Genomic DNA, 56,874 nt, shown 5'->3' with positions numbered 1-56,874 from the left:
GACGGCGCAGAGCTGCCTGACGACCTGCCGCCCGAGGCCCGTAAGAACACCAAGGAAGGCGCTGCCGCCTTCGGTGAGTACTACTACGAAGCAGTTGGAGAGGCGTCGCACTCGGGCGTCACTACCGACCTCGCACCGCTCGGAGATGACGAGTGCACCCCTTGTTCCAAGGTGGTGAGCAACATCGAGCAGGACGCCGCGAAGGGACAAACAAGGAGCGCCAAGCCTTATTCGCTCAGCAACGTGAAGGCTGCAGAGCGCCCAGACCAAGGCTTCAAGGTTTCGATGACGGTTGATGTGAAGGCTCACCACGTATACGAAAACGACAAGATCATCGGCGATGTCGAGAAGACGCAGTACATGCTCACCGAGCACGTCGTTTGGTCGGGTGGTAGGTGGCACATTGCCGATTGGGTGATCTCATGACAAGAATCGCTCGAGCCGCCTTAGCCGCAGCACTCCTCGCTGGGCTGGTCATGCCGGTGTCCGCAAGTGCCACCACACGGGACGATAAGGACCCGCCTCCCCGCGCAACCTTTTCAGATCAAGGTGCGAAGGCCGCTGGTGAGTCAACCAAGGACCTTCGTGCACCCCAAGGCACCCTGAAGGGGGCAGATGCCGGCGGCGCGCCAGCATCCCAGCCCGGCGCCCCGCGGTCCGCCCACATCGTCAGCACCGACGTCAAGGGCCCAGCCAAGAAGGACAAGGTCGAGGTCAGGTACGTCCCGTGTGACAACTCGATGCCCCAGTGCGTCGGCACTCGGGCGGGGTGCATCACCGAGTCCGGGAACCCGAACAACTTCGACCTGCCGGTCATCACCCAGGTCAGTGTCAACGACGGACCGTGGCAGTCCTCGGCTCGTGCCTCCTGCGGTCCTCCCCGCGCCGTCACGGTTCCCGGCGCTCCGGGCGAGCCCGCCCAGACGGTCCCGGTCCAGCCCCCGCCGGTCCCGACCATGGCCCAGATCCAGACAGCCTTCCGCGAGCTGCCCTTCAGCAAGCCCAGCGTCTCGGTCCAGCCCAAGGGCAACAAGACCCTCAAGGGCTTGGAGACCTTCTACGCCGCCACCTGGCCCAACGACTCCGGCCTCCAGCCCGGCGAGACGAGCAAGCCGGTCAAGCTGTTGTCCTGGACCATCGACTTCCGCGTCGCGGCGCAGGACTACCGCTACGACTTCGGCGACGGCACCACGTCGGAGTGGACGACCAGCACCGGCGGCACCTACCCCGACGGGGACGTCACCCACACCTACAAAAACACAGGCGACATGGACGTCAAGGTCGACGCCCGCCTCACCGGCCAGTACCGCGTCAACGGCGGCCAGTGGCAGGACATCGCCACCGTCGCCGACCTCCAGGACGAGCCCGTCGACACCCTCGAGGTCCTCGGCACCCGCACCCGCCTGACCTCCTACACCTACTGACCGGGCAGCGACGCCACGTTCCGTTCCGCATGATTCACAGCACGAGTCAGGGGCGTACCGGCCGATTCAGCCATGCCAACACGGTCACCAGGAGCGCGTGACCCACCAGCCGGAGCAACGGCGTAGCGTCCGATTGACCCCCTTCGTCCGCTCCCCGCTGCCCTCACCCAAGCGCGAGACTGGCCTCATGGCTCTCACCGACGCTGCTTACCAGTCCGACCCCGGCGGTCCCCTCGACGTCGACCACGAGCTCTACGACCGCATCGGGTCGATGGTCGACGGCCGCGAGCTCGTCGTCTCCTTCACCATCCCGATCCGCAGCGGTCGCGCGTGGGAGGTCCCCGCCGGCCACGTCTGCCGCATCGTCACCATCGAGGGCCCCCAGGTCGCCGACCTCAATCTGTGGAGTCTGCACGACCCGCGCGAGCGCCTCTGGGCCGCCCGCACCCGCCAACTCCAGGCCGCCCACGTCTCGCTCCACGACCGGCTGTGGTCGACCCTGCCCTTCCTCCGCCCGCTCGTGACGATCACCGGCGACTCCCTCGCCGACTACGGCGTCGACGACGACGGGGGCCGCGTCCACGACCTGCTCGGCACCCGGTGCGACCCCTACGTCAGCCAGATGCTCAACGACGCCCCCTTCGACTACCACTGCCACTCCAACCTGACGCGGGCCGTGCGGCCGTGGCACCTCACCGAGCTCGACGTCCACGACGTGCTCAACGTCTTCCAGTGCACGGGGCTCAACGACCGCGACGAGTACTTCATGAAGACCTGCCCCGCCACGCAGGGCGACTACTTCGAGTTCTTCGCCGAGATCGACGTGCTCGCGGCCCTGTCCACGTGCCCGGGCGGCGACCTGTCGGTCCCGATGTTCGGCCCCGAGGCCGGCGACGCCGAGGCCGTCTGCCGCCCGCTCGGCATCGAGGTCCGCCGGGTCCCGGACGAGGCGCTCGAGGGCTGGTCCCCGCCGGCGCGCGCCGCCTACGCGCAGGACCACGGGCTGGCGGCCCGCCCCTGGAGGTGAGGGGCTCCCCCTTCGCCCGAGGTCACCGACGCCCCCGCCACCCGGAGTCGTTGTGGTCATTGCGCCCGCCGACCACGACCCAGGTCCGCGCCCCCTGCGGCGTGACGTGCAACGAGAGCCCACGGGGATAGAAGCCGGACGACCCGCTGGCGAAGACCCGGCCGGGTGGCATCGGTGCCGGCCTCACTCCCCGACCCCACGAACCGATCGGGGTCGCCATGACCTGCGGCCCCCACGGCACATCCGTGACGTCGTGCACGAGCGCCGGCGGGGCCCCAGCGAGGATCCGCCGCACCCGCAGGTGCGTCCTGACCGCGCCCCAGACGACACCGAGCCCGACGGCCCCGAGCACCGCCAGGAAGGCGACGAGCCAGAACTGCCACACCCCGGGCGACGAGGTGTGCACGTCGTCGTCGGTCACCCACACCTGCATCTGGTCGCCGACCTGGTCGTGGCCCCCGCACTCCGTGACGGTGTCGACCCGGCTCCGTCCATCCTGCTGCCACTCGAGCGTCAGGTGCTTCCGCGTGCCATAACTCCGACGACCGGAGCGGCACCGCCCGTCGACCTCGATCTGGGTGATCGTCGCGGTGTACTCCTCGCTCTGCGACAGCACGTGCTGGCGCGTCTTGCTGTCGGCGGCGACCAGCGCGAGGCCGACGACGGCCATCGCGAGCAGCACCACGCACCAAGCGATCGCCTTCTTGACCGCAGACCGGACGTGGTGGTGGAGCAGGCGGATCTCGGAGGGCGGCACAGCCAGATGTCTACCAGCGACGAGCGCGCCCGCGCCCGAGGCGAAGGGGGGAGCACTCCCCTTGGCCCCGGGACGCAGCCCGCATCAAGCTAGTGCCGCACCCCGCGCATCGCCCGACGGACCGCCTCGTCGAAGCCGACGAGACCCTGCGCCGGCAGACCCACGAGCTCGTCGAGGTCGTGCTCGCGACGCACGACCTCGTGCACGAGGCTGCCGACGAGGGGTTTGGCCACGGCGGCGTCGACCGGGGTCACGAGCCCGACCCAGTGGCTCGCGAGCCACGGCGTGAGGACCGGCAGCCCGAGGACCAGCCGGCGGCGCAGCCCGGTGACCGCCGCGAAGCGCTGGATCATCTGCTCGTAGGTCAGCACCTCGGGCCCGCCGATGTCAAAGGCCCGGTTGACCTCGGCCGGCAGCCCCGCCGCACCCACGAGGTAGTGCAACGCATCGTCGATCGCAATCGGCTGGATCCGGTTGCGCAACCACTGCGGGGCGACCATCACGGGTAGCCGCTCGGTGAGGTAGCGCAGCATGTCGAAGGAGACCGACCCGTTGCCGAGCACGACCGCTGCCTGGAGGACGGCCGTCGGCACCGGACCGTCGAGCAGGATCTGCCCGACCTCGACGCGCGAGGCGAGGTGCTCCGACAGGTCCGCACCCTCGGGGTGCAAGCCGCCGAGGTAGACGATGCGCTCCACGCCAGCCTCGCCCGCGGCCGCGGCGAAGCCCTCAGCGAGCTCTCGGTCGCGGCGCGCGAGATCCCCCCCGCCGTCCATCGAGTGCACGAGGTAGTAGGCGACGTCGGTCCCCGACAGCGCCCGGCGCAGGTCGGCCTCGGATGTCGCGTCGCCCTCGACGACCTCGACGCGGTCGATCCAGTCGCGGCCGCGCAGCCGCTCGCTCGAGCGCGTGAGGACCCGCACCTTCCAGCCGTCGTCGAGCAGCCGGGGCACGAGCAGCCCGCCGATGTAGCCGGTGGCGCCGGTGACGAGTGCGGTGCCGGGCTCTTCCGGCGCGGCGAAGGGGGTGGAAGTTTCGGTCATGGGTGGATCACCTCAGGAGGTCGAGGGCGGGTGGAAGAAGCACGAGCATCGAGCTGGACCAGATGACATGGGTGATGACCGGGGCGAGCACTCCCCCGGTGACCCGACGCTGGGCCCCGGTGAGCAGCCCCAGCAGCAGGGCAGCAAAGGTGAGCATGACGTTGCCGGTGGCGGCGGTGACAAGTGTGTAGACGAGGGTCGTCACGGCGAGCGCGTGCCGACTACCGACCGCGGCGAAGAGGGCCCCGCGGAAGAAGAGCTCCTCGCCGACCCCCGTCACGACGGTGATGAGCCAGACGATCGGCAGCGAGCCGTAGCGGGCGTGGTCGAGCACCGCATCGACCCGGTCGGCGAGCCACGGCACCGCGCCGACGACGACGGCGCCGGCGACGAAGACTCCGACGGCGAGCAGCGCCAGTGCCACGGGCTGCACCACCGGTCGCGCCAGCCCGGACTCGCGCGTGTGTGCCCACCCGACGTGCAGCCTCCCGGCCGCCAGGCCCCCGACCGCCCACACCCCGGCGAGCGCCAGCCCGCCGACGTAGAAGGACTCGTCACCAGGCGGGATGCGCAGGGTCACCGCGAGGACGACCGCTCCGACGACGAGGGTCAGCGCGCTGACCACCCGGCGTCGGCGTACCAGCGCGTCGGGCTCCCGGTGATCACGCGGCACCGGCGCGACAACCGCTGCTGCGATGAAGGCCCGCAGTTCCACCACGGGGTGGATCATGCCCGGGTCCGCTCGTACCGGTCCAGCGCCTCACGTCGCTCCTCCGCGTGGTCGACGACCCGCTGCGGGTAGCCGTGCGCGTACCCCTCGTCGTGGTCCCACGGGGTGTGCGCCGTCGCGCCCGGCAGGTGCGCGAGCTCGGGCAGCCAGCGGCGCACGTAGGCGCCGTCGGGGTCGAAGCGCTCCCCCTGCCGCACGGGGTTGAAGACACGGAAGTACGGCGCCGCGTCCGTCCCGGTGCCGGCAACCCACTGCCAGCCGTGGGAGTTGGAGGCGAGGTCGCCGTCGACGAGGTGGTCGAGGAAGTGCCGCGCCCCGACCGGCCACCACACGTGCAGGTCCTTTGGTGAGGAAGCTCGCGACGACCATCCGCACCCGGTTGTGCATCCAGCCCTGCGCCGCGAGCTGGCGCATCCCCGCGTCGACGAAGGGGAAGCCGGTGCGCCCCTCGCGCCAGGCCGCGACGAGCCGGTCGGTCTCCGGACCCTCGTCGTAGGGCAGGCCGGCGAGCACGTCACGCAGGTCCTGCCAGGCCGACTCCGGGTGGTGCCAGAGCACGTCGGCGTAGAACTCGCGCCAGGCGAGCTCGGTGACGAAGCGCTGCGCGCCCTCGCCGTCGCCGTCGGGGTGCGCAGCGAGGTCGGCGAGCATCGTGCGCGGGTGGATCTCGCCGTGGGCGAGGTGGACCGACATCCGGCTCGTCGCGTCGAGGTCAGGCCGGTCACGAGCGGTGTCGTAGTCGACGAGCTCGTCGTCGAGGAAGGCCTGCCACCGGCGCAGGGCAGCCTCCTCCCCTGCCGCTCCGTCGACCGCCTCCTCGTCGGCAGCGGCCAGGACCGCCGGGAGCCCGTCGTCGCCGAGGCCGTCGAGCAGGTCGGCGTCGACGCGCCTCCACTCGACGTCGGTCCTGCCCGCGGGCTCCGGCCAGCCGTGGTCGCGCCAGGCCCGGGCGAAGGGAGTGAACACCTTGTAGGGGGTGCCCTCACCCGTGCGGACCAGGCCCGGCCCGACGGCACAGGGACTGCCGGTCGTCACCAGCTCGCGACCCGCAGCGGTGAGCTCGTCGGCGACCGCCGCGTCACGCTCGCGGCCCTCCGGCGTCGTGTCCCGGGTGACGTGCACCCGGTCCGCGCCCACCGCCTCGGCCGCCCGCGCCACGAGGTCCACCGGGTCGCCGACGCGCACGACGAGGGCGCCCCCGGTCGCCCGGTGCAGTGCGGCGAGCGAGCGTCGCAACCGCTGCGCCGGCGGGCGCTCGTCGTCCACCTGACCCGGTTCGAGCACGACGAGGGGCAGGACCTCCCCTTCGTCATGGGCAGCGAGGAGCGCCGGGTGGTCGGCCAGGCACAGGTCCCGGCGAAACCACAGCACGCTCGTCATGCTCTGCCCGCCAGTCGTGACGACAGCGCCGTCCATGCGCGCACCGGCAGGAGGCGGGCGAGTTTCATCGTCACCGCCATGGGCCACGGGAAGACGATCTCGGGTCGGCCCGACTCGAGGCCGTCGGCGATCTCGCGCGCCGCCTCGTCAGCGTCGATGATGAAGGGCATGGGGAAGGAGTTGCTCTCCGTCATCTCCGTCCGGACGAAGCCGGGGCAGACCGTCGTGACGCGAACTCCCTTCGCGGACAAGGACGCTCGCATGGACTCCAGGAGGGTGATCTGGGCCGACTTCGTCGCGGCATAGGCCTCGGCCCCGGAGAGGCCGCGGTAACCGGCGACCGAGGCGACGCCCACGAGGTGACCGCTGCGTCGGGCGACCATGTCGGGCACGGTGGCGTCGACGACGTGCCCGAGACCGAGAAGGTTGACCTCGACGTGCCGGGCGAACTCCTCGGCCTGCCAGTCGGTCGCGTCGAAGGTGTGCCAGTAGCCGGCACACCACACGACCGTGTCGATGGGCCCGATGGTCTCGCCCACCTGCCGTGCCCCCTCGAGCACCGCGGCGTGGTCGGTCACGTCGACCGGGACGGTCGCGAAGCGCCCCCGGGACAGCTCGTCGAGCCGATCCGCCCGGCGCGCGCTCACGGCGACGATCGCTCCGCGCTCGTGCAGCTCCTCGGCGAGAGCCGCGCCGATGCCGCTCGACGCCCCGACGAGCCAGACCCGCTGCCCCACCAGGCTGCTCACAACAGCACCTCGCGCTCGAGGCGGATCTGCGCCACGTCGAGGTAGCCGGCGGCGAAGCCGGCCTCGCAGTAGGCGAGGTAGAACTCCCACGTGCGCCGGAAGGTCTCGTCGAAGCCCGCCGCGGAGATCGTCGGCCACTGCTCCAGGAAGCGCTCGCGCCACCGGCGCAGCGTCACCGCGTAGTCCTGGCCGAAGTGGTGCGCGCTCGTCACCCGCAGCGAGGTGTGCCGCTCGGTCGTCTCCTCGATCGCCCGGGTCGAGGGGATGAGCCCGCCGGGGAAGATGTGCTTCTGGATCCAGCCGTAGGACCGCCGGGTCGCGAGGTAGCGATCGTGCGACATGAGGATCGACTGGATCGCAGCCACCCCACCGGGGGCGAGCAGGTCGTCGATCGTCCGGAAGTAGGTCGGCCAGTACTCCTCGCCGACCGCCTCGATCATCTCGGCGCTGACGACCGCGTCGAACTGTCCCTGGACCTCGCGGTAGTCCTGCAGCCGCACGGACACCCGGTCGGCCAGGCCCGCAGCCGCGATGCGCTCACGGGCCAGCTCGGCCTGCTCCCGCGAGAGCGTGATCGTCGTGACCTGCGCGCCTCGGCGCGCGGCGGCGATCGCGAGAGATCCCCACCCGGTGCCGATCTCGAGGACGCGCGACCCCTTGCGCACACCGGCGGTGTCGAGGACCGCCTCGATCTTCGCCGCCTGGGCCTCCTCGAGGCTCTGCTCCGCGAGCGGTCGCGAGCGGTCGAAGAGCGCGGAGCTGTAGCTGAGCGTCTCGTCGAGGAAGGCCTCGAAGAGCTCGTTGCTCAGGTCGTAGTGCGCCTCGATGTTGGTCCGCGACCCGAGCAGCGTGTTGCGCGTCGAGGCCGGGATGCGCCGGTCGACGACCCGCCGCCACCGGGCCAGCCCCGGGGGCACGAGGGTCGTCATCCGCTGCGCGAAGGGCAGCAGCGCGTCCGCCAGGTCGGTCCCGGGCGCGGCGTCCCAGTCCCCGGCCATGTAGCCCTCGCCGAGCCCGATCTTCGGGTGGTGGGCCATCCGCTCGAAGAGCGCGGTCGGCCGCAGGATGCGCAGCGTGGGCGCGTCCGGGTCGTCGGCGCCGCCGAGCTCGGTGCCGTCGGGCATCGTCACCCGCACCGGCGCCCGTCGCAGGACGGCGGCGAGGATCGGGCGGGCCAGGTGCGCACGCAGGCACCACGGGCGCAGCGAGGGACGCCGCAGGCACAGCGGCTGGTCGAGGGCGGGGGCTGTGGTCATCGGACATGCTCCTGTGGGTGGGGAGTGCGGGGCTGGATGGGCAGGCGTCGCGCCCACAGCCGGATGCCGTGGATGCGGATGAGCGCGCTGACGCGCCAGGTCATGAGCAGATGGCGAAGGGCGGTGCCCACGACCGCGGCGTCCGTCGCCGCGCGCGGCACCCCGGTCGTCGTCGCGGTGAGCACCCGAGCACCGTCGCGGTCGAGGCCGACGGTCACGGTGACCCGCTCGGGGTCGAGCCGCAGCGAGACCGCGTACTCCCCCTCGGTGTCGTTGAACGGCGAGACGTAGAACGCCTTGTCCGTGCGCGCCCGACCGCTCGCGTCGACGTCGAGCAGGTAGGCGTGCCGCTCGCCGTAGGTGTTGTGCACCTCGAAGACGCAGGCCCGCAGCCGCCCGTCGGGCGCGAGGCACCAGTAGACGGTGAGCGGGTCGAAGACGTGCCCGAGCACCCGCGCGTGCGCGAGCATGACGACGCGGTCACCGGCCTCGAGCTGCACGCCGCGGTGGGCGAGGAACCGCTCGAGGTCGCCCCGGATCCCGCCGCCGAGCCGACCGCCGTCGAGGTGGTCGCGGGCCTCGATGCGGGTCAGCGCCCGCAGCGGCCCGCGGTGCCGCGGCAGGTCGTCGACGTCGACGAGCCATTGGTAGTGGCGGTGGGCGAAGGCGTGCTCGAGCGGCGTGCGGCGGGTGTGGCTCACGGTCCCGACGACCAGGCTCGGGAGGGTCGGCAGGTCGGTGCGGGTCGCTGCTGTGGTCACCACGAGCCCCCGAGCCGCTGTGCCGCCTCGACACCCGAGCGGCACCCGTCCTCGTGGAACCCCCAGCCCAGGTGCGCGCCGGCGAAGGCGAGCCGGTCGCCGCCCGCGGTGCGCAGGCGGGCGGCCGCGGCCACCGCCTCCCGGGTGAAGACCGGGTGCGCGTAGTCCATCCGGGCGACCACGTCCCCTTCGTCGAAGGGGGTCGGGGAGTTGAGCGTCACGAGGAACTGGTCACCGCCCTCGTCGTACCCGTGGAGGCGGTTCATCCAGTAGCTGACCCGCGGCTGCAGCGCGCCGCCGCACGTGGCGCTGCGGTAGTTCCACGACGCGCGCGCCCGCCGCGCCCGCGGCAGGTGGCTCGTGTCGCGGTGCAGCACGGTCTCGTTGCGGGTGTAGCGGATCGCGGCGAGGTCCTCCTTTTCCTGCGGGGTCGCGTCGGCGAGGAGGGCGAGGGCCTGGTCGGCGTGCGTGGCGACGACGACCTTGTCGAAGGTCTCGGCGGGTGCGGAGCCCCGAAGGGGACCCCCACCGGCGGTGCGCACGTCGACCCCGTCGTCGTGCCGGGTGATCGCGGTGACCGGCGAGCCGGTGCGCACGTCGGGCAGTCGCGCGGTGAGCGCGTCGACGTAGGTGGCCGAGCCGCCGACGACGGTGCGCCAGGTCGGCGACCCGGAGACGCTGAGCATGCCGTGGTGCTCGAGGAAGGCGAAGAGGTGGCGGGCCGGGTAGTCGAGCGAGTCCTCGTCACCGGAGGACCAGACGCACGAGACGAGCGGCAGCGCGAAGTGGGCGACGAAGTAGCGCGAGAAGCCGTGCCGGTCGAGGAACTCGCCCCACGTCGGGTCGTCCGTGGCGCCCGCGTCGTGGAGCAGGGCCCGGGCGGCGCGGTGGAAGCGCGGGATCTCGGTGAGCATGCGCACGAAGCGCGGGTCGAGCGCCCGCCGCGGCTGGGCGAGCACCGCGCCCGCGCCGCGGCCACCGGCCCACGACAGGCCGCACCCGTCACAGGTGATCGACATGCTCATCTCGGTCGGCCGGGTCGGCACGTCGAGCTCGCGGAAGAGGCGCAGCAGGTGCGGGTAGGTGCGCTCGTTGTGGACGATGAACCCGCTGTCCACCCGCAGGCTGCCCCCGTCGCTCGTGGGCACCGTGTGCGTGTGGGCGTGCCCGCCGAGCCGGCTGTCGGCCTCGTAGAGGGTGACGTCGTGGGTGCGGGCCAGAACGTGCGCGGCCGTCAGGCCGGAGACGCCCGCGCCGACGACGGCGGCGCGCGGACGCCCGGTGGACGATGGGTCGCGGTGGTCGGTCACGGCGGGACTCCTGCGGTGGACGGGGACGAAGGGGGCGACTCTCGAAGAGGGCGACTCTCGAAGGGGGTTCGGCGCCACCCGCGTCCAAAGATTGTTTAACCTTTGTCCAGACGCTAGAGTGACTTTCGTTCGGTTGTCAAATGTTTGTTCAAGGATGGTTCGACGATGAAGATCACCCGCACGATCACCGTCCCCGGTACCCCTCCGGCGCTCGTGTACGCCTACCTCAGCGACTTCACGACGAGCGAGGAGTGGGACCCGGGCACCCTCGAGACGAAGCTCGTCGAGGGCGACGGCGGGGTGGGCAGCCGCTACCACAACCGCTCGGTCTTCCGCGGGCGGCAGACCGAGCTGACCTACGTGACGGTCGACCTGCAGCCGGGCCGCCTGGTCGTCATGCGCGGCGACAACGACACGGTGGGCGTGCAGGACACCATGTCGATCAGTGCGGGTCCCGACGGCGGTAGCGTGCTCGTCTACGAGGCGGACTTCACCTTCAAGGGCCTCGCCAAGCTGGCCACCCCCTTCCTCCGCGGCCCGCTGCGGCGCCTCGGGGACGATGCCGAGGAGGCACTCACCCGAGTGCTGCCGCAGCTGTAGAGGAGCCCGAGGACCACCGCCCATGTACACGATCAAGCGCGCCGCCGAGCTGACCGGGGTCCCGGCCGCGACCCTGCGCGCCTGGGAGCGCCGCTACGACGTGGTCGAGCCGCAGCGCACCGAAGCCGGATACCGCCTCTACGACGACGAGACGCTGGCGCGGCTGCGCACGATGGCCGAGCTCGTCGCCGACGGCTGGACGGCGAGCAATGCTGCGGCAGAGGCGGGCCGACGCCACAGCGGCACGGGGTCACCCTCCCCCGCACCATCGCCCACCCCCGGCCCGCCCGCCCCCTCGCGGGCGGACGGCCCCCACTTCGAGGCTCCTCCGTCGCACCTCAGCACACCGCCTTCGTCCGGTGACGAGGCGACCCGGCGGCTGCTCGACGCCGCCGCTGCGATGGACCCGGCCGGGGTCGCCGCGGTTCTTGACGAGCGATTCGCCACCGGCTCCTTCGAGGCGGTCGTCGACGACTGGCTGATGCCCGCCCTCGTCGAGCTCGGCGAGGCCTGGGCCGACGGCCGGCTCACCGTTGCGGGGGAGCACCTCGTCGCACACACCGTGCTGCGACGGCTCGCTGCCGCCTTCGACGCCGCCGCCAGCAGGGTCGGCGGGCCACGGGTGGTCGTCGGCCTGCCCGCCGGGGCGCACCACGAGCTCGGCGTCTTCGCGTTCGCAGTGGCCCTGCGTCGGCTGGGCGTCGACGTCGTCTACCTGGGCGCCGACCTGCCGACCGACGCCTGGACCGCGGCTCTGACGGCCCACACCGCGCGGTGCGTGGTCATCGGCGTGCCGCGGCGCCCGGACGCCCGCACGGCCAGCACGCTCGCCAAGACCCTGGCCGACCACCACGGGGTGACCGTCTGCGTGGGCGGCAGCCACCAGGACGACGTCGACGCCGCCACACGCCTCGGACACGCCGTCGGGCCCGCCGCCGCGGAAGTGAGCCGGCTCCTGCGGGGCCGCCGCCGGCGCCCGGCCCCTGCGTAGACTCCGCAGGCCATGAGCACCCTGCAGACCCTCGACCGCGGCCTCGAGGCGATCGAGATCATCTCGCGGCGCACGAGCGGCACCTCACCGGCGGCGCTCGCCGACGAGCTCGGGGTGCACCGCGCCGGGGCCTACCGGGTGCTAGCAACCCTCGAGCAGCGGCACCTGGTCGCCAAGGGGAGCGACGGTCTCTACCGCCTCGGGTCCGGCGCCCTCGCCTACGCGGGGCGGTTCATGAGCCAGTACCGCGTAGCCGCGCAACCGCTCGTGCAGGACCTCGCCGACGACACCGGGTGCACGGCCTTCGTCTCGATCGCCGACCGTGACGAGTCGGTCGCCATCGCCGTGGCCGAGCCGAGCGTCCGCAGGGCCATCGGCATCAGCTACCAGATCGGGACCCGCCATCCCTTGAGCTCGGGTGCCGACGGCATCGCGATCCTGGCCCAGCGACCGCCGCGACCCGACGACCCCGAGGCCGTGCAGACCGCTCGCGCCGACGGACACGCCCTCTCCGACGGACAGATCCAGCCCGGCGCGCTCGGCCTGGCCATTGGCACCGGCAGCATCGCCGACGACGTCGAAGGCGCCGTCGGCGTCATCCGCCTGGGCCGTCCCGGCGACCTCGACGTGGCGACCCTGCTCCCCTTCGTCCAGCACGCTCGCGAGGCCGTCACCCACCTCTGAGACCCCGATCGGCGGTGGTCACGCGGCACCCACACCCGCTAGCCTGTGCGCTGAGCGCACACTCTGATCCGCTCTCCGCACAACGACGTGAAGGACAGCCCATGGCCCACTACCGCCAGGTCGGACCCGTGCCGGGCAAGCGGCACACCCTCTTCAAGGACGCCGACGGCCGGATCCTCTCCGAGGAGCTCATGGGCGAGGAGGGCTTCAGCTCCGACAGCTCGCTGCTCTACCACCGGCACATCCCGTCGAGCATCGTCGGGGCGCGGCCGTGGGAGCTGCCCGACCAGACGCTCACGCCCAACGAGCCGCTGCTCCCCCGGCACCTCAAGCTGCACGACCTCTTCACCGACGAGCAGGCCGCGACCAACGATGCGGTGACCGGGCGCCGGCTCGTCCTCGGCAACGGCGACGTGCGCATCTCCTACGCCCACGTCGGCCTCACCTCGCCGCTCTACAAGAACGCCATCGGGGACGAGTGCGTCTACGTCGAGCGCGGGTCGGCGCTGCTCGAGACGCAGTTCGGCGCGCTCGAGGTGGCCGAGGGCGACTACGCGATCATCCCCCGCGCGACGATTCACCGGTGGGTGCTGCGCGAGGGCGAGACCGCGCGCCTCTACGCCATCGAGGCGAGCAGCCACATCGCCCCGCCGAAGCGCTATCTCTCGCGCTACGGCCAGCTGCTCGAGCACGCGCCCTACTGCGAGCGCGACCTGCGCGGCCCGACGCAGCCGCTGCTCGTCGACGCGCAGGACGTCGACGTGCACATCAAGCACCGCGGGCGCGGCCCGAGCGGCATCACCGGCACGATCCACACGGTGCCCGAGCACCCCTTCGACGTCGTGGGCTGGGACGGGTGCCTCTACCCCTATGTCTTCAACATCCGCGACTACATGCCGATCACGGGCAAGGTGCACCAGCCGCCGCCGGTCCACCAGGTCTTCGAGGGCCACAACTTCGTCATCTGCAACTTCGTGCCGCGCAAGGTCGACTACCACGAGCTCGCCGTGCCGGTGCCGTACTACCACTCCAACGTCGACAGCGACGAGATCATGTTCTACGTCGACGGTGACTACGAGGCGCGCAAGGGCTCAGGCATCGGCAAGGGGTCGATCTCGGTGCACCCCGGCGGGCACGCGCACGGCCCGCAGCCGGGCGCCGTCGAGGCATCGCTCGGCGCGGAGTACTTCGACGAGACGGCCGTCATGGTCGACACCTTCCGCCCGCTCGACCTCGGCGAGGGCGGCGTGGCCGTCGACGACGGGGTCTACGCGCGGTCGTGGACCGGCGGGCGATGGGTGGGTGACGCATGAGCGCCGTGCCCGAGCAGTTCGTCGCGTTCTTCGACGACGCCGCGACCTTCCCGCCCGGGCTCGCGCCCGTGACGCAGGCCGTGACCGACCACGTCGCGCGCCGCTCGACGCTCCTCGACAGTGCTGTGGGTCCGGCCGTGCTGTCGCTGGCGGACCTGCCGGAGGCACGCCGGGTCGCGGCCGGCCTCGACCTCTCCGGTGGTCCGGTCGAGGTCTCCGTGGTCACCCCGGCGGGCCGGCTCCACGAGGCGCTCGACGTGGCGAAGGGGGTGACCCCCGAGCTGCAGGTCGTGGCCGTGGAGCTCAAGACGGCCCCCGACGACCGGTCGGTGTGGGAGGCCCAGATCGCCGAGGCCGCAGCGGTGACCGACCTGCCGGTCTACGTGGAGCTGACGGCAGCCCAGGTCTCGCAGGGCGCCCTCGACCTGCTGGCGGGGACCCCCCTTCGGCTGAAGTACCGGACGGGCGGGATCGAGGCGCACCTCTTCCCCACCCCGCAGGAGCTCGGCGACGTGCTCGTCGCCGCGGTGACCGCCGGGCTGCCCTTCAAGCTCACGGCGGGGCTGCACGAGGCGGTGCGCTACACCAACGCCGACACGGGCTTCACCCACCACGGCTTCCTCAACATCGCGCTGGCCACGCAGGCCGCGCGCGCCGGCGAAGACCGCGGGGTCGTCGCCGGCTGGCTCGCCGAGACCCACCCGGTGCGACTCGGCGAGGCCGTGGCCGCCTCCGACGGCGCCTGGCGCGCCTCCTTCACCAGCTTCGGCACGTGCAGCGTCGGCGAGCCCGCCGAGAGCCTGCACCGACTCGACCTCTTCCCCGCCCTCTGACGACAGGACGCTCCATGACGACTGCGGCACAACGACTTGCGACCGAGGGCTTCGGCCCCGACAACCTGCCCTACGGCTCCTTCTCCCCCGCCGGCGGTGAGCCGCGGCTGGGCGTGCGCCTCGGTGACGTGGCGATCTCGCTGCGTGACCTCGTGCCGGCCGTGGCCGGCGCGGGTGGCCCCGCGCTGGCGCTCGAGGTGGGCGACGCGGCGTCGGCGGACGACCTCGACACGCTGCTCGCCGCCGGCCACACGGTGTGGCAGCCGCTGCGCGCCTGGCTGCAGGAGGTCGTCACGACCGACGGGCTCGATGGCATCGTCGCGGCGGTGTCGACGCCGGTGTCCGAGGTGACGATGCACATGCCCTTCACCGTCGCCGACTACGTCGACTACTACGCGTCGGAGCAGCACGCGAGCAACATCGGGCGCATGTTTCGCCCGGACCAAGCGCCGCTCCTGCCCAACTGGAAGCACCTGCCCGTCGGCTACCACGGCCGCGCCGGCACCGTCGTGCCGTCGGGGACCGACGTGCCGCGGCCCAAGGGGCTGCGGCCCGAGGAGGGCGGGACCCCGAGCTTCGGTCCGTCGCGCCGACTCGACATCGAGGCCGAGATGGGCTTCGTGGTCGGCGGGTCCGCACCCGACGGCGAGGTGTCCGTCGCGCGGGCCGCGGCCGAGCACCTCTTCGGTGTCGTGCTCTTCAACGACTGGTCGGCGCGCGACATCCAGGGCTTCGAGTACGTGCCGCTCGGCCCCTACCTCGGCAAGTCCTTCGCCTCGTCGATCTCGCTGTGGGTCGTGCCGTGGGACGCGCTGGCCGCCGCCCGGGTCGCCCCGCCGGCGCGTGAGCACGCCCTCGCGGAGTACCTCGACGACACGGGCCGGGACTGGGCCCTCGACATCACGATGGAGGTCGAGCTCGACGGCGAGGTCGTCTCGCACCCGCCCTACCGCACGATGTACTGGACCGCGCCGCAGATGGTCGCGCACATGAGCGTCAACGGCGCCTCGCTCCGGCCCGGTGACTTCTTCGGGTCCGGCACCGTCTCGGGTGACGAGCGCGACCAGCGCGGCTCCTTCATGGAGCTGTCGTGGGGCGGCAAGGAGCCGCTCGTGCTCGCCGACGGACGCGAGCAGCGCTTCCTCGAGGACGGTCAGACCGTCGTGCTGCGCGGCCACGCGCCCGGCGCCGACGGGTCGGTCATCGACCTCGGCGAGTGCGTGGGGACAATCCTGCCGGCGAGGTGACGGCGGGGGCGTCTAGATTGACGCGGTGACCACCACCGAGCGCTTGCACGCGCGTCTGATCAAGCGCGACCTCGAGGCGGAGGCCGAGCTGCCGGAACCCGTGCGGCGCAACGTGCCGGGCAACACCGTTCGGCTCGTCGGGGCCAACGCCCTGCAGTCCTCGGGCGACCAGATGGTCAACGCCTCGACGGTCCTGCCATGGCTCTTCCACGCCATCGGTGTGCCGGCCGCGCTCACCGGCGCCCTCGTGCCGATCCGCGAGTCCGGATCGATGCTCCCCCAGGCCTTCCTCACCCCCCTCGTCATCAAGGTCCGCCAGCGCAAGCTCGTCACGCTCGTCGGCGCCCTCGTCCAGGCCCTGTCCGTCGCCGTCATGGCCGTCACCGCCGCGATCGGCAGCGGGCTCGCCGCGGGCCTGACGATCATCGTCGCGCTCGCGGTGTTTTCCCTCGGTCGGTGCCTGACGTCCATCGCCTCCAAGGACGTGCAGGCCAGGACGGTGCCGAAGGGAGAGCGCGGCCAGATCAACGGCCTCGCCACGACCGCCTCCGGTCTCGTCGCCATCACCCTCGGCCTCGCCGTTCGCGCCCTCGGCGAAGGCCTCGACGCGCAGACGCTCGCGGCGATTCTCGGCATCGGGTCGGTGCTGTGGGTGCTCGTGGCGCTCGTGTGGTGGAGCGTGCACGAGCCGGTGGATGCCCCTTCGAGACGGTCGCAGAGCGACCTCCTCAGGGACCGGGGCGAGGGCGAGGGTGAAGAGGAGCAGGACAACTGGTTCGCGCAGACGCTCACCCTGCTGCGCGAGGACGCGACCTTCCGCTCCTTCGTCACGGTCCGCAGCTTCCTGCTCGTCTCCTCGCTCAGCCCGCCCTTCATCGTCACCCTCGCGGTGCAGGCGGGGGCGCCGGCGCTGACCGGCCTTGGTGGCTTCATCATCGCCTCGGGTCTGGCCGCGCTCCTCGGCGGACGAATCTTCGGACGCATGGCCGACCGCTCGAGCAAGCGCCTGATGACGACCGGCGCTGCTCTGGCCTCCCTCGTGCTGCTCGTCCTCGTGCTGCTCGACACGTTCCTCGACCTCGACGGCGACAGCCTGGCGACCTATGCGATCTTCGTCGCCGCCTACTTCCTCGTGACGATGCTGCACACCGGCGTGCGCGTCGGGCGCAAGACCTATGTCGTCGACATGGCCGAAGGTGACCAGCGCACGACCTATGTCGCCGTCTCCAATTCCGCGATGGGCGTCGTCCTGCTACTCGTCGGCGCGATCAGCTCGGCCATCGCCGGCTTCGGCGTCATCTGGGCACTGCTCTTCCTCGCGGGTCTCGGCGTCCTGGGTGTCGTCACCTCCCGCCGCCTGCCCGAGGTCGAAGGCCTGGCGTGACGTCCCCCGGCGGCGTGCGCATGGCCTCCCCGCAGGGCCGCCTGCTGCTGGTGATGACGATCCTCGGGTCCGGCATGGCGGGTATCGACGCGACGATCGTCAACGTCGCCCTGCCGCAGATCGGGCGCTCCTTCGACTCCCCCTTCGCCACCCTGCAGTGGGTCGTGACCGGCTATGCGCTCACTCTGGCGGCCTTCATCCTCCTCGGCGGTTTGCTCGGTGACCGGCTCGGCCGCCAGCGGGTCTTCGTGCTGGGCGTCGCATGGTTCACCGCTGCCTCGCTCGCGTGCGGGTTCGCGCCCACCGCCTGGACTCTCGTCGCCGCACGGGTCGTGCAGGGCGTCGGCGGCGCCCTGCTCACGCCCGCCAGCCTCGCGCTCCTCCAGTCGATGATCGTCCGCGAGGACCGGGCACGAGCCATCGGTGCGTGGGCTGGTCTGGGCGGCGTCGCGATGGCGGTCGGGCCCTTCGTCGGTGGCTGGCTCGTCGACGTCGCGTCGTGGCGCTGGGTCTTCCTCATCAATCTGCCGATCGCTGCGGTCACGCTGGCCATCGCGGCACGCCTGCCGAGGCCCGCTCCGACGGACCGGTCGCAGCAGGCCCCCCTCGACGTCATCGGCGCGGGGCTGGGTGTCGTCGCGCTCGCCGGCACGACGTATGCCCTCACCGCTGCAGGCGAAGGGGGACTTCCCCCCTTCGCCGTCGTGGCCGCGGTGGTCGGGGTCGTCGCCGCGGTCATCTTCGTCGCCCACGAGCACCGCACGACGGCACCGATGCTGCCGTTGGGGATCTTCCGGTCGCGCACCTTCTCGACCGTCACCGTCGTGACCTTCCTCGTGTACGGCGGCATGGGGGTCGTCTTCCTGCTTCTCGTGGTCCAGCTGCAGGTCGTCGCCGGCTGGTCGCCGATCGCCTCCGGCATCGCCTCGCTGCCCACGACCCTGCTCATGATGATCGGCTCGAGCCGCGCGGGCGCCCTCGGCGAGCGCATGGGGCCGCGCCTGCCGATGTCCGTCGGGCCGATCGTCATGGCCCTCGGGATCGTCCTGCTGCTGCGCACCGGGCCGACCACCGACTACGTGCTCGACGTGCTGCCGGGGGTCGTCGTCTTCGGTCTCGGCCTGACCCTGATGGTCGCTCCGCTCACCGCCACGGCCCTGTCGAGCGCGCCCGACGAGCACGCCGGTCTCGCGTCCGGCATCAACAACGCCGTCGCCCGCGCCGGGGGTCTGCTCGGCGTCGCGGCAGTGCCACCGCTGGCCGGGCTCACCGGACGTGTCGTCGAGGACCCGGCCGCCTTCGACGCCGGATTTCGCACCGCGATGCTCGCCTGCGCCGTCGTCATCGCCGGCGGCGGGTTGCTCGCCGGAGCCGCCCTGCGGGGCCGTACCGTGGAGCGGTGACTGGTAACACGCGCGACATCGAGGCCGGCGTCCACCGCGACTTCCGGGAGGAGATGTCCTACGGGTCCTACCTGGCGCTCGACACCCTCCTCGACGCGCAGCGCCCGGTGAGCGAGCACCACGACGAGATGCTCTTCATCGTCCAGCACCAGACGTCGGAGCTGTGGCTCAAGCTCGTGCTGCACGAGACGCGTTCTGCCATGGCGCTCCTCGCCGCCGACGAGATGCGCATGGCGCTCAAGCGGATCGCGCGAGTGAAGCACATCCAGCGCACGCTCACCGACCAGTGGTCGGTGCTCGCGACCCTCACGCCGACGGAGTACCAGGAGTTCCGACCCTTCCTCGGGCACGCGTCGGGCTTCCAGTCCTGGCAGTACCGCGCGGTCGAGTTCGCCCTCGGCAACAAGCACGCCGGCATGCTCCCGGTCCATGCCAGCGACCCCGAGGCGCACGCCGTGCTCAGCGAGCTGCTCGAGGCGCCGAGCCTCTACGACGAGTTCCTCCGCCACCTCTCCCGCCGCGGCTACCCGATCCCCCAGCGGGTCCTCGAGCGGGACGTCACCACGGCCCACGAGCTCGACCCCGAGCTCACCGCGGTGCTCACCGACATCTACCGCGACGCCGAGCAGCACTGGGACGTCTACGAAGCCTGCGAGGAGCTCGTCGACCTCGAGGACAACTTCCAGCTGTGGCGCTTCCGCCACCTCAAGACGGTGCAGCGCACCATCGGCATGAAGACGGGCACCGGTGGCAGCTCCGGCGTCGGGTTCCTCCAGCGAGCGCTCGACCTGACCTTCTTCCCCGAGCTCTTCGCGGTGCGGACGGAGATCGGGGCATGAGCGGCGCGGCAGCGGCGCTGCGGGACACGGCAACTCGGCTCGACGCGGCGGATCCCCTTCGCCACACGCGGGACCTCTACCTCCCTTCGCCAGGGCTCGTCGCCTATCTCGACGGCAACTCGCTGGGGCGCCCCCTTCGCGCCACCGCGGAACGGATCGCCGAGCTCGTCGCCGGCGCCTGGGGCACGCGGCTCATCCGGTCGTGGGACGAGCAGTGGATGGACCTGCCGCTGCGGCTCGGCGACCGCATCGGCGAGGTCTGCCTCGGCGCGGCGCCCGGCCAGACCGTCGTCGGCGACTCCACGACGGTGATGCTCTACAAGCTCTTGCGCGCGGCCGTGGCCGCGGCCGGGCCGCAGCGGCCCGAGATCGTCCTCGACACCGAAAACTTCCCGACCGATCGCTATGTGGCAGAAGGCATCGCGGCCGAGACCGGCGCCGAGCTCGTGTGGCTCGAGCCGGACCCGGCGAAGGGGGTCACCCCCGACCTCGTCGCCGGCGCCCTGACCGGTCGCACCGGTGTCGTCCTGCTCTCCCACGTCGCCTACAAGTCCGCGTGGATCGCCGACCTGCCCGAGATCACCCGGCTCGCCCACGACGCCGGTGCGCTGGTGCTGTGGGACCTGTGCCACTCCGTCGGCGTCGTGCACAGCGACCTAGACGCGCACGGCGTCGACCTCGCGGTGGGGTGCACCTACAAGTTCCTCGGTGGTGGGCCGGGGGCACCCGCCTTCGGCTACGTCGCGGCACGGCACCAGGAGTGGCTGCGGCAGCCGATCCAGGGGTGGATGGGCCACGCCGAGCCCTTTGTCATGGGGCCGGGCTACGCGCCGGGCGCCGGCATGCGCGGCTTCATCTCCGGCACTCCCCCGGTGCTCGGCATGGTCGGCATCGAGGACACCGTCGACCTCATCGAGTCGGTGGGGCTGGATGCGGTGCGGGACAAAGCCGCTCGGCTCGGGCGCTTCGTCATCGAGTCGGTCGACGGGCTGCTCGGCGACCACGGCGTGCGGGTGGTCTCCCCACTCGACGACGAGCTGCGGGGCGGGCACGTGACATTGGCCCACCCGCGCTTCCGCGAGGTCTACCCCGTGCTGTGGGACCGCGATGTGGTGCCGGACTTCCGCGAACCCGACGGGATCCGGCTCGGCCTGTCGCCGCTCAGCACGAGCTATGGCGAGGTGGCCGAGGCGCTCGTCATGGTCGACGAGGTGCTGCGCGCCGGGTGATCGCGGCGAGCACCGAAGGCCAATGCGGCGAGCGCGGGTCGACGACGTCGAAGTGGTCTGCTCCGGGGAGCACGCTGCGCTCCCATCCGGCCGACTGGCGGAGGGGGACGGTCACGTCGGCGTCGCCGTGCACGATCGTGATGCCCTGTGCCGCAACGTCATTGGTTCTTTGTGGAGGCATTGCGTCCCGCAGGCGAAGGGGGTCGAGGCGGGCGTAGATCTCGGGAGCCTGCGCAGGCGTGGCGCCGATCCAGTCGCGCACGGCGTCGGTGCCGAGGCGGTCGTCGACCGCCTCGTCGAGATCGGCGACGGGGGCCAGGGCGACGACGGGGACCGGGGGCAGCGTGGGCGTGAGCGCGCGCCAGAGGACCAGGGTGCCGCCGGCGCTGTGGCCGACCCAGGCGGCGACGTCGTGACCGTCGGCTCGCAGGCGCGCGTCGAGGGCGGTCAGGTCGGCGGTCGTCGCCTCGGGATCGCCCGGCACGCGGCGGTACTCGGCCAGGGCCACGCGCCAGCCGGCTGCCACGAGCGCGCGCGCCATGGGTCGGGCGTGGGTGCGGTCGACGCCGGGGCGGAAGTAGCCGCCGTGGACGACGACGAGGGTGCGGACGGCGGTGTGCGCGGCACCGTCGGGGGCCGCGCCGTCGGAGGCGGCGCCGTCGGAGGCCGCGCTCGTCGGCGGCTCGTGGATCTCGACCACCTGGTCCGGCAGGTCGCCGTAGGCGAGCAGGGTCACCGGTTCGACGGGGTGAGGCGGGCCCCCTTCGCCCTGGAGGCGGGTGAGGGTCTCGTCCTCGGTCTCGTCGTCGACAGCCACGACCTCACCCTCCCACGCGGCGCTCGGGTCGTGGAGGGGGTTGATGCTCCTATTGATTGTCAAGCGGCGGTGAGCCAGGCGCGGTAGGCGTTGGCGAGGTCGTCGTCTCGTCTGGTGCCTCGTTCGAGGGTGGAGATGCGTGCGGGCCAGACGCCGAAGTGTTGGGCGGCGCTGGTCAAGGTGATGTTCTTGGCCTGTCTCATCGGTCGTAGGTCGTCGATGGCGGGCACGGTGATGGTCCGGGTGAGGTATTTGAAGATCTCGCGGGCGATGGCTCGCTTGAGGCGGCGCAGGATCTCCTTGCTGGAGCGGCCTTTGTCGCGTTGTCGCTGGACGTAGCCGCGGGTCTGGGCGTGGCTGACCACGCGCACCAGAGCGATGCGGTGTAGTGCGCTGTTGGCCGCGCGGTCTCCTCCTCGCGACAGCCGGTAGCGGTTGGTTTTGCCCGAGGATGCGGGTACGGGCGCAGTCCCACACAGCGCGGCGAACGACGCCTCGTGGCTGAGGCGTTCGGGGTTGCCCCCGGCGGTGATCAGCAGTTGTGCTGCGGTGTCCGGGCCGACGCCGTGGGCGCCGAGCAGGCCGGGGTTGAGCGTGCGGACGATGGCCGTGATGTCGGCTTCGAGGTCGCTGGCCTGCTCGTCCAAGAAGGCGTGGCGGGCGGCGAGGTCTTTCATCGCTCGCAGCACGGCGCCACCGACCAGGTCATCCCGGTTGGGGCGACAGCGAGCGAGTGTCTCGACCAGTCGAGCGTTGTTCAGGTCGCGGTACTTCTCCCGGATGCCGTCGGGGGCGGTGATCAGGAGTTGTTGGATCTGGTGGATCGTCGCGGTGCGGGCCTTGACGGCTGAGCGTCGCGCGGTGTGCAGGGCGCGCAGACCGAGGATCTTCTCGTCCTTGGGCGCCGAGGTCGATCGCCCCGACAGCACGGCGCGGGCTGCGTGGTAGGCGTCGATGGGGTCGGACTTGCCTTGTTTGCGGCGCACGGTCTTGTCGGGTCGCAGGACTTCCCGCACGTCCATACCGGCCGCGGCGCAGGCCCGGGCGATGCCTGCCCCGTAGGAGCTGGTGCCCTCGATCCCGACACGCTCGATCACGCCATGGGCCTGAAGGAAGTCGGTCGCTGCGCGGTACCCGGCGAGCGTGGTGAGGAATTCTTCGTCGGCGACATCGCGCCCTACAACGGTCACCACGGCCACGTGGATGGTGTCGGCGTGGGTGTCGATGCCGCCGACGACCTCCTCCACGGCTTCGTGGTCTGGGTATGTCGGTGCTGCTGCTGTCATGCTGGAAGCGCCCTTCTCGGCTGTCGTCGACTGGGTGACGTCGGCCGTGGGCGGTCAGACAGGACACTGGTGAGGAACTGCCAAGCTCTTATCAGGTCATGACCGCCCCGGCCGGCGGCGAGCCCGAGGGGCCGGACAGATCAACTGGAAGGCAACCCAACAGGGCGCCAGTCGGAGGGTGAGTCACGACCCCTCGGACCCTGATTCCATCATCAGTGTCGGTGGTGGCACGTACGGTCATGGATTGGATCAGGGGACCGGCAGGTGTGGGATGGCCGCCGGACGAGATGCCGAAGGGGGTTGAACTCTCGAACACATGTTCGATAGAGTGGGGTCATGGGACAAGCATCGACGCTTGAGACGCGACTGGCGGACCACGTGTCCGCGGTCGACCTCGTGCGTCTGCGTCGCCCCATCGAGATGCCCCCTCCGTCGCTGGACATCCTGATGCGACAGGCCCAGCACCAGGTGGGCCAGATGATGCAGGCGCTCATCGAGCGACCCGAAGACCTGACCGACCTGCGCGGGCACATCGGTGAGGTCGAGCGGCTCTCCCGCCGGGTCGATGCGCTCAAGTTGAGGCTGACCGCGCGGGCCGCGAGCACCGGTGCGACCGGTGTGGCCGGGCACACCGACACGGGGTCGTGGTTGGCCGGCGCGACCGGCAGCGACCGCACCACGTCGGCCAGCGACGCGATGCTGGCCGAGGCGATGGGTGATGCCGAGCGTGATGCAGCGGGTGGCTCGGGAGGCGCCGGGGGCGGTCCGGGCGCAGCCGGCGACCCGGGAGACGCGGGAGACGCGGGAGACGCAGCGAAGGATCGCAGCCGCGCCGGACGTGGGCCGCGCCTGACCCTCACGGCTGCCGCTCTCGACGCGGGCACGATCAGCGCCGCCCACGCCAAGGTCATCCTGCGCGGCCTCGACGACCTGCCCGAGGGGGTCACGACCGACCAGCGCCGGGCCTGCGAGGCCGAGCTGCTGCGGCTGGCGGCCAACCGCTCCCCGAGTCAGTTGCGACGTGCGGCGCGTCGGGTGCTCGAGACCTACGAGCCTGACGAGGCCGTCGTCGACCAGCACGAGGACGACCTCGTGGCCCGCGAGGAGGAGGCGGCCCGCGAGCGCGCCGCCTTCTGGGTCAAGGACAACCGCGACGGCACGATGACCGGGCAGTTCACCGTGCCCTGGGTCTCCGGGATGATGCTCAAGAAGGTCATCGACGCCATGACCGCACCGCGCCGCCGCACGACCGACGGACCGGGCGATGCCCACGAGTCGGGCGGTGCCGGCGGTTCGGGCGGCGTTGGCGGGTCTGGCAGGGCTGCGGAGCAGCTCTCCCCCTCCGACCGCAGCCTCGACTGGCAGCACCGACGGGGGCTGGCCTTCGCCGACCTGCTGATGCGCATCCCCACCGACCACCTCCACTCCAAGGTGTCGGCGACCATGCTCATCACGACCCGGGTCGACGACCTGCTCGCCGGCCTGCTCGACGAGGGGCTCGTCCCCGCGGGCACCCGAGTCGGCTCGACCGATGTCCACGACGTCATCAGCGCCGGCACGGCGCGACGACTCGCCTGCGGTGCGGGCCTGCTGCCGACGGTTCTCGACGGCGACTCGATCCCGATCGACCTGGGGCGGCAGCGCCGCCTCTTCACCGACAACCAGCGGATGGCCCTGGCCACTCGCTACGACGAGTGCGCCGCCGAGGGTTGCGACCGGCCCTTCGCGTGGACCGAGATCCACCACCTCCGGCCGTGGGAGGCCGGCGGGCTCACCGACCTCGACAACGCCGCACCTCTGTGCGGCACCCATCACCACATGATCGACAGCGCGCTGTGGCGCCATGTCGTCACACGCCTGGGCAACGGCACGGTCTCGCTCGCCTTCCACCGGCGGACGTAGACGCTCCTGCCCCGCCCCGCCGATCCGACGGCGTACCCATCTGACCGGGCACGTGACCCGACGGCGCACTCGACCTGACCGCCGTACGGTGGTCCTATGCCGCACGTGGTGCCGGTCGTGGTCCGGCTCGGGTACTTCCTCCTCCATGCCTCCGTCCTCTTCGTGCTCGGCTACACCGCGATCGACCGGACCGGGGTCCCGGCGCTCGTCGCCGTCCTTGGCCTCGTGCTCGGGTCCGGCGTCGCCTTCGCCTGGGCGGCGCACGACGCCTGGCGGGGCCAGTCGCTCCGCGTCGCTCTGGTCCGCTGGGCGGTGGTCTCGTGCATCTACGGACTGGTGCTCTTCGCCGTCCCAGTGACGATCGGGTTCGCCCTGGGCGGCGTGGAGGCCAAGATCTGGAGCTCGCCGACCTCGGGCATCACCCTCTTCGGCGTCATGGCGTTCGGGCTCACGCTCATGCTCCTCGCCGTCCCTGCCGGCCTGGGCATCGGTGCCGGAGCGATGGCACGGGCGCTCGGCGCGGACTCGACCGCACAGCCGCGCACGACCGCGGGCTGATCCCCTCGCCCCCGCACTCACGCTGACGGCGCGGCTCAGCCGGGGGCGACCTCGTCACCCACGCGGATCTCCCCTTCGCCCATCGGGACCAGTCGGGTACCGAACCACGTCTTCCCGTCCCACCGGCGGTGCTGCGACAGCGTCCGGATGGGTTCCTTGCCCGTCGCGAGGGTCACGGGGTCGATGGTCGTCATGACGCAGCGATCGCACACCTCCGCCGTCCGGAAGCCGAGGTCACCGATGCGCACCGTGGCCCAGCCGTCCTCCGCGAAGGGCTCGTCACCGTCGATGACGACATTGGGCCGGAAGCGCACCATGCTCAGCGGCTCCGGTGGCGCGTCGTCCTGCTCGGCCATCCACTCCTGGAGCCGGGCCAGCGACACCTCGGTGGTCATGAGGAGCGGCCCGGCATCGGCCAGCGACAGCGTGTCGCCCTCGAGCCCGCCGTGGGCGCCCGAGACGCGGCGCACCGACGGGTCCTCCTGCCACACCAGGCGCAGAGGTCGGCCGATGTGATCGCTGATCCACTCGCTGACATCCTGGTCGGCGGGCACCGCGAAGCCCTGACGCGAATGGCTCACCGGCACGGGCGGCAGCCCCAGGGGGATGTCGACGAGGATCGACTCCTCGCCGTCGTGGATGCGGATGGTCTCCTCGTCGACCTGCTGGGCGTGCAGTCGCAGCAGCGAGTGCTCGTCCCGGGCGGTGACCTTCTCGCCGCTCGGGTCGACCAGACCCCACCGGCGGTCGCCCTCGATCCCCCAGGGCTCGACCCGTGCTGACTCGACGTCCGAGCCGCCGAGGGACTTGACCGGGTAGAGCCGCAGCTGGGTGACGCGCATGCCCCCGATCCTACGAGCCCCGAGCTCACGCCCGGCGGGCGTGCTCCGTGGCCAGCAGGTCGAAGAGCTCCGTCGGGGAGGCGGCGATCGTCGGTGAGAGGGTGCGGGTCTCCCCGGAGGTCAGGCGCAGCGTCACCGCGGGACGCGAGGCGACCTCGTCGCGCTCGACGGCGGCGATCTCCTGCCACCCGATCCAGGCCGCCCCCTCGTCACGCAGCCACACGCCGCGCGTGCCGCTCACCCGAAGCTCGAGCGCGGGCCGGATCAGCCGCCACACGGCCACCGGGATCCCCACCGCGCCGAAAAAGGCGAGCAGGGCCACACCGAGCATCCGCAGCAGACCCTGGCCGCCACCCACGAGGCACTGGCCGATGACCGCGAAGCCCACGCAGAACATCAGCACGAAGACCATGCCCGTGCGCACGGTCCGGAACTCCAGCTCGTCGCCACGGGACAGTCGGGAGGCGTGGTCGGTGCTCATGGGGGACATCGTCCCCCACGCGTGTCAGGCCCCGATCGGCACGTCGTCGGTGCTGATCTCCTCGGCCCCGGGCACGCCGTCCGGCAGGTGGGTGTCGCCGGCGCGCCGGAGCGCGAACCAGCCGCCGAAGAAGGCCGCGAACATCCCCCCGTCGGCATCCTTGACCTCGATCTGGGCGCAGTGACCCGACTGGACGCGGAAGGCGACGGCCCCCGACGTCGTCAGCCCGTCCTTGAGGTAGAGCACGTGCTTGCCGGACGGGATGTCGAACTGCACCGACGAAGCGCTCCCGTCGAGGACTCCCAGCTCGACGCCGCCGAGCATGACCCGCTTGCCCGCCAGGTGCTCCGGACTGATCGTGCCGGTGCTGATCTCGACTGCTGCGCCCATCGTGGGACCTCCTGGATCGACTCCGGGCCGGGCACCGGCCCTGCACCCATCATGTCCCCCGACCGCGGCGCCTGTCTGCACCGTGACACCTGTCATTGCGCAGTCGTGACATCGGGGCATGGTGCCCCCGCCCCCTTCGCGACGATCGTTGGGGCATGACGACAACGACCACGGGCCCGCAGCGGCCACCCACCCCGACCGTCACCGACGGCATCCGGCTCGAGGGGGTGACGAAGTCCTTCCGTGCCGGCCGGGAGACCGTGCGCGCGGTCCGCGGCGTGGACCTGACGATCTCCCCCGGCGAGGTCGTCGCGGTGCTCGGGCCCAACGGCGCCGGCAAGACGACGACTCTCGACATGATCCTCGGCCTCACCGAGCCGACGTCGGGGCGGATCACCTCCTTCGGCTCCTCGCCGCGCCGCGCCGTGCACGAAGGGAGGGTCTCGGCCGTGCTGCAGACCGGCGGCCTGCTGCACGACCTCACCGCCCGCGAGACGGTCCGGATGATCGCCTCGACCTTCCCGCAGCACCGACCGGTCGACGAGGTCATCGAGCAGGCCGGGCTCGCCGGCCGCTCCGGTCGCCGCGTCTCGAAGCTCTCCGGCGGAGAGCAGCAGCGGCTGCGCTTCGCATTGGCCCTGCTGCCCGACCCCGACCTGCTGATCCTCGACGAGCCGACGGCGGGCATGGACGTGGCCACCCGGCGCGAGTTCTGGCGGACGATGCACACCGATGCCGGCGCGGGCCGGACGGTGCTCTTCGCCACCCACTACCTCGAGGAGGCGGACGACTTCGCCGACCGCATCGTCCTCATGGCCGACGGCCGCGTGGTCGCCGACGGGACGACCGAGGAGATCCGGGCGCGTGCCAGCGGCCGGACGGTGAGCGCCGACATCCGCAGGGGGGATGTCGGCGCCGCCGCCGAGCGGCTGCGCGGGATCGAGGGGACCTCGTCGGTCACGGTGAGCGGTGAACGCGTCACCGTGATCGGCGAGGACTCCGACCAGCTGGCCCGGGTGCTCCTCACCGAGCTCGACGGCAGCAACCTCGAGGTGACGACGGCGTCCTTGGACGCGGCCTTCCTCGCGATCACCGGTGAGCACGTCGAGCAGGAGATGCAGTCATGAACCCCACAATCGTCATGCTCGAGCTGAAGCGGATGGCCCGCGACTACGTCGGCCTGTTCTTCATCGCGGGGCTGCCGGCCTTCATGTACGTGATCTTCGGCGTCAGCCAGGCCTTCGGCGACCAGGACATCGGCCGCGGCAACGTCTCGCTCTACATCATGATCTCGATGGCGGTCTACGGCGCCGTCACCGCGACCGTGAGCATCGGCGGCGGCGCCGCGGTGGAGCGGATGCAGGGCTGGGGTCGACAGCTGGGGCTGACCCCCCTTCGCGATGCGGCGTACGTCGCGACCAAGGCGGTCGTCGCGCTGGCCATCGCCTGCATCCCGATCGCGCTGATCTACGGCATCGGGGCGACGACCGGGGCGAAGGGGGAGTGGCAGGTCTGGCTCTACAGCGCCGTCATCGTGCTGCTGGGCGCCCTGGTGTTCGCGCTGTACGGGTTGGTCTTCGGCCTCGCCTTCCGGTCGGAGTCGGCGGTGGGTGCGGCGAGCGGTTCGCTCGTGATCTTCGCCTTCCTCGGCAACATCTTCATCCCGCTGTCCGGCGTGATGCTGACGATCGCGAAGTTCACGCCCCTATATGGCTTCGTCTCGCTCGCCCGGTACCCGCTCACGGAGGGCTATGGCATCGACGGCAACGAGACCGTGCACGAGGCATTGTGGATCCCGGTGGCTAACGTGGCCGTGTGGACGATCATCCTGGCGACCCTGACGGTGTTCCTCGTGCGGCGGAGCCGGGGACGGCAGTGACGCAGGCCCGGCAGGACCTCGTCCTCGACAACCCGTGGGAGCGTCACGGGTGGATCCTCGCCGCGATCTGGCTGGTCTTCCTCGCCTTCCCCGCCCTCGGCGTCGTCGAGGAGACCCAGGGCAGGCCCGTCCTGCGGGCGCTGCACCTGGGCCTGCTTCTCGGCTTCGCCGTGGTCTACCTCTGGGCCTTCATCCGTGGGCAGGAGGCGCAGGGGTGCGGCTGGACACGACGGGACCACGTCGTGGTCATCGGCGGCTTCGTGCTCATGGGGGTCATCGCCTGCATCGTCGGCACCCTCATCGGGGCCGAGATCATCGGCGCCGGCGCCTTCATGGCCGCGCTGGCGGCATGGGGGTTCCCGACGGCGCGTCAGGGGCTGATCGGGGTCACCGCGACGCTCGTGGCCTGCGCCGGGCTCCTCCTCGCGACCGGCGAGCTCACCGACCTCTGGCCGCTGCTCGTCATCCCGGCACTGGTCGGCTCCTTCAGCCAGCTGATGCGGGTGCTCACCGACGGCGACGTCAAGCGCGAGCTGCTGCAGCGGGACCTGGCCGTGACGAGCGAGCGCGACCGGGTCGCCCGCGACGTCCACGACGTCCTGGGCCACTCGCTGACGGTCATCTCGCTGAAGGCGGATCTCGCCGAGCGGCTCATCCCGGTGGATCCCGACCGTGCCCGCGAGGAGGTGCGCCAGATCCAGTCGTTGACGCGTCAGTCCCTCGCCGAGATCCGGGCCACCGTGGCCGGGCTGCGCATCGCGCGACTGGCCGAGGAGCTCGACACGGCGGCCGCGGCCCTGCGGGATGCCGGGATCAAGGCCCGGCTGCCCGACGATCCCGACGTCGTCGACCCTGGTCTGCGCATCACCGTGGCCTGGGCGCTGCGTGAGGCGGTGACCAATGTCGTGCGGCACAGCGGCGCCCGACGCGTCGAGGTGTCGTGGGGGCCGACCTGGCTCGACGTGGCCGACGACGGTCGGGGGCTCCGCGGCCGTCGTGAGGGCTCGGGCCTCACCGGACTGCGTGAGCGAGTCGCCCTCGCCGGTGGTCGGATCGAGCTCGCGCACGGGCTTGCGGGCGGCGACGGTCCCGGCACGCGCGTCCGGGTCGTCCTCGGGTCGCAGGCACCCGGATCACCCACAACCACGGAAGGCACGACATCACCACCACCGACGACCGCTCGCACCCCCGCCCCGACGGGCACCGGCGCGCTCCCCCCTTCGAGGCAGCGATGATCCGCGTCCTGCTCGCCGACGACCAGGCGCTCGTGCGGGGTGCGATGGCGGCGCTCCTCGGTCTCGAGGGTGACCTGGAGATCGTCGCCGAGGTCGGATCAGGTGACGAGGTCGTGCCCGCGGCCCTGCGCACCCGTCCGGACGTCGCGGTCCTCGACGTCGAGATGCCTGGGCTCGACGGCATCTCCGCCGCGGCCGAGCTGACCACCCGGCTGCCATCGACGCGAGTGCTCGTGGTCACCACCTTCGGCCGGCCGGGCTACCTGCGCCGTGCCCTCGAGGCGGGAGCCAGCGGCTTCGTCGTCAAGGACACCCCGTCTGACGAGCTGGCCGAGGCGGTGCGCACCGTGGCGAAGGGAGGTCGCGTCGTCGACCCCTCCCTCGCCACCGAGGTCGTCGTCGGCGGGCCCAACCCGCTCACCGACCGCGAGCGCGAGGTGCTCGCCGTCGCCCTCGACGGGCGCTCGGCCGCCGACATCGCGGCCAAGGTCCACCTCTCCCCCGGCACCGTGCGCAACCACCTGTCCTCCGCCATCGGCAAGACCGGCACGAGCAACCGGGTCGAGGCGGCTCGGCGGGCCCAGGACCTCGGCTGGCTCTAGCTCGGCTGGCTCTGGCTCGAGCCCGCGACTACCCGTGGGTCACAATGGGCGCGGCGGTCCCCCTTCCTCCGGGCCGTCCTCCGCCCGCCCTCCCCAGGAGCCACCATGCGACGCACCCGCGTGGCCGCGGCCCTCGCCGCGCTCGTCGTGGGCACCGGCATGCTCGTGGCGTGCGGCGACGACTCGACGACGCAGGCCTGCGATGCCCTCGGTGCCGAGCTCGACTGGGCGACTCCGAGCCGTGACGACGACGAGCGCTTCGAGCTCACCGGCCCCGGGTGGATCGCCGGTGACTCGACCTACTCCGTCCGCCTGCCCGACGAGCGGACCCTGTGGCTCTTCAGCGACTCCTTCATCGGCGAGGTGACCGCCGGTGGTCGCCCGCAGCCCGGGATGGCGATGGTGCACAACGCCCTCGTCGCCGAGGACGAGAGCGGCCGGCTGAGCACCCGCACGGCCGAGGGCCCGGAGTCCTTCTTCCCCGACCCCGACGACGAGACCTACTACTGGGTCCAGGACGCGGCGGTCGAGGGTGACGAGCTGGTCGTCTTCCTGTCGCGGACGCGGCAGGTGGGCGAGCAGGGCTTCGAGTGGAGCCACAACGCCGTCGCCCGGGTCTCGCTGCCCGATCTCGAGGTCACCGAGATCATCGACCCCGGACCCAGCACCGACCACGTCGCGTGGGGCGCAGGCGTGCTGACGACGAGCACGACGAGCTACGTCTACGGCATCGAGGACCTCGGCGACACCAAGCACCTGCACCTCGCGCGCGTGCCCGCGGGCAACCTCACCGACCGCAGTCACTGGGAGTACCGCGCCGACGACGGGTGGACGAGCGACCCCACGCGCAGTGCGCGCCTCACCGACGGGGTGGCCAACGAGTTGAGCGTCAGCCGCTTCCGCGACGGCTACGTGATGATCTCGTCGGACACGTCGCAACCCTTCAGCCCGCGGATCAACGCCTGGACCGCGTGCACGCCCGAGGGTCCGTGGCGTGACCCGCAGACGATCTACGAGACGCCGGAGTCCGGGGTCGGCCGGCACTTCACGTACAACGCGCACGGCCACCCGGAGATCTCCGACGAGGGCGAGCTGCTGATCTCCTACAACGTCAACACCTTCGACTTCGCCGAACTGACCCGCGACCCGACGCTCTACCGGCCGAAGTTCGTCACGCTCGACCTCGAATGAATCACCGGCGCTCGGTGGCGCCGATCCGATCGAGCACCCACGCCCATTCCCACGCGGTCTGCTCCCAGGCGTCGTAGCGACCGGAGCGGCCGCCGTGACCGGCGCTCATCTCGGTGCGCAGCAGGATCGGTCGCTCGCCGTCGTGGTGGGTCACCTCGCGCAGACGGGCCACCCACTTGGCCGGCTCGGTGAAGTAGACCCGGGTGTCGTGGAGCGACGTCGTGGCGAGGATCGCGGGGTACTCGACCGGCGCGACGTTTTCGTAGGGCGTGTAGCCGCGCATGTAGGCGTAGACCTCGGGGTCCTCGAGCGGGTTGCCCCACTCCTCCCACTCGCCGACGGTCAGCGGGAGGTCCGGCCGCAGGATCGTCGTCAGGGCATCGACGAAGGGCACCGCCGCGAGCACCGCCGCGAAGCGCTCGGGGGCGAGGTTGGTGGCCGCACCGACGAGCAGACCGCCGGCCGAGCCGCCTTCGATCGCCAGGCGGTCGCGCGCCACCCACCCGGTCTCGTGGAGGTGCTCTGCGGCCGCGACGAAGTCGGTGAAGGTGTTGCGCTTGGCGAGCATCTTGCCGTCGTCGTACCAGTGCCGGCCCAGCTCGCCGCCACCGCGCACGTGGGCGACGGACCACACGACACCACGGTCGAGGAGCGAGAGCCGGGCGATGGAGAAGTACGGGTCGAAGCTCATCTCGTAGCTGCCGTAGCCGTAGAGCAGCCCGGGGTTGGTCCCGTCCGGGCTCGTGCCGCGGCGCATGACGAGGGAGACCGGGACCTGCGTCCCGTCGGGGGCTGTGGCCCAGGTGCGCTGCTGCTCGTAGTCGGCGAGGTCGACGCCGACGACCGGCTGGCGCTTGAGGACGGTCTCCTCGCCCGTCGCGACGACGACGTCGAGGACCGTGCGCGGACTGACCCATGACTCGTGGACGACACGGATCCGATCGGCGTCGGGGTCGGCGACCGGACCGAGCGCGAGGCTGGCCAGGTCGGCGTCGATGCCCAGCGACCTCGGCTCGGCGTAGTCCCCACCGACGAAGGGGGCGGACCTCGCCACCCGCGGAAGCAGCCGCAGGGTCGGCAGGCCGTCGGCCCGCAGGCTGAGCACGGCGAAGTCGTCGAAGGCGTCGACCCCGACGAAGCGCTCCCCCTCGGCGCGGTCGAGGAGCGGCTGCCACTGCTCGTGGCTCGTCGCGTCGAGCGGTGCCCAGGCGAGGTCGCCCTCGGGCTGGCGCTCGTTGTGGACGATGAGCAGGTGGTCGGCCGCGGGCTCGACGTCGTACTCGACGCCCTCGCGGCGTGGGGCGACGCAGCGCATCGGAGCGGTCGGGTCGTCGGCGTCGAGGAGATGCACCTCGGAGGTGGTTTTGCTGCCGAGGCCGAGCGCGATCCAGCGCTCGTCGCGGCTCGTGCCCAGCCCCATCCAGAAGCGCTCGTCGTCCTCGCGGTGCACGAGGACGTCGGCCTCGCGGGCGGTACCGACCTCGTGGCGCCATACCTCGTGCGGGCGCCACGCGTCGTCGACCGCGACGTGGAAGAGGTGGCGGGCATCGCGGGAGAAGGCCAGCCCGTAGCCGGCACCGGTGATCGCCTCGTCGAGGACCTCCCGGGTAGCGATGTCCATGACCACGACGTCGAAGCGCTCGTCGCCGGTCACGTCGACGGCGTAGGCCATCCGGGAGTGGTCGGCGCTGACCTCGAAGCCCCCGAGCGAGAAGAACTCGTGACCCTCGGCGAGCTCGTTGCCATCGAGGAGGACGACTTCGCCGGGTAGCGGCCGCGAGGGGTCGAGCTCGGGGACCGCGGTGTGATCGGTGAGCGGCGCCCGGCACTGGATCGCGTACTGGCTGCCCTCGACGGTGCGCGAGTAGTACCACCAGTCGCCGGAGGCGACGGGCACGCTGAGATCGGTCTCGAGGGTCCGGCCCTTGATCTCGTCGAAGATCGCCTGCCGAAGCGGGGCCAGGTGCGCCGTGGTCTGCTCGGCGTAGGTGTTTTCGGCCTCGAGGTGGGCGATCACCGCGGGGTCCTCACCGTCACGCAGCCATTCGTAGGGGTCGGCGACGTCGTGGCCGTGGTGGCTGCGCGTCCACGGCCGCTGCGCCGCGACCGGTGGCCTCATGCCCTCGCTCGTGCCCCCACTCATGCCGACACCGCCCGCGCCCCGAGGATCACCTTGAGGTCGCCGATGAGCGCCTCCGTCGGCTCGACCCGATAGGCGGCATCGACCGACATCGTCACCGCCCGACCGGGCTGGACCAGCTTGATCTGCACGTCGGTGCTGCCGGGGTGCTGCGAGAGGACCTGCTTGACCTCCTCGATCCGCCCGGTCGTGGCGCGGGCGTAGTCGAGGGTGAGCACGACGGGGCCACGTGGCCCGTCGGTGAGCTCGGGGATCGTCAGGTCCTCGGCGTAGATCGAGACCGAGTCGTCGCGAGCATTCACCCGGCCGCGCACCACGGCGACGATGTCCTGGGTGAGCATCGTCTGGACCGTGAGATAGGTCTTGGGGAAGAACAGGCACTCGATGGCGCCCTCGAGGTCCTCGATCGTGGCGATCGCCCAGAGGTCGCCCTTCTTGGTGCGCTTGACACTCAGCCCGGTGACCAGGCCGGCGATGGTGACATTGCTGTTCTCCTTCACCCCCGAGTCGGCCTGGGTGAGCGTCGCGATCGAGGTGTCGGCGGCGCGCTGCAGCACGTGCTCGACGCCGAAGAGCGGGTGGTCGGAGACGTAGAGACCGAGCATCTCGCGCTCGTTGGCGAGCTTGGTGCGCTTGTCCCACTCGATGTCGGGGATCGGGCGCAGACCCATACCCTCGATGCCCGCGCCGGGCGCGTCGGCGTCGTCGTCGCCACCGCCGAACATGTCCCACAGCGAGTCCTGCCCCACGGCCTCCTGGCGCTTGACCCCGACGAAGGCGTCGACGTACTCCTCGTGCACCATGACCAGTCCCTGGCGCGGGTGCTCGAGGTCGTCGAAGGCACCGCCCATGATGAGCGACTCGATGGTGCGCTTGTTGCACACGACGGCGGGGCACTTGGCGAGGAAGTCGTCGAAGGAGGTGAAGGCTCCCTTTTCCTCACGCGCGGAGATGATCCCGTCGACGACATTGCGGCCGACGTTGCGGATGGCGTTGAGGCCGAAGCGGATGTCGGACCCGACGGCGGAGAAGGGGCCCTGCGAGTCGTTGACCGAGGGCGGCAGCACCTTGATGCCCATGCGCCGGCACTCGTTGAGGTAGAGCGCCGACTTGTCCTTGTCGTCCCCGACCGAGGTGAGCAGGGCCGCCATGTACTCGGCCGGGTAGTTGGCCTTGAGGTAGGCGGTCCAGTAGGAGACCAGGCCGTAGGCGGCGGTGTGCGCCTTGTTGAAGGCGTAGTCGGAGAAGGGGACGAGCACGCCCCACAGCGCGGCGATCGACTCCTCGTTGTAGCCATTGGCCTTCATGCCCTCGGAGAAGGGGATGTACTCGGCGTCGAGCACCTCCTTCTTCTTCTTGCCCATGGCGCGGCGCAGCAGGTCGGCGTTGCCGAGCGTGTAGCCCGCCAGCTTCTGCGCGATCTCCATGACCTGCTCCTGGTAGATGCACAGGCCGTAGGTCGTCCCGAGGATCGGGCCGAGGGCCTCCTCCATCTGCGGCTGGAGCTTGCCCTTGAGCTGCGGGTCGAGCGGCACGACCTCCTGGCGGCCGTTCTTGCGCAGGGCGAAGTTGGTGTGGGCGTTGACACCCATCGGGCCGGGTCGGTAGAGCGCGAGGGCGGCGGAGATGTCCTCGAAGTTGTCCGGCTGCATCAGCCGCAGCAGCGTGCGCATGCCGCCACCGTCGAGCTGGAAGACCCCGAGCGTGTCACCGCGCGAGAGCAGGCGGTAGGTCGCCTTGTCGGTCATGTCCTTGGACAGGGCGTCGAGGTCGATCTCCTCGTCGCGGTTCTGCCGGATGTTGACCAGGGCGTCGTCGAGGATCGTCAGGTTGCGCAGGCCGAGGAAGTCCATCTTGACCAGGCCGAGCGTCTCGCACGTCGGGTAGTCGAACTGCGTGAGGACCTGACCGTCCTGCAGTCGACGCATGATCGGGATGACGTCGATGAGCGGCTCGCTGCTCATGATGACGCCGGCGGCGTGCACGCCCCACTGGCGCTTCAGGCCCTCGAGACCCCGCGCCAGGTCGACGACCTCACCCAGGTGCTTCTCCGACTCGACGAGCTGGCGGAACTCCTGCCCCTCGCCGAAGCGGTCGTGGTCCTTGTCCCACATCTTCGCCAGCGGCACGCCCTTGCCCATGACGTCGGCGGGCATGGCCTTGGTCAGCTGCTCGCCGACGTTGAAGGGGTGACCCATGACGCGGGCCGCGTCCTTGACCGCCTGCTTGGCCTTGATCGTGCCGTAGGTGGCGATCATCGCCACCCGCTCGTCGCCGTACTTGTCGGAGACGTAGCGGATGACCTCGGAGCGCCGACGCTCGTCGAAGTCGACGTCGAAGTCGGGCATCGACTTGCGCTCGGGGTTGAGGAAGCGCTCGAAGATCAGGCCGTGCGGGATCGGGTCGAGGTCGGTGATGCCCATCGCGTAGGCGCACATCGACCCGGCACCGGAGCCACGCCCCGGCCCCACGCGGATGCCGTTGTCCTTGGCCCAGTTGATGAAGTCGGCGACGACGAGGAAGTAGCCGGGGTAGCCCTTGCCGACGATGACGTCGATCTCGTAGTCGGCCTGGCGCTGCGCGTACTCGGGGATGCCGTCGGGGAAGCGCCGGTGCAGCCCGGTCTGGACCTCCTTGATGAACCACGAGGTCTCGTCCTCGCCCGGCGGGCAGTCGAAGCGCGGCATGTAGCGGCCCTCACCCTCGGTGAAGGAGACCTCGCACATGTCGGCGACGAGCAGCGTGTTGTCGCAGGCCTCGGGCAGCTCGCGCCACAGCTGGCGCATCTCGGCGGGCGACTTGAGGTAGTAGCCCTCGCCGTCGAACTTGAAGCGGTCCGGGTCGTGCAGCTTGGAGCCGGAGTTGATGCACAGCAGGGCGTCCTGCGCGATCGCGTCCTCCTGCTTGACGTAGTGCAGGTCGTTGGTCGCCAGGAGCGGCAGCTGCAGGTCCTTGGCCAGACGCATGAGGTCCTCGCGGACCCGACGCTCGATCTGGTTGCCGTGGTCCATCAGCTCGAGGAAGTAGTGCTCACGACCGAAGATGTCGCGGAACTCCGACGCCGCCTCGATCGCCTTGTCGTACTGCCCCAGGCGCAGGCGGGTCTGGATCTCGCCCGACGGGCACCCGGTCGTGGCGACCAGCCCCTCGCCGTACTGCGAGAGCAGCTCGCGGTCCAGCCGCGGCCACTTGGCGAAGACCGAGTCAAGCGACGCCCGGCTGCCCATCGTGAAGAGGTTGTGCATGCCGGTGTTGTTGCGCGCCAGCAGCGTCATGTGGGTGTAGGCGCCACCACCGGAGACGTCGTCGCCGCGCGGGGTCCGCTCGTCGCCCCACTTGACCTTGACCTTGTCGGTGCGGTGCGTGCCGGGCGCGACATAGGCCTCGAGCCCGATGATCGGCTTGACGTCGTAGGACTGCGCCGTCTTCCAGAACTCGTGGGCGCCGAAGAGGTAGCCGTGGTCGGTCATCGCGATCGCCGGCATGCCCATCTCCTGGGCCGTGGCGAACATGTCCTTGATCCGCGCGGCACCATCGAGCATCGAGTACTCGGTGTGGTTGTGCAGGTGGACGAAGTTCTCGGAACGCGGCAGCTCGGACATCGACCCGAGTCTAGATCGCTCCACCGACACCCCGGCACGCCGCCTGTCGCCCCCAGCACGCCGCTCGGCGCGCCGACTCCGGGGACCCACCGTCACCCCGGACGAAGTGGGATAACGTCGCCTCGACAGCGTCGTCCACACCCCATGGAGGAACTTCCGGATGTTCGTGCCCATGTCCGTCAACGACTTCATCGACCGCGCTGCGGCCGTCTACGGCGAGCGCATCGCGGTCGTCGACGAGCCGGACCAGCCGGCGCCCCCGCTGCAGGACGTCACCTATGCCCGCATGCGGCAGCTCGCCAACGCCCAGGCGGCCCACCTCGACTCCCTCGGCATCGAGGTCGGCGACCGCGTCGCCGTCGTCTCGCACAACTCCGCGCGGCTGCTCACGAGCTTCTTCGGCGTCGCCGGCTCCGGCCGGGTCCTTGTGCCGATCAACTTCCGTCTCGCTCCCGAGGAGGTGAAGTTCATCGTCGAGCACTCCGGCGCGCGCGTGCTCTACATCGACCCGGAGCTCACCTCGCTCATCGACGAGGTCTCCGCCGAGCACACCTTCGTCCTCGGGGAGGACGAGCACCTCTTCGGCGCGGGTACCGACGGCACCACGGCCGAGCCCCGTGCCTGGCAGCCGGACGAAGACGCCGTCGCGACGATCAACTACACCTCCGGCACGACCGCGCGCCCCAAGGGGGTGCGGATCACCCACCGCAACATCTGGACCAATGCCGTGACCTTCGGTCTGCACGCCGGCATCAGCGACCGTGACGTCTACCTGCACACCCTGCCGATGTTCCACGCCAACGGGTGGGGCATGCCCTTCGCCATGACCGGCGTGGGGGCGCAGCACGTCGTCATCCGCAAGATCGACGGCGCCGAGATCCTGCGCCGGGTCGAGCGACACGGCGTGACCGTCATGTGCGCCGCCCCTGCCGTGGTCAACTCCGTGCTCGCCGCGGCGCAGGAGTGGGAGGGCGAGATCCCCGGCCGCGACCGGGTGCGCATCATCGTCGCCGGCGCTCCCCCGCCGACGCAGACGATCGCCCGCGTCGAGACGGAGCTGGGCTGGGAGTTCATCCAGATCTACGGCCTGACCGAGACCTCTCCGCTGCTGACGATCAACCGGTCCCGGGCCGAGTGGGACGAGCTGACCCCCGAGGAGCGTGCCGGCAAGCTCGTGCGGGCGGGCTCCCCCGCCATCGGCTGCCGGATGAAGCTCGACGAGGAGAGCGGCGAGGTCCTGGCCCGCTCCAACGTCGTCATGGAGGGCTACCACGACCTGCCCGACGAGACCGAGCGCACCTTCGAGGGCGGGTGGTTCCACACCGGTGACGGCGGCACGATCGGCGACGACGGCTACGTGACGATCAGCGACCGCAAGAAGGACGTCATCATCACCGGCGGCGAAAACGTCTCGTCGATCGAGGTCGAGGACGTCCTCTTCTCCCACCCCGACGTCACCGAGGTCGCGGTCATCGGGGTGCCCGACGACACGTGGGGCGAGACGATCAAGGCCCTCGTCGTCGTCAGCGAGGGCTCGAGCGCGACCGAGGCCGACCTCATCGCGTGGTGCAAGTCCAAGGCCGCCGGCTACAAGGCACCGACGTCGATCGAGTTCCGCGACGAGCTGGCGCGCACCGCGACCGGCAAGCTGCAGAAGTTCAAGCTGCGGGCTCCCTACTGGGAGGGCCGCGAGCGCCAGGTCAACTGACGCTCTGGGCCGGCTCGCCTCAGGACATGTCGGCGAGCCGGTCCAGTGCCGTCTGCAGGTCCTGCGGGTAGGTGCTCTCGAAGTGCACGTAGTCGCCGGTGCCGGGGTGGATGAAGCCCAGACCCATGGCGTGCAGCCATTGCCGCTCCAGACCGAGCTTGCGCGCCAGGGTCGGGTCGGCGCCGTAGGTCGGGTCGCCGACGCACGGATGGCGAAGGGCGGCCATGTGCACCCGGATCTGGTGCGTGCGTCCGGTCTCGAGCTTGATCTCGAGCAGCGACGCGTGGCGGAAGGCCTCGAGGAGCTCGTAGTGGGTCACGGCATGCTTGCCGGAGTCCATGACGGCGAACTTGTAGTCACCGCCGGGGTGGCGACCGATCGGCGCGTCGATCGTACCGACGTGCGGGTCCGGCAGACCCTGGACGAGCGCGTGGTAGGTCTTGTCGACCGTGCGCTGCTTGAAGGCACGCTTGAGCACCGAGTAGGCGTACTCGCTCTTGCACACGACCATCAGGCCCGAGGTGCCGACGTCGAGCCGCGAGACGATGCCCTGCCGCTCGCTCGCGCCGCTCGTGCTGATCCGGTAGCCCGCGGCGGCGAGCCCGCCGAGCACGTCGGGGCCGGACCAGCCGACGCTCGGGTGGGCGGCGACGCCGATCGGCTTGTCGACCACGACGATGTCGTCGTCGTCGTGGACGATCCGCATCCCGGGGACCGGCTCGGCGACGACGGCCAGCGTCGGGCTCTCGTCGACGGCGGGCAGGGTGACCTCGATGCGGTCGCCGGCGCTCACCCGTGCGGACTTGGCCACCGTGGCGCCCTCGAGGAGGACCTTGCCCTCGGCGGCGAGGTCGGCCACCCGCGTGCGCGAGAGGCCGAAGAGTCGCGAGACGGCGGCGTCGACCCGCTCGCCCTCGAGGCCGTCGGGCACGAGCACGTTGCGGACATCACTCATCGGCCTGCTCCTCGTCGTCGTGGCGGCCGGCGGCGTGCTGCGGGCGGGACCCGTCGAGGCCGATGTTGGCGAAGGTCAACCACACGAGCACCGCTGCCCCGCCGACGATCGCGATGTCGGCGATGTTGCCGACGAAGAGGCCGCCGTAGTCGATGAAGTCGACGACGTGGCCGTGCAGCGGCGCCGGGTCACGGAAGAAGCGGTCGTAGAGGTTGCCGAGGGACCCGCCGAGGAGCAGGCCGAGGGACAGCGCCCAGCGACCCGACCCCACGCGCAGCGCGGCCCACAGGATCGCGAGCGTGACGCCGACGGCGACGAGGGTCATCACCCAGGTCATGTCGTCACCGATCGAGAAGGCCGCGCCGGAGTTGCGGATCAGGCGAAGGGAGAGCAGGTCACCGACGAGCGGCACGACCCGACCGTCGGTCAGGGCGCCGAGCGCCCACACCTTGGTGGCCTGGTCGAGCACGAGCGTGACGACGGCGGCGATGACATACCAACGAAGCACCCCGGGGCGCGATCGGCTCGCCGGGGTGTCGTGGTCGGGTGGGGTGTCCGGGGCGCTCAGCGCCGCTCCTGTCGACTCTTGCATGACATGCACAGGGTCGCACGAGGATAGGCCTGGAGTCGAAGCTTGCCGATCGGGTTGCCGCAGGACTCGCAGATGCCGTAGGTCCCCTCGTCGATCCGCTCGAGCGCGTGGCGGTTCTGCTCGAGGCCGGTGCGGGCCCCAGCGACGAGGCTCAGCTCGTGCTCCCGCTCGAAGGACTTCGCCCCGGCGTCGGCCTGGTCGTCGCCGGCACCGTCGATCGGCTCCTTGAGGAACTCGTTGAGGTCGGTCTCGGCGGACGCGATCTCGGCGGTGAGTCGCTCGATCTCGGTCTCGAGCTCGGAGCGGACCTCCTTGAGCTCCTTGGCGGTCCAGGGGCTCTCGTCCTCACGGACGACGAGCCGCTCGGGCGCCGCCTTCTTCGTCGCGCCCTTCTTGGTGGCCGTCTTCTTCGAGGCCGTCTTCTTCGAGGCAGCCGCCTTCGTGGTCGCGGCCTTCTTCGCCGGCGCCTTCTTCGCTGCGGTCTTCTTCGCCCCGCTCGTGGCCGCAGGCTTGGTGGCCCCGGTCTTCTTGGCCTTCGAGGCACCCGACCCCTTGGTCGCCGCCTTCGTGGCCGTCTTCTTCGCCGCCATGACCGTCCTCACTCGGAGATGGTCCGTACCCCTGCACGGACCAGAGTCAACGAAGGGTACGACGTTTTCGGGCCGTGAGCGCGCTCACCGCGCCGTGTTCTTCGTTTGCTCACCCGACGGGTGCGCCGGGAGACGACGACGCGGCGTCACCCGCGTGGGGTGACGCCGCGTCGTGGTCGCGCAGGTCAGTGCTTGGCGCTGGCCTCGGGGGCGACGCTCGCCTGGGTGTCCAGGCCCTTGAGCTGGCCGGAGATGAAGTCCTTGAGCTTGCGGCGGTAGTCGCGCTCGTAGGTCGTCAGCTCGGCGATCTGGCCCTCGATCTTCGACTTCTGGGCGTTGAGGTCGTCGAGGATCTTCTTGCGCCGGGCCTCGGCCTCGCTGACCATCGTGGTGGCCTTGGTCTGGGCCTCGGAGACCAGCTTGTCGCGCTGGGTCGTGCCCTCGCCGATGAACTGGTCGCGCTTGCCCTGACCGGTCTTGATGAACTCGTCGTGCTTGCTCTGACCCGTCGAGAGCAGCTCGTCGTGCTTGCTCTGGCCGGTCGAGACGAGCTCGTCGTGGCGGCGCTGCGCCTCGGCGATGAGCTTGTCGCGCTGGGTCTGCCCCTCGGCGACGTGCTCGTCGTGCAGGCGCTGGGCGAGGGCGATGAGGCCGGAGGCCCCGGCACCGCCACCGGCGGCGGCAGCCATCTGGCCGGCCCCCGCGTCGTCGCTCGCGGGCGCAGCCGCGGCCACGGGGGCCTTGGCGGCCTCGTCCTGACGCGCCTTGGCCTCGGCCTCGGCCTTCTCGGCTGCGGCGTTGGCGGCCTTGATGCGCTCCTGCGCGGCGGCCTCGGCCTCCTCGGCGCGGGCGTTGACGGTCGCGATGCGCTCGTCGGCACTCTGCTGGGCCTTGGAGAGGTTGGCGGCGTCGCCCTTGGTGCGCTCGTCGTCGGCGCGCGCGCTCTGCTCGAGGTCGCTCGCGCGCTTCTCGGCGGCGGCGCGGGCAGCGGTCTCCTTGTCGAAGCGCGAGCGCAGGTCCTCCAGACGCGCGCGCAGGTCGCGGTTCTCCCGGGTCAGCGCCTCGTCGGCCTTGCCGGAGTCGGTCGCGGCAGCAGCCACGGGCGTGGCCGCCGTGCGGGAGCCGGATCCGTCCTGGGCGCGAGCCCGCAGGTCCTCCGAGTCCTTGACCATGCGACGCATCTCGGCGACGACCTCGTCGAGGAAGTCGTCGACCTCGCGCTCGTCGTAACCACGACGGAACTGGGTCTGGGTGAAGGTCTTGTTGAGGACGTCCTCGGGCGTGAGCGCCATTGTTCCTCCGTATGCGTTCGGGCAGGGTGCTTGCTCGTGGCGCCATTGCGCGCACGGGCATCGAGGCCAGCCTAGACGATGCGCAGGAGCAGTGAGACCACGATGATCAGCACGAGGAAGGCGAGGTCGAGGGCGACCCCACCGATGCGCACGGGCTTGATGACCTTGCGGATCGCGCGCAGGGGTGGATCGGTGAGGGTGTAGATCGCCTCGGCGACGACGAGGATGACGCCCCTGGGCCGCCACTGGCGGGCGAAGACCTGGATCCAGTCGAGGACGAGACGCCCGATGAGGATGAGGAAGTAGACGTACAGCACGAGGTGGAGCACGTCACGGACGATCGACATGGAACCAGCCTAGGTCGGGGGTCTGGACCCCACCTGTGAGGTCGTGCGGAAGCTCAGCTCTGGTTGAACAGGGCGCGCGGCTGCGGCGCCTCGCCACCCTCGGCGTCGACCTCGATGTGCTCAGGCGAGAGCAGGAAGACCTTGTTGGTCACCCGCTCGATCGACCCGTGCAGACCGAAGACCAGACCCGCGGCGAAGTCGACGAGCCGCTTGGCGTCGGAGTCGTCCATGTCGCTGAGGTTCATGATGACGGGAGTGTTGTTGCGGAAGCTCTCGCCGATGGCCCGGGCGTCGTTGTAGGTGCTCGGGTGGATCGTCGTGATGCGGTTCATCGGGGTGACCTCCACCTCGCGGACGGCCGGCGTCGTCGGGACGCGACGCAGGGGGGTGACCTCCGCGGCGGCGTGCTCCTCCTCGAGGACCTCGTGGCCCGCGTCGTACTCGTCGACGTAGTCGTCGTACTCGTCGTAGCGCTTGTCGTCCTCGGCGAGCCCGAGGTAGACCATCGCGTTGCGCAGTGCCGTCATGTCCTCAAATCCTTTGTCGTACCGGTTGCCTCGTCGGTGTCACCGAAGTTACCGGTGTGACGGACGATCTCCGAGGATTGCCGTCCCGACACGCAGGTGTGTCGCGCCGTGGCGCACCGCGGCCTCGAGGTCACCGCTCATCCCGGCCGAGATCCAGCTCGCCTCGGGGTGGTCGGCCCGCAGCGCCTCGGCCAGCGCAGCCAGCCGGGCGAAGGCGGGCTCCGGGTCGGCGCCGAGCGGAGCCACGGCCATGAGCCCACCCAGGCGAAGGGGGCTGCTCGCGATGGCGTCGGCCAGGGCGGGCACGTCGGCGGGCGCCGCTCCCCCACGCCCGGTGCCCCCGGCGGGATCGAGGTCGACCTGCACGAGGGCGGTGACCTTGCGGCCGGCGGCCTCGGCGCCGCGCGCGAGCGCACCGACGAGCTTGGGCCGGTCGACCGACTGCACGACGTCCGCCCACCGGGTCACGGCGCCGGCCTTGTTGGACTGCAGCTGCCCGATGAAGTGGGTGCGCACGCCCGACGGCGGCCCCCCGTCGGCCAGCTTGGCGGCGGCCTCCTGCTCGCGGTTCTCCCCGAGGTCACGCATGCCGAGCTCGGCCAGCAGGTCGACGTCGCTGCGGGGGAAGAACTTCGTCACGACGATCAGCTGGACCTCGTCACGGCTGCGGCCGGCGGCCTCGCAGGCCGCAGCGATCCTCCCTTCGACGGCGGCGAGGCGCTCGGCCAGCTCCTCCCGGCGGCTCATGCGGGACGCCCGATGATGCCGGCGTAGCGGCCGGTGCGGCCGTCGCGGCGGTAGGAGTAGAGGGCGGCGTCCTCGCGCGCGCAGCCGGGGATCCATTCGACGGACACGCCCGCCGCCTGCAGCTGGTCGACGACTCCGGTGGCGACGTCGATGGCCGGCGTCCCGGTCCAGGTGAGCGCGGCCGAGGCGGGCGAGACCTCCATGGCCGTCGCGCGCATGTCGGCCGGCACCTCGTAGCAGCGCCCGCACACCGACGGCCCGACGGCGGCCCGCAGGTCGGTCGCCCCGAGGTCCCGCATCGCCTCGACGAGCCGCCGCACGACCCCGCCGACCATGCCCGGACGGCCGGCGTGGGCGGCGCCGACGAGCGGCCCGGCCAGGTCGTGGAGCAGGACGGGGGTGCAGTCGGCGACGAGGACGCCCAGGGCGGTGCCGGGCAGGTCCGTGACGAGGGCATCGCCCTCGGCGACGGCGCCGGTGGCCGAGCGCGGCCCGTCGAGCAGCTCACGGGTCACGTGGACGACGTCGGTGCCGTGCACCTGGTCGGCGAGCACGAGCGGCATGCCGACGGCCTGCTCGACGGCCGCCCGGTTGGTGCGGACCGCGTCGAGGTCGTCGCCGACGTGGGCGCCGAGGTTGAGCCCGGCGAAGGGAGCGACGCTCACCCCGTCGTGGCGGTCGGTGAAGGCTCGCACGAGCCCCGGCGCGTCATCTCTCCAGGCGAACACGCCTGCAACCTATCGCCCGGGCACCCCCGGACGACGCAGGGCCCCGACCGGATCGGTCGGGGCCCTGCGGGGGCGTCTGCTCAGCTCACTTGAGGAAGTCGGGGACGTCGAGGTCGTCGCCGTCGTCGAAGGTCACCTGCCGCGGCGGCGTGGCCTGACGCGGCTGCTGGGCGGGCGCAGGCTGCTGCTGCGGCTGACCCTGGGCGGGCTGCTGGGCGGGCGCCGACTGCTGGGCCGGGGCCTGCTGCGGCGCGGCCGGAGCCTGCTGCTGCGTGGGCGCCGGCTGCTGGGCCGGGACCTGCTGCGGCGCCGACTGCGCGGGACGCTGCTGCTGGGCCGGCGCCTGCTGCTGCGGCTGACCCTGCGCCGGGCGGCCCTGACCGCCGGACTGGACCTGGCCGAGGGCCCGGTCGTCGGGCCGCTGCTGCGGGGCACCACCGTCGAAGCCGGCGGCGATGACGGTGACCCGCACCTCGTCGCCGAGGGCGTCGTCGATGACCGCACCGAAGATGATGTTGGCCTCGGGGTGGGCGGCCTCCTGCACCAGGCGGGCGGCCTCGTTGATCTCGAAGAGACCGAGGTCGCTGCCACCCTGGATCGACAGCAGGACACCGTGCGCACCGTCGATGCTCGCCTCGAGCAGCGGCGACGAGATCGCCAGCTCGGCGGCCTGGACGGCGCGGTCCTCGCCCCGGGCCGAGCCGATGCCCATGAGGGCGGAGCCGGCCCCCTGCATGACGGACTTGACGTCGGCGAAGTCGAGGTTGATCAGACCGGGCGTGGTGATCAGGTCGGTGATGCCCTGGACACCGGAGAGAAGGACCTGGTCGGCGCTGCGGAAGGCGTCGAGCATGCTCACGGCACGGTCGCTGATCGACAGCAGCCGGTCGTTGGGGATGACGATGAGCGTGTCGACCTCGTCGCGCAGGGCACCGATGCCGGACTCGGCCTGGTTGGCCCGACGACGACCCTCGAAGGTGAAGGGGCGGGTCACGACACCGATGGTGAGCGCACCGAGGCTCTTGGCGATCTTGGCCACGACCGGGGCGCCACCCGTGCCGGTGCCACCGCCCTCACCGGCGGTCACGAAGACCATGTCAGCCCCCTTGAGGACCTCCTCGATCTCCTCGGCGTGGTCCTCGGCGGCCTTCTTGCCGACCTCGGGGTCGGCTCCGGCGCCCAGACCGCGGGTCAGCTCGCGGCCGACGTCGAGCTTGACGTCGGCGTCGGACATCAGGAGCGCTTGGGCATCGGTGTTGATCGCGATGAACTCGACGCCCTTGAGGCCGACCTCGATCATCCGGTTGATGGCGTTGACGCCACCGCCGCCGATGCCGACGACCTTGATAACGGCCAGATAGTTCTGGGCTGATGCCACGGGGACTCCTGTTGCTGCTGCTCGGTGGTGCCTCAACCCCAAAACTCAAGGTGAACTTCAGGGTTACAGTTTGGTCACGCTCGGTGTGCGGGTGACGTTATGCGGCCCGGGCCGCAGGGGCAAACGCCACGCCCGCGTGTCGTCAGCCTATCCCGTGGTGACCGGCGTGTCCGGTGCGGAGACGTCGATGGTCTTCGGCTTCTTGTCGAGGAGGATCTTGATGACCCTCACCTTGAGATCGGGACTGCTGCCGTCGCCCCACACGACCTCGGTCCGCCCGAGGGTGAAGGTGATCTGGTCGGCCGAGTCGACCGTGACGTCATCGACCTGCTCGCGCAGGTCGTCGGGGAGGGCCGCGAGCATCCCCTGGGCAGCTCGCACGCCGTGCCCCGAGACCTCGGCGCCGCCGTCGGCGGTCACCGTCGGCACGTCCGGGGGCGCCGAGCCCACGGTGCGGATCGCCACGCCGTCGAGGTCGAGCAGGCGGAAGCGGTCACCCTCGAGCCGCACGGCCAGGACCGGAACCCTCGATGTCACCTTGACCTTCAGGGTGTGCGGCCAGCCCCGCTCGACGCTGGCGTGGGCGGCCCCCGGCACCTGCGCGGTGATCGTGCGCGAGACGCCGTCGCCGTCGACCCGGGCCAGCGGGGTGCCGACCTGCTCCTGCGCGATCTGCTCGATCTCGTCCCGGTCGGCCGGGTCGGCCCCGGTGACCTCGACGTCACGGGTGGCCAGCACGGAGGAGAACCCGACGAGCCAGCCGAGCCCGATGACGAGCCCGACGACGAGGAGGAGCACCAGCCACCGACGAGCCCGCTGCCCGCGCACCCGGGCGGCACGCTGGGCGAAGCGCTCCTCAGTCGCCTCGCGGGTCCCGCTCCCCCGGCTCATCGGTCCAGTGCCTCGAGCAGTCTCGGCCCGAGGTGGGTGACGTCGCCGGCACCGACGGTGAGCACGAGGTCGCCGTCAGCGGCGCCCTGCGCCACCGCCGCGATCGCCTCGTCGAGGGAGACGACCCGCGCCGAACGCCCCTGTGCCACGAGCGGCTCGCTGATGAGGTGCGAACCGACGCCGGTCACCGGGTCCTCGCGGGCGCCGTAGACGTCGAGCAGCAGTACCTCGTCGGCCGGTACCAGCCCGGCGGCGAAGCCGGTCGCGAAGTCACGGGTGCGGGAGTACAGGTGCGGCTGGAAGATCACCCACAAGCGGTGCTCGCCGGCGATCTCCTTGGCGGTGCGCACGACCGCCTCCACCTTGCCGGGGGTTGTGCGCGTAGTCATCGACGACGGTGACGCCGCGCGCCACCCCCTTCGTCTCGAAGCGCCGTCGGGTCCCGCCGTAGGCCGCGAGCCCGTCGAGGACCGCCTGGGCATCCGTGCCGACGCCGTGGGCAGCGGCCGCGTAGGCCGCAGCGGCGTTGAGGAGGTTGTGCCGCCCCGGGACGCTGATCGACAGCTCCCGGCGGGCGTCGGTCTCGACGAGGGTGGCGCTCGCACTGGTGCCGTCGAGGACGGCGTCGACGAGCCGCACGTCCGCAGCCTCGCCGAAGCCGTAGCGCAGCACCCTCACGCCGGCGGCCTCGGCCCGGACGGCCAGCCGCTCGGACCCGGGGTCGTCGGCGCAGGCGACGAGCAGCCCACCCTCGGTGACCGTCTCGGCGAACTCGAGGTAGGCCGCCTCGACCGTCGCGAAGTCGCCGTAGAAGTCGAGGTGGTCGGGCTGGACGTTGGTGACGATCGCGACCTGCGGCGCGTAGGCGAGGAAGGACCCGTCGGACTCGTCGGCCTCGGCGACGAAGGGGGTGCCCTCACCGAGCGCGGCGTTGACCCCCTGCGTGGCCAGCTCGCCACCGAGGGCGAAGGAGGGCTGCGCCGCCGCCTCGAGCAGGGCGACGGTGAGCATCGAGCTGGTGGTCGTCTTGCCGTTGGCTCCGGCGACCGCGATGCGGGTCTGCTCCCCCATCGACGAGGCGAGCGCCTGGCTGCGGTGCAGGACGCGCAGACCGGCGGCACGCGCAGCCGCCAGCTCGGGGTTGTCCTCACGGATCGCCGAGGAGACGACGACGGTGTCGGCGCCCTCGAGGTGGGCCGGGTCGTGCCCCACCCAGATCGTCGCGCCGCGCTCGCGCAGCCGCTCGAGGAGCGGCGAGTCGTGGGCATCGCTGCCCCGCACCTCGACACCCGCGTCGAGCAGCAGCCGCACGATGGCCGACATGCCGGCGCCACCGGCAGCGAGCACGTGGACGACTCCGAGCTCGGCCAGTGGCACCCGTGGTGCCAGGACGTCGAAGCGGGGGTTGCGCGGGACCTCGGGCAGCGCGTCAACCACGACGGCCACCTCGTGCCCACGCGTCGGCGACCATGTCGGCGAGCGTCTCGTCGGCGTCGCGGTGCCCCACGGACTCCGCGGCCTGCGACATCGAGCGCAGACGCGCACCGTCGCCCAGCAGCGGCACGATCTCGCGGGCCACCCAGGCCGGGTCGACGTCGGCGTCCTCGACGAGCAGGCCACCGCCCGCCTCGACGACGCCTGCGGCGTTGAGCCGCTGCTCGCCGTTGCCGATGGGCAGCGGGACGTAGACGCCGGGCAGCCCGACCGCGGTCAGCTCGCACACGGTGTTGGCCCCGGCGCGGCAGACGACGGCATCGGCGGCGGCATAGGCCAGGTCCATCCGGTCGACGTAGGGCAGGACGACGTAGGGCACCGACGGGTCACCACCCGTCGCGACGAAGTCCTTGCCCGCGCCGGTCGCGTGCAGCACCTGCACCCCGGCGTCGCGCAACGTCGCGACGCTGGCCTCGAAGGCGTCGTTGAGCCGCTTGGCTCCGAGGGAGCCGCCCGTGACGAGCAGCACCGGCAGGTCCTCGCGCAGCCCCAGCCCGGAGCGCGCCTGCGCTCGGGTCGCCGCGCGGTCGAGGGCGACGATCTCGGGGCGCAGCGGCATGCCGATGACCCGGCCGCCGGCCAGCTTGGTGCCGGGGAAGGTCACCCCGATGTGGTCGCTGAAGCGGGCCCCCACCTTGTTGGCGACGCCGGCCCGCGCATTCTGCTCGTGGATGACGATCGGGACGCCAGCCTTGCGGGCGGCGAGGTAGGCCGGCGTCGAGACGTATCCGCCGAAGCCGACGACGACCTGGGCGTCGACCTGCTCGATCGCCCGCCCGGCGGCCGCGACGGCCCGCCGCAGGTTGACCGGCAGGCGCACGAGGTCGCCGGAGGGCTTGCGGGGCAGCGGGACCTTGGGGATGGTCGCGAAGTCGTAGCCACGCTCGGGGACGAGCCGGGACTCCAGGCCCTCGCTCGTGCCCAGGGCGAGGATCTCGACACCGGGGTCGCGGCGGCGCAGGCAGTCGGCGAGGGCGAGCAGCGGGGACACGTGCCCTGCGGTGCCACCCCCCGCCAGCAGGATGCGTGAGGGGCGGGTGGGCGTCATCGCGACGATGTCCTCCTGCTCGGGATGCGGGCGAGCAGGGCGCGCGCCCGCGAGGGCTTGGCGGCGATCATCTCAGAGCACCCCGGCTCGCTTCGAGCGAAGCTCAGCAGGATGCCGACGGCGAGCATCGCGGTCACGAGCGATGACCCGCCGGAGGAGACGAAGGGCAGCGGGACGCCGATGACCGGGAGCATCCCGATGACGGCGCCGATGTTGATCGTCGCCTGCACGAGCACCCAGGTGCAGATGCCGGCGGTGGCGACGCGGACGAAGAAGTCGTCGGTGCGCGTGACCAGGCGCAGCCCGGCCACGGCGAAGGCGGCGAAGAGCGCGAGGATCGTCAGCGTGCCGATGAGGCCGAGCTCCTCGCCGATGATCGCGAAGATGAAGTCGTTGTAGGGCTCGGAGAGCCAGCCCCACTTCTCGCGGCTGGCACCGAGGCCGACACCGAACCACCCGCCGTCGGCGAGGGCATAGCGCCCGTGGATCGACTGGCGGCAGATGCCGTAGTAGAGGTCGGAGCCGGGCGCGCACTGCGTCGGGTCCAGCCAGATCTGGATGCGCTGCATGCGGTTGTTGCCGATGTTGGCGGCGAGCAGCCCGAGCAGGGCCAGCACGCCACCGCCGAGCGCGAACCACCGCAGCTGCACGCCGGCGGCGAAGAGCATGCCGACGGCGATCGCGCAGATGACCATCGCGGTACCCATGTCGTGCCCGAGCATGACGAGCCCGACGATCAGCAGCATTCCCGGCACGACGAAGGGGACGAGCGCGTGCTTGATCGAGGCCAGCAGCGCCCGCTTGCGTTCGAGGACCAGCGCACCGGCGAGGACGAGGCCGATCTTGGCCACCTCGCTCGGCTGGATCGACAGGGACCCGACACCGATCCAGTTGCGGTTGCCCTGGAAGCCGAAGCCGAGTGGCGTGAGCACGAGCAGGAGCAGCACGATCGACGCGGCCACCGCGGGCACGGCCATCCGCTTCCAGAAGGCGATGCTGCGCCGCGAGGCCCACCACAGCGCGAGCCCGCCGGCGAGGGCGAAGACGAACTGCTTGAGGAAGATGGTGAAGGAGCTGTCGTTCTCCTTCAGCGAGACGATCATCGACGCCGACAGCACCATGACCAGGCCGATGCCGACGAGCAGGCCGACGATGCCCAGGAGCAGGTAGTAGGTCGTCATCGGCGACTCGAAGCGCGCGGTCCACTCGTCGACCCGGGTGGAGCGGGTGCGGCGCGCGCCGCTGCGACCGGACCCGGTCGCTGCGCTGCTGCTCACGCTCACCCCTCCTGCAGGTACCTGTGCACCGCGGCGGCGAAGGCGTCGCCGCGGGCCCCGTAGTTGTCGAACATGTCCATGGATGCGGCTGCCGGGGCCAGCAGCACCGCGTCTCCCGGCATCGCGAGCGTGGCCGCGTGCCGGACGACGAGGTCCATCGCCCCAGTGTCCGTCGCGGCGACGTCGATCACGGGGACATCGGGCGCGTGTCGGGCGATGGCGGCGGCGATCTGCTCGCGGTCGCGACCGATGAGCACGGCGGCGCGCAGTCGACCGGCGGCCGCCGCGACGAGCTCGTCGACGTCGGCACCCTTGAGCAGGCCGCCGGCCACCCACACGACGTGCTCGTGGGAGGTGAGGCTCGCGAGGGCGGCGTGGGGGTTGGTCGCCTTGGAGTCGTCGATCCAGTGGACCTCGCCGGCGCTCGCCACGTGGGCGATGCGGTGCGGCTCGGGCTGCCAGGCCCGCAGCCCCTCGCGCACGGCGACCGGCGGCACCCCGTGGGCCCGGGCGAGCGCGGCGGCGGCCAGGGCATTGGCGACGAGGTGCGGGGCGACGCTCGGGGCCTCGCCCTGCAGGTCGGCCAGCGTGCCGAGCTCGGCGGCGGAGGTCTCGCGCTCGGCGACGAAGGCCCGATCGGCGAGGACGTCCTCGACGAGCCCGAGCATCGACAGCCCGGGCGTGCCGAGGGTGAAGCCGACGGCGCGGCAGCCCTCGACGACATCGGCCTCCTCGACCAGGCGGCGCGTGGCCGGGTCCTGCTCGTTGTAGACGCAGGCGACCTCGGCGTTGGCGTAGACCTTGCCCTTGGCCGCGGTGTACTCCTCGAGGGAGCCGTGCCAGTCGATGTGGTCGGGCGCGATGTTGAGGCAGGCCGCGGCCTGCGGGCGAAGGGAGTGGCTCCAGTGCAGCTGGAAGCTCGACAGCTCGACGGCGATGACGTCGTAGGGCTCGGGGTCCTGGACGAGGTCGAGCACGGGCGTGCCGACGTTGCCGGCGCTCGCGGCCCGCAGGCCGGCGGCGCGCAGCATCGAGGTGAGCATCTGCACCGTCGTCGTCTTGCCGTTGGTGCCGGTGACGAGCAGCCAGGGCGCTCCCCCGACACGCGGGCGCATCCGCCACGCGAGCTCGACGTCACCCCAGATCGGGATGCCCGCCTCGGCCGCCGCGGCGAGCAGCGGCTGGTGCGGCGGCCAGCCCGGCGAGGTGACGACGAGGTCGATCTCGTCGGCGGACGCCGGCAGCGCGGTCTCGGCGCCGTCACCAAGGTGCAGCTGCGCGTCGAGCACCTCGAGGATCTGGGCGCGCTGGGCCATCTGGGTGTCGGGCTCGGGTGCCTTGGCGTCGACGACACGGACGTGGGCGCCGTACTGGAGCAGCGCGTCGGCGGCGGCGAACCCGGAGACGCCCAGGCCGGTGACGACGACCCGCAGGCCGGCCCAGTCGGCCTCGCGGCAGGTCAGGGCGGCCAGCCGCTCCGCGCGGGAGGCGGCGTCGGTCACGGTGCCCCCACGACCCACTCGGCGTAGAAGATCGCCAGCCCGAGCGCGACGAAGAGGCCGGCCACGATCCAGAAGCGGATGACGATCGTCACCTCCTGCCACCCGAGCAGCTCGAAGTGGTGCTGCAGGGGCGCCATGCGGAAGACCCGCTTGCCGGTGGACTTGAAGGAGGCGACCTGGATGATCACCGAGAGGGTGATCGTCACGAAGAGGCCGCCGAGGATGACGATGAGCAGCTCGGTGCGCGAGAGGATCGCCAGACCGGCCAGGGCGCCACCGAGGGCGAGCGAGCCGGTGTCGCCCATGAAGATCTTGGCCGGGGATGCGTTCCACCACAGGAAGCCGAAGCAGGCTCCGGTGCCGGCCGCCGCGACGACGGCGAGGTCGAGCGGGTCACGCACGTCGTAGCAGTTGGCGCCGGGGCTGGTCTGGCAGTTCTGGTTGAACTGCCAGATGGAGATGACGACGTAGGCGCCGAAGACCATGACCGAGGAGCCGGTGGCGAGGCCGTCGAGGCCGTCGGTGAGGTTCACGCCGTTGGACGTGCCGGCGATCATGAGGTTGGCCCACAGCACGAAGAGGATCAGGCCGATGAGCGGTCCGGCGAAGGCCAGGTCGAGCGCGGTGTCGCGCACGAAGGAGATGCTCGTCGAGGCCGGGCGGCGCAGCGCGTCGTTGGGGAACTGCAGGGCGAGGACCGCGAAGGTCACGCCGACGAGGGTCTGCCCGATGAGCTTCTCCCCCGACTTCAGGCCGAGGCTGCGCTGCTTGCTGATCTTGATGTAGTCGTCGGCGAAGCCGACGGCACCCAGACCCACCATGAGGAAGAGCACGAGGACGCCGCTGGCGGTCGGCGACTGCCAGGTGACGAGGTGCGCGACGGCGTAGGCGATGACGGTCGCGAGGATGATGACCGCGCCGCCCATCGTCGGCGTGCCGCGCTTGGTGTGGTGCGAGGTCGGACCGTCGTCACGGATGAACTGGCCGTAGCCCTGCTTGACGAGGTACCTGATGAACATCGGCGTGCCGAGCAGGGCGACGACGAGTGACACGACAGCAGCGATGACCACGGCCATCATGCGTGGGCCTCCCTCTGGACGATGCGGTCTCCGAGCCACCGTAGCCCGGCGTCGCGGCTGGACTTGAAGAGGACGACGTCCGGCGCGGCGAGCTCGGCGACGAGCACCGCCTCGGCCGCGTCGGCGTCGGGCACGACCCGCACCCGCGGGCCGTCCTCACGAGCATTGTCCCGTGCGCCGTCCGCGATCGCCGCAGCGCTCTCGCCGACGACGAGGACCTCGTCGACCCCGAGCTCCGCGGCCTCGCGGCCGACGGCGGCGTGCAGCTCGGCGGAGGCGTCTCCGAGCTCCAGCATCGCGCCGAGCACGGCCCAGCGACGACCGCCGGCGCCCATCGTCGCCAGGCTGCGCAGGGCGGCGGACATCGAGTCGGGGTTGGCGTTGTAGGCGTCGTTGACGACGACGACGCCGTCCTCGCGCCGGGTGACCTCCATGCGCCACCGGCTGAGCGGGCGGGCGTCGGCCAGGGCCGGCACGATCTGCTCGAAGCCCATCCCCGCGGCGTGCGCCGCCGCGATGACCGCCAGGGCGTTGCCGACGTGGTGGCGCCCGACGAGCCCCAGCCGCACCTGCGCCGTGCCGAAGGGGGCGGTGACGGTGAAGGAGGGGGCACCCGCCTCGTCGAGGGTGATGTCGGTGGCCCGCACGTGGGCGGCCGCCGACTCGCCGACGAGGACGACCTGCGCGGACGTGCGCGCCGCCATGGCGGCGACGAGCGGGTCGTCGGCGTTGAGCACCGCGACCCCGTCCGCGGGCAGGGCGGCGGGCAGCTCTCCCTTCGCCTCGGCGATCGCCTCGACCGAGCCGAACTCGCCGACGTGGGCGTGACCGACGTTGAGGACGATGCCGATGCGCGGGGGCGCGATCCGGGTGAGGTAGTCGACGTGACCGATGCCGCGGGCGCCCATCTCGACGACGAGGTGCCGTGTGGTCGGGGTGATCCGGCAGACGGTGAGCGGGACGCCCACCTCGGAGTTGTAGGAGCCGACCGGGGCGATCGTCTCGCCGTCGACGGCGAGCACGGAGCCGAGGAGGTCCTTGGTGCTCGTCTTGCCGGAGGAGCCGGTGATGCCGATGACCGTCAGGTCGGGCCGGGAGTCGACGAGGTGCCGGGCCAGCGCGACGAAGCCGGCCTGCTCGTCCTCGACGACGACGCACGGCAGCCCGTCGACCTCGCGGGTCGTGAGGGCAGCGACGGCACCGGCGCGCGCGGCGCCGGGGACGAAGTCGTGCCCGTCGGCGCTCTCGCCGACGCGGGCGACGTAGAGGCTGCCCGGGCCCGCTTCGCGGGAGTCGGTGACGACGGGGCCGTCGACGAGGACCTGCGCGGCCTCGTCGGGGCCGCAGCCGTGGAGGCGCCCGCCGGTGATGTCGGCGACGGCGCCCAGGGTCGTGGGGATCATCCGGTGACGCTCCGGCGGTCGAGGGCGGCCCGCAGGACCGCCCGGTCGTCGTGCTCTCGGATCTCTCCGCGCACCTCTTGGCCCTGCTCGTGGCCCTTGCCCAAGACGGCGACGGTGGCGCCGGGCCCGGACTCGTGGGCGATCTCGACGGCCCGCTCGATGGCCGCGACGCGGCCCTCGACGACCTCGAGACGCGCGCGCGAGCGGGGCCAGACGCCCTCCGCGACGGCGTCGCGGATCGTGGCGGGGTCCTCCTCGCGCGGGTTGTCGTCGGTGACGATGACGACGTCGGCGTGGGCGGCCGCGGCGGCCCCCATGCCGGGCCGCTTGCCGGGGTCGCGGCTGCCGCCGGCGCCGAGGACGACGACGAGCAGGCCATAGGTCTGGGGTCGCAGTGCCGCCAGCGCGGCACCGACCGCGTCGGGGGTGTGCGCGAAGTCGACGAGCGCCGTCGGCAGGTCCTCGGGACCGGGCTCGCTCGGGGCGACGAGCTCCATGCGGCCCGGCACGTAGGGCCGGGTGAGGATCGCGCCGGCGACCTCGCGGGGCGGGATCCCGGTCTCGATGAGGGCCACGGCGGCCATCGCGGTGTTGACGCGGTTGAAGTCGCCGGGCAGGGCCGACTCGAGGTGGAGCACCTCGTCGGCACCCGTGAGCGTCAGCGCGGGCTCGCGCGGGTCGCCGCCGACGACCCAGTCGGCCTCGACGTGGAGGCGCGAGGTGACGGTCGTGACGGGGACGGTGGCCTCCTCCGCCAGCCGGGCGCCCCATTCGTCGTCGACGCACACGACGCCCCGGCGGGAGCGCTCGGGGGTGAAGAGGCTGGCCTTGGCGAGGAAGTAGTCCTCCATCGTCCCGTGGAAGTCGAGGTGGTCCTGGCTGAGGTTGGTGAAGAGGGCGACGTCGTACATGACCTCGTCGACGCGGTGGAGGGTGAGCGCGTGGCTCGAGACCTCCATGACGCAGTCGTCGATGCCGCGCTCCCCCATCGTCGCGAGCAGCGCGTGCAGGTCGGTCGTCTCCGGGGTGGTGCGCACGGACTTGATCCGCTCGTCGCCGATGCGCGTCTCGATGGTCCCGATGAGCCCCGTCGTGTGGGCCAGCGCCTCGAGGGCGGAGACCATGAGGTAGGCGGTCGTCGTCTTGCCGTTGGTCCCGGTGATGCCGAACATCGTGCAGCGGCGGTCGCCGCTGTCGTAGACCGCCGCGGCGACGCGGCCGAGGACCTCGCGCGGGCGCTCCACCACGACGAAGGGGAGGTCGCTCCCCTTCGCCTGCAGCCGGGAGGCCCCGTCGGCGTCGGTGAGGACGGCGACGGCCCCCGCCGCGAGGGCCTTGTCGACGAAGTCGGCTCCGTGGGCCCGGGCACCGGGCAGGGCGGCCCACAGGTCGCCGGGGCGCACGGTCGAGGTGTCGAGGGAGACGCCGGTC

Annotated in this window: 51 protein-coding genes and 2 pseudogenes (2 of these 53 running past the window's edge); 21 read left to right on the top strand and 32 right to left on the bottom strand. The window is 71.6% G+C overall.

Annotated features, from left to right (window positions below; genetic code table 11):
* The 3 genes from H7A72_RS06030 to H7A72_RS06020 form a co-directional block, all read left to right on the top strand.
* Positions 1-426, top strand: partial view of a DUF6318 family protein gene (locus H7A72_RS06030; protein ID WP_185221960.1) — the 3' portion only. The gene continues 162 nt to the left of window position 1, outside the view; the window shows 426 of its 588 coding nt (coding positions 163-588); the start codon falls outside the window, past its left edge; it ends in the stop codon at positions 424-426.
* A 530-nt stretch (positions 427-956) separates the two neighbouring features.
* Positions 957-1,424 carry a hypothetical protein gene (locus H7A72_RS06025; protein ID WP_223277803.1) on the top strand — a complete coding sequence of 156 codons (468 nt, stop codon included), beginning with the start codon at positions 957-959 and terminating at the stop codon, positions 1,422-1,424.
* A 187-nt stretch (positions 1,425-1,611) separates the two neighbouring features.
* The gene (locus H7A72_RS06020; RefSeq protein WP_185221959.1) at positions 1,612-2,451 is read left to right on the top strand and encodes a DUF1989 domain-containing protein; all 840 of its coding nucleotides are present in this window, start codon (positions 1,612-1,614) and stop codon (positions 2,449-2,451) included.
* 22 nt (positions 2,452-2,473) lie between these two features.
* Here the strand turns inward: H7A72_RS06020 and H7A72_RS06015 are convergent, their stop codons facing one another.
* The 8 genes and pseudogenes from H7A72_RS06015 to H7A72_RS05980 all read right to left on the bottom strand — a co-directional run bounded on the left by H7A72_RS06015 (position 2,474) and on the right by H7A72_RS05980 (position 10,437).
* A complete protein-coding gene (locus H7A72_RS06015; RefSeq protein WP_185221958.1) occupies positions 2,474-3,208 on the bottom strand; it encodes a hypothetical protein in 735 nt (244 codons plus the stop codon).
* A gap of 89 nt (positions 3,209-3,297) precedes the next feature.
* The gene (locus H7A72_RS06010; RefSeq protein ID WP_185221957.1) at positions 3,298-4,251 is read right to left on the bottom strand and encodes an NAD(P)H-binding protein; all 954 of its coding nucleotides are present in this window, start codon (positions 4,249-4,251) and stop codon (positions 3,298-3,300) included.
* A 7-nt stretch (positions 4,252-4,258) separates the two neighbouring features.
* Positions 4,259-4,981 (bottom strand): CPBP family intramembrane glutamic endopeptidase, encoded by a 723-nt coding sequence (locus H7A72_RS06005; RefSeq protein WP_072624322.1) that lies wholly within the window; start codon positions 4,979-4,981, stop codon positions 4,259-4,261.
* Positions 4,978-6,361 (bottom strand): annotated as a pseudogene (locus tag H7A72_RS06000) (deoxyribodipyrimidine photo-lyase). Before H7A72_RS06000 ends, H7A72_RS06005 begins: the two are co-directional and overlap by 4 nt.
* On the bottom strand, positions 6,358-7,110 hold the full coding sequence (locus tag H7A72_RS05995; protein WP_084450593.1) for an SDR family oxidoreductase: 753 nt from the start codon (positions 7,108-7,110) through the stop codon (positions 6,358-6,360). Before H7A72_RS05995 ends, H7A72_RS06000 begins: the two are co-directional and overlap by 4 nt.
* Positions 7,107-8,366: a cyclopropane-fatty-acyl-phospholipid synthase family protein gene (locus tag H7A72_RS05990; RefSeq protein ID WP_185221956.1), complete on the bottom strand. Its 1,260-nt coding sequence runs from the start codon at positions 8,364-8,366 to the stop codon at positions 7,107-7,109. The genes H7A72_RS05995 and H7A72_RS05990 overlap by 4 nt, the downstream gene beginning before the upstream one ends.
* Positions 8,363-9,127, bottom strand: a complete 765-nt coding sequence (locus H7A72_RS05985) for a DUF1365 domain-containing protein (protein ID WP_223277802.1) — start codon at positions 9,125-9,127, stop codon at positions 8,363-8,365. Before H7A72_RS05985 ends, H7A72_RS05990 begins: the two co-directional genes overlap by 4 nt.
* The gene (locus H7A72_RS05980) at positions 9,124-10,437 is read right to left on the bottom strand and encodes an NAD(P)/FAD-dependent oxidoreductase (RefSeq protein WP_185221954.1); all 1,314 of its coding nucleotides are present in this window, start codon (positions 10,435-10,437) and stop codon (positions 9,124-9,126) included. Before H7A72_RS05980 ends, H7A72_RS05985 begins: the two co-directional genes overlap by 4 nt.
* Before the next feature lie 165 nt (positions 10,438-10,602).
* Between H7A72_RS05980 and H7A72_RS05975 the strand changes: the two genes are divergently transcribed.
* The 10 genes from H7A72_RS05975 (at position 10,603) to H7A72_RS05930 (ending at position 20,960) form a co-directional block, all read left to right on the top strand.
* Entirely contained in the window at positions 10,603-11,037 is a 435-nt protein-coding gene (locus H7A72_RS05975) for an SRPBCC family protein (protein WP_185221953.1), read from the top strand.
* A gap of 22 nt (positions 11,038-11,059) precedes the next feature.
* Positions 11,060-12,028, top strand: coding sequence for a MerR family transcriptional regulator (locus H7A72_RS05970; RefSeq protein WP_185221952.1), 969 nt, complete (start codon positions 11,060-11,062; stop codon positions 12,026-12,028).
* Positions 12,029-12,040: 12 nt separating this feature from the next.
* Entirely contained in the window at positions 12,041-12,712 is a 672-nt protein-coding gene (locus H7A72_RS05965) for an IclR family transcriptional regulator (protein ID WP_185221951.1), read from the top strand.
* Positions 12,713-12,813: 101 nt separating this feature from the next.
* Entirely contained in the window at positions 12,814-14,025 is a 1,212-nt protein-coding gene (locus H7A72_RS05960; protein ID WP_185221950.1) for a homogentisate 1,2-dioxygenase, read from the top strand.
* A complete protein-coding gene (locus tag H7A72_RS05955) occupies positions 14,022-14,858 on the top strand; it encodes a hypothetical protein (RefSeq protein ID WP_185221949.1) in 837 nt (278 codons plus the stop codon). The genes H7A72_RS05960 and H7A72_RS05955 overlap by 4 nt, the downstream gene beginning before the upstream one ends.
* A gap of 14 nt (positions 14,859-14,872) precedes the next feature.
* Positions 14,873-16,105, top strand: coding sequence for a fumarylacetoacetase (fahA, locus tag H7A72_RS05950; protein ID WP_084450608.1), 1,233 nt, complete (start codon positions 14,873-14,875; stop codon positions 16,103-16,105).
* A 25-nt stretch (positions 16,106-16,130) separates the two neighbouring features.
* Positions 16,131-17,489, top strand: a complete 1,359-nt coding sequence (locus H7A72_RS05945) for an MFS transporter (protein WP_185221948.1) — start codon at positions 16,131-16,133, stop codon at positions 17,487-17,489.
* Positions 17,486-18,892: an MFS transporter gene (locus tag H7A72_RS05940; protein ID WP_185221947.1), complete on the top strand. Its 1,407-nt coding sequence runs from the start codon at positions 17,486-17,488 to the stop codon at positions 18,890-18,892. Before H7A72_RS05945 ends, H7A72_RS05940 begins: the two co-directional genes overlap by 4 nt.
* Positions 18,889-19,731 carry a tryptophan 2,3-dioxygenase gene (gene kynA / locus H7A72_RS05935; RefSeq protein ID WP_185221946.1) on the top strand — a complete coding sequence of 281 codons (843 nt, stop codon included), beginning with the start codon at positions 18,889-18,891 and terminating at the stop codon, positions 19,729-19,731. The genes H7A72_RS05940 and kynA overlap by 4 nt, the downstream gene beginning before the upstream one ends.
* Entirely contained in the window at positions 19,728-20,960 is a 1,233-nt protein-coding gene (locus tag H7A72_RS05930; protein ID WP_185221945.1) for a kynureninase, read from the top strand. Before kynA ends, H7A72_RS05930 begins: the two co-directional genes overlap by 4 nt.
* Here H7A72_RS05930 and H7A72_RS05925 read toward each other — a convergent pair.
* On the bottom strand, positions 20,929-21,777 hold the full coding sequence (locus H7A72_RS05925) for a S9 family peptidase (protein ID WP_185221944.1): 849 nt from the start codon (positions 21,775-21,777) through the stop codon (positions 20,929-20,931). The two genes, H7A72_RS05930 and H7A72_RS05925, sit on opposite strands and share 32 nt — an antisense overlap.
* Positions 21,778-21,836: 59 nt before the next feature.
* Positions 21,837-23,024 (bottom strand): IS110 family transposase, encoded by a 1,188-nt coding sequence (locus tag H7A72_RS05920; protein WP_223277801.1) that lies wholly within the window; start codon positions 23,022-23,024, stop codon positions 21,837-21,839.
* 375 nt (positions 23,025-23,399) lie between these two features.
* Here H7A72_RS05920 and H7A72_RS05915 point away from each other — a divergent pair, with 375 nt between their 5' ends.
* Entirely contained in the window at positions 23,400-24,965 is a 1,566-nt protein-coding gene (locus tag H7A72_RS05915) for an HNH endonuclease signature motif containing protein (protein ID WP_185221942.1), read from the top strand.
* A gap of 96 nt (positions 24,966-25,061) precedes the next feature.
* The gene (locus tag H7A72_RS05910; protein WP_185221941.1) at positions 25,062-25,523 is read left to right on the top strand and encodes a hypothetical protein; all 462 of its coding nucleotides are present in this window, start codon (positions 25,062-25,064) and stop codon (positions 25,521-25,523) included.
* 35 nt (positions 25,524-25,558) lie between these two features.
* Here H7A72_RS05910 and H7A72_RS05905 read toward each other — a convergent pair whose 3' ends face one another.
* Genes H7A72_RS05905 through H7A72_RS05895 form a run of 3 tightly spaced genes read right to left on the bottom strand, consistent with a single transcriptional unit; the run spans position 25,559 to position 27,236 of the window.
* Positions 25,559-26,365: an MOSC domain-containing protein gene (locus H7A72_RS05905; protein WP_185221940.1), complete on the bottom strand. Its 807-nt coding sequence runs from the start codon at positions 26,363-26,365 to the stop codon at positions 25,559-25,561.
* A gap of 25 nt (positions 26,366-26,390) precedes the next feature.
* Positions 26,391-26,846 (bottom strand): hypothetical protein, encoded by a 456-nt coding sequence (locus tag H7A72_RS05900; protein WP_185221939.1) that lies wholly within the window; start codon positions 26,844-26,846, stop codon positions 26,391-26,393.
* 24 nt (positions 26,847-26,870) lie between these two features.
* Entirely contained in the window at positions 26,871-27,236 is a 366-nt protein-coding gene (locus H7A72_RS05895; RefSeq protein ID WP_072624299.1) for a hypothetical protein, read from the bottom strand.
* A gap of 155 nt (positions 27,237-27,391) precedes the next feature.
* Here H7A72_RS05895 and H7A72_RS05890 point away from each other — a divergent pair, with 155 nt between their 5' ends.
* From H7A72_RS05890 to H7A72_RS05870, 5 genes are all read left to right on the top strand, one after another.
* Positions 27,392-28,363 carry an ABC transporter ATP-binding protein gene (locus tag H7A72_RS05890; RefSeq protein ID WP_185221938.1) on the top strand — a complete coding sequence of 324 codons (972 nt, stop codon included), beginning with the start codon at positions 27,392-27,394 and terminating at the stop codon, positions 28,361-28,363.
* The gene (locus H7A72_RS05885) at positions 28,360-29,115 is read left to right on the top strand and encodes an ABC transporter permease (protein ID WP_185221937.1); all 756 of its coding nucleotides are present in this window, start codon (positions 28,360-28,362) and stop codon (positions 29,113-29,115) included. Before H7A72_RS05890 ends, H7A72_RS05885 begins: the two co-directional genes overlap by 4 nt.
* Positions 29,112-30,350 carry a sensor histidine kinase gene (locus H7A72_RS05880; RefSeq protein WP_185221936.1) on the top strand — a complete coding sequence of 413 codons (1,239 nt, stop codon included), beginning with the start codon at positions 29,112-29,114 and terminating at the stop codon, positions 30,348-30,350. The genes H7A72_RS05885 and H7A72_RS05880 overlap by 4 nt, the downstream gene beginning before the upstream one ends.
* Complete coding sequence (locus H7A72_RS05875) at positions 30,347-30,952, top strand: response regulator transcription factor (protein ID WP_185221935.1); 606 nt, start codon at positions 30,347-30,349, stop codon at positions 30,950-30,952. Before H7A72_RS05880 ends, H7A72_RS05875 begins: the two co-directional genes overlap by 4 nt.
* Positions 30,953-31,057: 105 nt before the next feature.
* Positions 31,058-32,143: a DUF4185 domain-containing protein gene (locus H7A72_RS05870; protein WP_185221934.1), complete on the top strand. Its 1,086-nt coding sequence runs from the start codon at positions 31,058-31,060 to the stop codon at positions 32,141-32,143.
* Between the two features lies 1 nt (position 32,144).
* On the opposite strand, the gene H7A72_RS05865 is transcribed toward H7A72_RS05870, so the two are convergent.
* Positions 32,145-34,286: a S9 family peptidase gene (locus H7A72_RS05865; protein WP_185221933.1), complete on the bottom strand. Its 2,142-nt coding sequence runs from the start codon at positions 34,284-34,286 to the stop codon at positions 32,145-32,147.
* A complete protein-coding gene (dnaE, locus tag H7A72_RS05860; protein ID WP_185221932.1) occupies positions 34,283-37,885 on the bottom strand; it encodes a DNA polymerase III subunit alpha in 3,603 nt (1,200 codons plus the stop codon). Before dnaE ends, H7A72_RS05865 begins: the two co-directional genes overlap by 4 nt.
* 172 nt (positions 37,886-38,057) lie before the next feature.
* On the opposite strand from dnaE, the gene H7A72_RS05855 reads away from it, so the two are divergent.
* Positions 38,058-39,593: an AMP-binding protein gene (locus H7A72_RS05855; protein ID WP_223277800.1), complete on the top strand. Its 1,536-nt coding sequence runs from the start codon at positions 38,058-38,060 to the stop codon at positions 39,591-39,593.
* Positions 39,594-39,612: 19 nt separating this feature from the next.
* On the opposite strand, the gene H7A72_RS05850 is transcribed toward H7A72_RS05855, so the two are convergent.
* The 17 genes and pseudogenes from H7A72_RS05850 to H7A72_RS05770 all read right to left on the bottom strand — a co-directional run.
* Positions 39,613-40,548, bottom strand: a complete 936-nt coding sequence (locus H7A72_RS05850; RefSeq protein WP_072624290.1) for an RluA family pseudouridine synthase — start codon at positions 40,546-40,548, stop codon at positions 39,613-39,615.
* Complete coding sequence (gene lspA, locus H7A72_RS05845) at positions 40,541-41,140, bottom strand: signal peptidase II (RefSeq protein ID WP_223277799.1); 600 nt, start codon at positions 41,138-41,140, stop codon at positions 40,541-40,543. Before lspA ends, H7A72_RS05850 begins: the two co-directional genes overlap by 8 nt.
* Positions 41,113-41,742, bottom strand: coding sequence for a TraR/DksA C4-type zinc finger protein (locus H7A72_RS05840; protein WP_223277798.1), 630 nt, complete (start codon positions 41,740-41,742; stop codon positions 41,113-41,115). Before H7A72_RS05840 ends, lspA begins: the two co-directional genes overlap by 28 nt.
* A 173-nt stretch (positions 41,743-41,915) precedes the next feature.
* Positions 41,916-43,022, bottom strand: coding sequence for a DivIVA domain-containing protein (locus H7A72_RS17000; RefSeq protein WP_185221930.1), 1,107 nt, complete (start codon positions 43,020-43,022; stop codon positions 41,916-41,918).
* Positions 43,023-43,093: 71 nt separating this feature from the next.
* A complete protein-coding gene (locus H7A72_RS05830; RefSeq protein WP_084450645.1) occupies positions 43,094-43,369 on the bottom strand; it encodes a YggT family protein in 276 nt (91 codons plus the stop codon).
* Positions 43,370-43,422: 53 nt separating this feature from the next.
* Positions 43,423-43,896 (bottom strand): cell division protein SepF, encoded by a 474-nt coding sequence (locus H7A72_RS05825; protein WP_084450647.1) that lies wholly within the window; start codon positions 43,894-43,896, stop codon positions 43,423-43,425.
* Between the two features lie 48 nt (positions 43,897-43,944).
* On the bottom strand, positions 43,945-44,643 hold the full coding sequence (locus tag H7A72_RS05820; protein ID WP_185221929.1) for a YggS family pyridoxal phosphate-dependent enzyme: 699 nt from the start codon (positions 44,641-44,643) through the stop codon (positions 43,945-43,947).
* Entirely contained in the window at positions 44,640-45,371 is a 732-nt protein-coding gene (pgeF, locus tag H7A72_RS05815) for a peptidoglycan editing factor PgeF (RefSeq protein WP_223277797.1), read from the bottom strand. The genes H7A72_RS05820 and pgeF overlap by 4 nt, the downstream gene beginning before the upstream one ends.
* 85 nt (positions 45,372-45,456) lie before the next feature.
* Complete coding sequence (gene ftsZ / locus H7A72_RS05810; protein WP_084450652.1) at positions 45,457-46,749, bottom strand: cell division protein FtsZ; 1,293 nt, start codon at positions 46,747-46,749, stop codon at positions 45,457-45,459.
* Between the two features lie 147 nt (positions 46,750-46,896).
* On the bottom strand, positions 46,897-47,640 hold the full coding sequence (locus tag H7A72_RS05805) for a cell division protein FtsQ/DivIB (protein ID WP_185221928.1): 744 nt from the start codon (positions 47,638-47,640) through the stop codon (positions 46,897-46,899).
* Positions 47,637-48,963 (bottom strand): annotated as a pseudogene (gene murC, locus H7A72_RS05800) (UDP-N-acetylmuramate--L-alanine ligase). The gene H7A72_RS05805 and the pseudogene murC overlap by 4 nt, the downstream one beginning before the upstream one ends.
* Positions 48,964-49,069: 106 nt before the next feature.
* Positions 49,070-50,182: an undecaprenyldiphospho-muramoylpentapeptide beta-N-acetylglucosaminyltransferase gene (gene murG / locus H7A72_RS05795; protein ID WP_185221927.1), complete on the bottom strand. Its 1,113-nt coding sequence runs from the start codon at positions 50,180-50,182 to the stop codon at positions 49,070-49,072.
* Positions 50,179-51,459: a putative lipid II flippase FtsW gene (gene ftsW / locus H7A72_RS05790; protein ID WP_185221926.1), complete on the bottom strand. Its 1,281-nt coding sequence runs from the start codon at positions 51,457-51,459 to the stop codon at positions 50,179-50,181. The genes murG and ftsW overlap by 4 nt, the downstream gene beginning before the upstream one ends.
* 2 nt (positions 51,460-51,461) lie before the next feature.
* Positions 51,462-52,961: a UDP-N-acetylmuramoyl-L-alanine--D-glutamate ligase gene (gene murD, locus H7A72_RS05785; RefSeq protein WP_223277796.1), complete on the bottom strand. Its 1,500-nt coding sequence runs from the start codon at positions 52,959-52,961 to the stop codon at positions 51,462-51,464.
* Positions 52,958-54,040, bottom strand: a complete 1,083-nt coding sequence (gene mraY / locus H7A72_RS05780) for a phospho-N-acetylmuramoyl-pentapeptide-transferase (protein ID WP_185221924.1) — start codon at positions 54,038-54,040, stop codon at positions 52,958-52,960. The genes murD and mraY overlap by 4 nt, the downstream gene beginning before the upstream one ends.
* On the bottom strand, positions 54,037-55,443 hold the full coding sequence (gene murF / locus H7A72_RS05775) for a UDP-N-acetylmuramoyl-tripeptide--D-alanyl-D-alanine ligase (protein WP_185221923.1): 1,407 nt from the start codon (positions 55,441-55,443) through the stop codon (positions 54,037-54,039). Before murF ends, mraY begins: the two co-directional genes overlap by 4 nt.
* Positions 55,440-56,874 carry the 3' portion of a UDP-N-acetylmuramoyl-L-alanyl-D-glutamate--2,6-diaminopimelate ligase gene (locus H7A72_RS05770; RefSeq protein WP_084450665.1) on the bottom strand. 110 nt of this gene lie beyond the right edge of the window, so the window shows 1,435 of its 1,545 coding nt (coding positions 111-1,545); its start codon lies off the right edge, out of view; its stop codon occupies positions 55,440-55,442. Before H7A72_RS05770 ends, murF begins: the two co-directional genes overlap by 4 nt.

Source organism: Janibacter sp. YB324, assembly GCF_014217915.1.
Classification (GTDB): domain Bacteria; phylum Actinomycetota; class Actinomycetes; order Actinomycetales; family Dermatophilaceae; genus Janibacter; species Janibacter indicus.
Note: the sequence above shows the minus strand (reverse complement) of the source record. Positions and strands in the feature narration are given on the sequence as shown.

What these genes read in the sequence shown, in the direction of transcription:
- dnaE (WP_185221932.1), bottom strand. Translation starts at nt 37,885, where the DNA reads ATGTCCGAGCTGCCGCGTTCCGAGAACTTCGTCCACCTGCACAACCAC.
- murG (WP_185221927.1), bottom strand. Translation starts at nt 50,182, where the DNA reads ATGACGCCCACCCGCCCCTCACGCATCCTGCTGGCGGGGGGTGGCACC.
- H7A72_RS06025 (WP_223277803.1), top strand. Translation starts at nt 957, where the DNA reads ATGGCCCAGATCCAGACAGCCTTCCGCGAGCTGCCCTTCAGCAAGCCC.
- H7A72_RS05885 (WP_185221937.1), top strand. Translation starts at nt 28,360, where the DNA reads ATGAACCCCACAATCGTCATGCTCGAGCTGAAGCGGATGGCCCGCGAC.
- H7A72_RS05930 (WP_185221945.1), top strand. Translation starts at nt 19,728, where the DNA reads ATGAGCGGCGCGGCAGCGGCGCTGCGGGACACGGCAACTCGGCTCGAC.
- H7A72_RS06005 (WP_072624322.1), bottom strand. Translation starts at nt 4,981, where the DNA reads ATGATCCACCCCGTGGTGGAACTGCGGGCCTTCATCGCAGCAGCGGTT.
- H7A72_RS05955 (WP_185221949.1), top strand. Translation starts at nt 14,022, where the DNA reads ATGAGCGCCGTGCCCGAGCAGTTCGTCGCGTTCTTCGACGACGCCGCG.
- murF (WP_185221923.1), bottom strand. Translation starts at nt 55,443, where the DNA reads ATGATCCCCACGACCCTGGGCGCCGTCGCCGACATCACCGGCGGGCGC.
- lspA (WP_223277799.1), bottom strand. Translation starts at nt 41,140, where the DNA reads ATGCAAGAGTCGACAGGAGCGGCGCTGAGCGCCCCGGACACCCCACCC.
- H7A72_RS05900 (WP_185221939.1), bottom strand. Translation starts at nt 26,846, where the DNA reads ATGAGCACCGACCACGCCTCCCGACTGTCCCGTGGCGACGAGCTGGAG.
- mraY (WP_185221924.1), bottom strand. Translation starts at nt 54,040, where the DNA reads ATGATGGCCGTGGTCATCGCTGCTGTCGTGTCACTCGTCGTCGCCCTG.
- H7A72_RS06020 (WP_185221959.1), top strand. Translation starts at nt 1,612, where the DNA reads ATGGCTCTCACCGACGCTGCTTACCAGTCCGACCCCGGCGGTCCCCTC.
- H7A72_RS05975 (WP_185221953.1), top strand. Translation starts at nt 10,603, where the DNA reads ATGAAGATCACCCGCACGATCACCGTCCCCGGTACCCCTCCGGCGCTC.
- H7A72_RS05990 (WP_185221956.1), bottom strand. Translation starts at nt 8,366, where the DNA reads ATGACCACAGCCCCCGCCCTCGACCAGCCGCTGTGCCTGCGGCGTCCC.
- H7A72_RS05915 (WP_185221942.1), top strand. Translation starts at nt 23,400, where the DNA reads ATGGGACAAGCATCGACGCTTGAGACGCGACTGGCGGACCACGTGTCC.
- H7A72_RS05805 (WP_185221928.1), bottom strand. Translation starts at nt 47,640, where the DNA reads ATGAGCCGGGGGAGCGGGACCCGCGAGGCGACTGAGGAGCGCTTCGCC.
- H7A72_RS05960 (WP_185221950.1), top strand. Translation starts at nt 12,814, where the DNA reads ATGGCCCACTACCGCCAGGTCGGACCCGTGCCGGGCAAGCGGCACACC.
- H7A72_RS05855 (WP_223277800.1), top strand. Translation starts at nt 38,058, where the DNA reads ATGTCCGTCAACGACTTCATCGACCGCGCTGCGGCCGTCTACGGCGAG.
- H7A72_RS05830 (WP_084450645.1), bottom strand. Translation starts at nt 43,369, where the DNA reads ATGTCGATCGTCCGTGACGTGCTCCACCTCGTGCTGTACGTCTACTTC.
- H7A72_RS05970 (WP_185221952.1), top strand. Translation starts at nt 11,060, where the DNA reads ATGTACACGATCAAGCGCGCCGCCGAGCTGACCGGGGTCCCGGCCGCG.
- H7A72_RS05820 (WP_185221929.1), bottom strand. Translation starts at nt 44,643, where the DNA reads ATGAGCCGCCGGGAGGAGCTGGCCGAGCGCCTCGCCGCCGTCGAAGGG.
- H7A72_RS05890 (WP_185221938.1), top strand. Translation starts at nt 27,392, where the DNA reads ATGACGACAACGACCACGGGCCCGCAGCGGCCACCCACCCCGACCGTC.
- H7A72_RS05910 (WP_185221941.1), top strand. Translation starts at nt 25,062, where the DNA reads ATGCCGCACGTGGTGCCGGTCGTGGTCCGGCTCGGGTACTTCCTCCTC.
- fahA (WP_084450608.1), top strand. Translation starts at nt 14,873, where the DNA reads ATGACGACTGCGGCACAACGACTTGCGACCGAGGGCTTCGGCCCCGAC.
- H7A72_RS05875 (WP_185221935.1), top strand. Translation starts at nt 30,347, where the DNA reads ATGATCCGCGTCCTGCTCGCCGACGACCAGGCGCTCGTGCGGGGTGCG.
- H7A72_RS05905 (WP_185221940.1), bottom strand. Translation starts at nt 26,365, where the DNA reads ATGCGCGTCACCCAGCTGCGGCTCTACCCGGTCAAGTCCCTCGGCGGC.
- H7A72_RS05850 (WP_072624290.1), bottom strand. Translation starts at nt 40,548, where the DNA reads ATGAGTGATGTCCGCAACGTGCTCGTGCCCGACGGCCTCGAGGGCGAG.
- H7A72_RS05895 (WP_072624299.1), bottom strand. Translation starts at nt 27,236, where the DNA reads ATGGGCGCAGCAGTCGAGATCAGCACCGGCACGATCAGTCCGGAGCAC.
- H7A72_RS05865 (WP_185221933.1), bottom strand. Translation starts at nt 34,286, where the DNA reads ATGAGTGGGGGCACGAGCGAGGGCATGAGGCCACCGGTCGCGGCGCAG.
- H7A72_RS05965 (WP_185221951.1), top strand. Translation starts at nt 12,041, where the DNA reads ATGAGCACCCTGCAGACCCTCGACCGCGGCCTCGAGGCGATCGAGATC.
- H7A72_RS17000 (WP_185221930.1), bottom strand. Translation starts at nt 43,022, where the DNA reads ATGGCGCTCACGCCCGAGGACGTCCTCAACAAGACCTTCACCCAGACC.
- H7A72_RS05825 (WP_084450647.1), bottom strand. Translation starts at nt 43,896, where the DNA reads ATGACGGCACTGCGCAACGCGATGGTCTACCTCGGGCTCGCCGAGGAC.
- H7A72_RS06010 (WP_185221957.1), bottom strand. Translation starts at nt 4,251, where the DNA reads ATGACCGAAACTTCCACCCCCTTCGCCGCGCCGGAAGAGCCCGGCACC.
- H7A72_RS05870 (WP_185221934.1), top strand. Translation starts at nt 31,058, where the DNA reads ATGCGACGCACCCGCGTGGCCGCGGCCCTCGCCGCGCTCGTCGTGGGC.